Annotated in this window: 56 protein-coding genes (2 of these 56 running past the window's edge); 31 read left to right on the top strand and 25 right to left on the bottom strand. The window is 40.9% G+C overall.

Annotated features, from left to right (window positions below):
• On the top strand, positions 1-68 hold the end of the coding sequence (locus tag ACO05G_RS04610) for a hypothetical protein (protein ID WP_421764903.1). Its footprint begins 316 nt before the window's first position; only the last 68 of its 384 coding nucleotides appear in the window; its start codon lies beyond the left edge, outside the window; the stop codon is at positions 66-68.
• A gap of 90 nt (positions 69-158) precedes the next feature.
• Entirely contained in the window at positions 159-1,253 is a 1,095-nt protein-coding gene (locus ACO05G_RS04605) for an alkene reductase (RefSeq protein ID WP_421764902.1), read from the top strand.
• Positions 1,254-1,297: 44 nt separating this feature from the next.
• Here ACO05G_RS04605 and ppk1 read toward each other — a convergent pair whose 3' ends face one another.
• From ppk1 to ACO05G_RS04590, 3 genes are all read right to left on the bottom strand, one after another.
• Positions 1,298-3,397, bottom strand: coding sequence for a polyphosphate kinase 1 (gene ppk1, locus ACO05G_RS04600; RefSeq protein WP_421764901.1), 2,100 nt, complete (start codon positions 3,395-3,397; stop codon positions 1,298-1,300).
• 165 nt (positions 3,398-3,562) lie between these two features.
• Positions 3,563-4,501 (bottom strand): malate dehydrogenase, encoded by a 939-nt coding sequence (mdh, locus tag ACO05G_RS04595; RefSeq protein WP_421764900.1) that lies wholly within the window; start codon positions 4,499-4,501, stop codon positions 3,563-3,565.
• A 188-nt stretch (positions 4,502-4,689) separates the two neighbouring features.
• Entirely contained in the window at positions 4,690-5,100 is a 411-nt protein-coding gene (locus ACO05G_RS04590) for a hypothetical protein (RefSeq protein ID WP_421764899.1), read from the bottom strand.
• 80 nt (positions 5,101-5,180) lie between these two features.
• On the opposite strand from ACO05G_RS04590, the gene xerA reads away from it, so the two are divergent.
• The 7 genes from xerA (at position 5,181) to ACO05G_RS04555 (ending at position 10,549) form a co-directional block, all read left to right on the top strand.
• Positions 5,181-6,341: a site-specific tyrosine recombinase/integron integrase gene (gene xerA, locus ACO05G_RS04585; protein WP_421764898.1), complete on the top strand. Its 1,161-nt coding sequence runs from the start codon at positions 5,181-5,183 to the stop codon at positions 6,339-6,341.
• A gap of 258 nt (positions 6,342-6,599) precedes the next feature.
• A complete protein-coding gene (locus ACO05G_RS04580; RefSeq protein WP_421764897.1) occupies positions 6,600-7,166 on the top strand; it encodes a hypothetical protein in 567 nt (188 codons plus the stop codon).
• Positions 7,167-7,518: 352 nt separating this feature from the next.
• Positions 7,519-7,986 carry a hypothetical protein gene (locus ACO05G_RS04575; protein WP_421764896.1) on the top strand — a complete coding sequence of 156 codons (468 nt, stop codon included), beginning with the start codon at positions 7,519-7,521 and terminating at the stop codon, positions 7,984-7,986.
• A 260-nt stretch (positions 7,987-8,246) separates the two neighbouring features.
• Positions 8,247-8,720 (top strand): hypothetical protein, encoded by a 474-nt coding sequence (locus tag ACO05G_RS04570; protein ID WP_421764895.1) that lies wholly within the window; start codon positions 8,247-8,249, stop codon positions 8,718-8,720.
• A 251-nt stretch (positions 8,721-8,971) separates the two neighbouring features.
• Positions 8,972-9,475 carry a hypothetical protein gene (locus ACO05G_RS04565; protein ID WP_421764894.1) on the top strand — a complete coding sequence of 168 codons (504 nt, stop codon included), beginning with the start codon at positions 8,972-8,974 and terminating at the stop codon, positions 9,473-9,475.
• Positions 9,476-9,733: 258 nt separating this feature from the next.
• Positions 9,734-10,027, top strand: coding sequence for a hypothetical protein (locus tag ACO05G_RS04560; protein ID WP_421764893.1), 294 nt, complete (start codon positions 9,734-9,736; stop codon positions 10,025-10,027).
• Between the two features lie 24 nt (positions 10,028-10,051).
• Positions 10,052-10,549 carry an MlaD family protein gene (locus ACO05G_RS04555; RefSeq protein WP_421764892.1) on the top strand — a complete coding sequence of 166 codons (498 nt, stop codon included), beginning with the start codon at positions 10,052-10,054 and terminating at the stop codon, positions 10,547-10,549.
• 514 nt (positions 10,550-11,063) lie between these two features.
• On the opposite strand, the gene ACO05G_RS04550 is transcribed toward ACO05G_RS04555, so the two are convergent.
• Positions 11,064-11,255: a hypothetical protein gene (locus tag ACO05G_RS04550; RefSeq protein WP_421764891.1), complete on the bottom strand. Its 192-nt coding sequence runs from the start codon at positions 11,253-11,255 to the stop codon at positions 11,064-11,066.
• A gap of 734 nt (positions 11,256-11,989) precedes the next feature.
• Here ACO05G_RS04550 and ACO05G_RS04545 point away from each other — a divergent pair.
• The 4 genes from ACO05G_RS04545 to ACO05G_RS04530 all read left to right on the top strand — a co-directional run bounded on the left by ACO05G_RS04545 (position 11,990) and on the right by ACO05G_RS04530 (position 14,140).
• The gene (locus ACO05G_RS04545; RefSeq protein ID WP_421764890.1) at positions 11,990-12,307 is read left to right on the top strand and encodes a type II toxin-antitoxin system RelE/ParE family toxin; all 318 of its coding nucleotides are present in this window, start codon (positions 11,990-11,992) and stop codon (positions 12,305-12,307) included.
• Entirely contained in the window at positions 12,297-12,584 is a 288-nt protein-coding gene (locus ACO05G_RS04540) for an addiction module antidote protein (RefSeq protein ID WP_421764889.1), read from the top strand. The genes ACO05G_RS04545 and ACO05G_RS04540 overlap by 11 nt, the downstream gene beginning before the upstream one ends.
• Positions 12,585-12,849: 265 nt before the next feature.
• Positions 12,850-13,458 carry a hypothetical protein gene (locus tag ACO05G_RS04535; protein ID WP_421764888.1) on the top strand — a complete coding sequence of 203 codons (609 nt, stop codon included), beginning with the start codon at positions 12,850-12,852 and terminating at the stop codon, positions 13,456-13,458.
• Between the two features lie 370 nt (positions 13,459-13,828).
• Entirely contained in the window at positions 13,829-14,140 is a 312-nt protein-coding gene (locus ACO05G_RS04530) for a hypothetical protein (RefSeq protein WP_421764887.1), read from the top strand.
• Positions 14,141-14,823: 683 nt separating this feature from the next.
• On the opposite strand, the gene ACO05G_RS04525 is transcribed toward ACO05G_RS04530, so the two are convergent.
• Both ACO05G_RS04525 and ACO05G_RS04520 read right to left on the bottom strand, forming a co-directional pair.
• Positions 14,824-16,566 carry a serine hydrolase gene (locus tag ACO05G_RS04525; protein ID WP_421764886.1) on the bottom strand — a complete coding sequence of 581 codons (1,743 nt, stop codon included), beginning with the start codon at positions 16,564-16,566 and terminating at the stop codon, positions 14,824-14,826.
• A 79-nt stretch (positions 16,567-16,645) separates the two neighbouring features.
• Positions 16,646-17,731, bottom strand: a complete 1,086-nt coding sequence (locus tag ACO05G_RS04520; protein WP_421764885.1) for a helix-turn-helix domain-containing protein — start codon at positions 17,729-17,731, stop codon at positions 16,646-16,648.
• A 242-nt stretch (positions 17,732-17,973) separates the two neighbouring features.
• On the opposite strand from ACO05G_RS04520, the gene ACO05G_RS04515 reads away from it, so the two are divergent.
• The 3 genes from ACO05G_RS04515 to ACO05G_RS04505 all read left to right on the top strand — a co-directional run bounded on the left by ACO05G_RS04515 (position 17,974) and on the right by ACO05G_RS04505 (position 21,604).
• Positions 17,974-19,011, top strand: a complete 1,038-nt coding sequence (locus ACO05G_RS04515) for a serine hydrolase domain-containing protein (RefSeq protein WP_421764884.1) — start codon at positions 17,974-17,976, stop codon at positions 19,009-19,011.
• Positions 19,012-19,117: 106 nt separating this feature from the next.
• Complete coding sequence (locus ACO05G_RS04510; protein ID WP_421764883.1) at positions 19,118-20,113, top strand: DUF6624 domain-containing protein; 996 nt, start codon at positions 19,118-19,120, stop codon at positions 20,111-20,113.
• Between the two features lie 33 nt (positions 20,114-20,146).
• Positions 20,147-21,604: an amidohydrolase family protein gene (locus ACO05G_RS04505; protein ID WP_421764882.1), complete on the top strand. Its 1,458-nt coding sequence runs from the start codon at positions 20,147-20,149 to the stop codon at positions 21,602-21,604.
• An 87-nt stretch (positions 21,605-21,691) separates the two neighbouring features.
• Here the strand turns inward: ACO05G_RS04505 and ACO05G_RS04500 are convergent, their stop codons facing one another.
• Together ACO05G_RS04500 and ACO05G_RS04495 are read right to left on the bottom strand one after the other, a co-directional pair.
• Positions 21,692-27,007 (bottom strand): right-handed parallel beta-helix repeat-containing protein, encoded by a 5,316-nt coding sequence (locus ACO05G_RS04500; protein ID WP_421764881.1) that lies wholly within the window; start codon positions 27,005-27,007, stop codon positions 21,692-21,694.
• 110 nt (positions 27,008-27,117) lie between these two features.
• Positions 27,118-28,161: an endonuclease/exonuclease/phosphatase family protein gene (locus tag ACO05G_RS04495; RefSeq protein ID WP_421764880.1), complete on the bottom strand. Its 1,044-nt coding sequence runs from the start codon at positions 28,159-28,161 to the stop codon at positions 27,118-27,120.
• A gap of 334 nt (positions 28,162-28,495) precedes the next feature.
• On the opposite strand from ACO05G_RS04495, the gene ACO05G_RS04490 reads away from it, so the two are divergent.
• Positions 28,496-29,851: a cell envelope integrity protein TolA gene (locus tag ACO05G_RS04490; RefSeq protein ID WP_421764879.1), complete on the top strand. Its 1,356-nt coding sequence runs from the start codon at positions 28,496-28,498 to the stop codon at positions 29,849-29,851.
• A gap of 56 nt (positions 29,852-29,907) precedes the next feature.
• Here the strand turns inward: ACO05G_RS04490 and ACO05G_RS04485 are convergent, their stop codons facing one another.
• The 10 genes from ACO05G_RS04485 to ACO05G_RS04440 form a co-directional block, all read right to left on the bottom strand.
• The gene (locus ACO05G_RS04485) at positions 29,908-31,392 is read right to left on the bottom strand and encodes a dihydrolipoyl dehydrogenase family protein (RefSeq protein ID WP_421764878.1); all 1,485 of its coding nucleotides are present in this window, start codon (positions 31,390-31,392) and stop codon (positions 29,908-29,910) included.
• A 416-nt stretch (positions 31,393-31,808) separates the two neighbouring features.
• Entirely contained in the window at positions 31,809-32,534 is a 726-nt protein-coding gene (locus tag ACO05G_RS04480; protein WP_421764877.1) for a phenylalanine 4-monooxygenase, read from the bottom strand.
• Positions 32,535-32,536: 2 nt separating this feature from the next.
• Positions 32,537-33,544, bottom strand: a complete 1,008-nt coding sequence (aroF, locus tag ACO05G_RS04475; RefSeq protein WP_421764876.1) for a 3-deoxy-7-phosphoheptulonate synthase — start codon at positions 33,542-33,544, stop codon at positions 32,537-32,539.
• Complete coding sequence (gene trpA, locus ACO05G_RS04470; protein WP_421764875.1) at positions 33,541-34,314, bottom strand: tryptophan synthase subunit alpha; 774 nt, start codon at positions 34,312-34,314, stop codon at positions 33,541-33,543. The genes aroF and trpA overlap by 4 nt, the downstream gene beginning before the upstream one ends.
• A gap of 19 nt (positions 34,315-34,333) precedes the next feature.
• Positions 34,334-35,515: a tryptophan synthase subunit beta gene (gene trpB, locus ACO05G_RS04465; RefSeq protein WP_421764874.1), complete on the bottom strand. Its 1,182-nt coding sequence runs from the start codon at positions 35,513-35,515 to the stop codon at positions 34,334-34,336.
• A complete protein-coding gene (locus tag ACO05G_RS04460) occupies positions 35,512-36,132 on the bottom strand; it encodes a phosphoribosylanthranilate isomerase (protein ID WP_421764873.1) in 621 nt (206 codons plus the stop codon). Before ACO05G_RS04460 ends, trpB begins: the two co-directional genes overlap by 4 nt.
• Complete coding sequence (gene trpC, locus ACO05G_RS04455) at positions 36,129-36,914, bottom strand: indole-3-glycerol phosphate synthase TrpC (RefSeq protein ID WP_421764872.1); 786 nt, start codon at positions 36,912-36,914, stop codon at positions 36,129-36,131. Before trpC ends, ACO05G_RS04460 begins: the two co-directional genes overlap by 4 nt.
• On the bottom strand, positions 36,914-37,906 hold the full coding sequence (trpD, locus tag ACO05G_RS04450) for an anthranilate phosphoribosyltransferase (protein ID WP_421764871.1): 993 nt from the start codon (positions 37,904-37,906) through the stop codon (positions 36,914-36,916). Before trpD ends, trpC begins: the two co-directional genes overlap by 1 nt.
• Positions 37,903-38,475 (bottom strand): anthranilate synthase component II, encoded by a 573-nt coding sequence (locus ACO05G_RS04445; protein WP_421764870.1) that lies wholly within the window; start codon positions 38,473-38,475, stop codon positions 37,903-37,905. Before ACO05G_RS04445 ends, trpD begins: the two co-directional genes overlap by 4 nt.
• Positions 38,472-39,857, bottom strand: coding sequence for an anthranilate synthase component I family protein (locus ACO05G_RS04440; protein ID WP_421764869.1), 1,386 nt, complete (start codon positions 39,855-39,857; stop codon positions 38,472-38,474). Before ACO05G_RS04440 ends, ACO05G_RS04445 begins: the two co-directional genes overlap by 4 nt.
• Before the next feature lie 250 nt (positions 39,858-40,107).
• Between ACO05G_RS04440 and ACO05G_RS04435 the strand changes: the two genes are divergently transcribed.
• Positions 40,108-40,524, top strand: a complete 417-nt coding sequence (locus ACO05G_RS04435) for a TerB family tellurite resistance protein (protein WP_348285077.1) — start codon at positions 40,108-40,110, stop codon at positions 40,522-40,524.
• Positions 40,511-42,787, top strand: a complete 2,277-nt coding sequence (locus ACO05G_RS04430) for a DUF5916 domain-containing protein (RefSeq protein ID WP_421764868.1) — start codon at positions 40,511-40,513, stop codon at positions 42,785-42,787. Before ACO05G_RS04435 ends, ACO05G_RS04430 begins: the two co-directional genes overlap by 14 nt.
• Before the next feature lies 1 nt (position 42,788).
• Here ACO05G_RS04430 and ACO05G_RS04425 read toward each other — a convergent pair whose 3' ends face one another.
• From ACO05G_RS04425 to ACO05G_RS04415, 3 genes are read right to left on the bottom strand one after another with little or no spacing between them, the layout of a single operon-like run.
• The gene (locus tag ACO05G_RS04425; RefSeq protein WP_421764867.1) at positions 42,789-43,877 is read right to left on the bottom strand and encodes an alkane 1-monooxygenase; all 1,089 of its coding nucleotides are present in this window, start codon (positions 43,875-43,877) and stop codon (positions 42,789-42,791) included.
• Entirely contained in the window at positions 43,855-44,541 is a 687-nt protein-coding gene (locus ACO05G_RS04420; RefSeq protein ID WP_421764866.1) for a hypothetical protein, read from the bottom strand. Before ACO05G_RS04420 ends, ACO05G_RS04425 begins: the two co-directional genes overlap by 23 nt.
• 3 nt (positions 44,542-44,544) lie before the next feature.
• Positions 44,545-44,673 (bottom strand): 30S ribosomal protein THX, encoded by a 129-nt coding sequence (locus tag ACO05G_RS04415; protein ID WP_348285073.1) that lies wholly within the window; start codon positions 44,671-44,673, stop codon positions 44,545-44,547.
• Positions 44,674-44,754: 81 nt separating this feature from the next.
• Here ACO05G_RS04415 and ACO05G_RS04410 point away from each other — a divergent pair, with 81 nt between their 5' ends.
• From ACO05G_RS04410 to ACO05G_RS04365, 10 genes are all read left to right on the top strand, one after another.
• Complete coding sequence (locus tag ACO05G_RS04410) at positions 44,755-45,996, top strand: DUF819 domain-containing protein (protein ID WP_421764865.1); 1,242 nt, start codon at positions 44,755-44,757, stop codon at positions 45,994-45,996.
• A 109-nt stretch (positions 45,997-46,105) separates the two neighbouring features.
• Entirely contained in the window at positions 46,106-46,735 is a 630-nt protein-coding gene (locus ACO05G_RS04405) for an alpha/beta hydrolase (RefSeq protein ID WP_421764864.1), read from the top strand.
• 107 nt (positions 46,736-46,842) lie between these two features.
• A complete protein-coding gene (locus ACO05G_RS04400; protein ID WP_421764863.1) occupies positions 46,843-48,201 on the top strand; it encodes a M20/M25/M40 family metallo-hydrolase in 1,359 nt (452 codons plus the stop codon).
• Between the two features lie 380 nt (positions 48,202-48,581).
• Entirely contained in the window at positions 48,582-48,938 is a 357-nt protein-coding gene (locus ACO05G_RS04395) for a hypothetical protein (RefSeq protein WP_421764862.1), read from the top strand.
• A 259-nt stretch (positions 48,939-49,197) separates the two neighbouring features.
• The gene (locus tag ACO05G_RS04390) at positions 49,198-49,623 is read left to right on the top strand and encodes a WapI family immunity protein (RefSeq protein WP_421764861.1); all 426 of its coding nucleotides are present in this window, start codon (positions 49,198-49,200) and stop codon (positions 49,621-49,623) included.
• A 9-nt stretch (positions 49,624-49,632) separates the two neighbouring features.
• On the top strand, positions 49,633-49,848 hold the full coding sequence (locus ACO05G_RS04385) for a hypothetical protein (protein WP_421764860.1): 216 nt from the start codon (positions 49,633-49,635) through the stop codon (positions 49,846-49,848).
• A gap of 162 nt (positions 49,849-50,010) precedes the next feature.
• A complete protein-coding gene (locus ACO05G_RS04380) occupies positions 50,011-50,154 on the top strand; it encodes a hypothetical protein (RefSeq protein ID WP_421764859.1) in 144 nt (47 codons plus the stop codon).
• A gap of 316 nt (positions 50,155-50,470) precedes the next feature.
• The gene (locus tag ACO05G_RS04375; RefSeq protein WP_421764858.1) at positions 50,471-53,188 is read left to right on the top strand and encodes a PDZ domain-containing protein; all 2,718 of its coding nucleotides are present in this window, start codon (positions 50,471-50,473) and stop codon (positions 53,186-53,188) included.
• A 285-nt stretch (positions 53,189-53,473) separates the two neighbouring features.
• Positions 53,474-53,635 carry a DUF1737 domain-containing protein gene (locus ACO05G_RS04370; RefSeq protein ID WP_421764857.1) on the top strand — a complete coding sequence of 54 codons (162 nt, stop codon included), beginning with the start codon at positions 53,474-53,476 and terminating at the stop codon, positions 53,633-53,635.
• Between the two features lie 183 nt (positions 53,636-53,818).
• A complete protein-coding gene (locus tag ACO05G_RS04365) occupies positions 53,819-54,700 on the top strand; it encodes an SDR family oxidoreductase (RefSeq protein WP_421764856.1) in 882 nt (293 codons plus the stop codon).
• Between the two features lie 99 nt (positions 54,701-54,799).
• Here the strand turns inward: ACO05G_RS04365 and ACO05G_RS04360 are convergent, their stop codons facing one another.
• From ACO05G_RS04360 to ACO05G_RS04350, 3 genes are all read right to left on the bottom strand, one after another.
• Complete coding sequence (locus ACO05G_RS04360) at positions 54,800-55,198, bottom strand: DUF1801 domain-containing protein (protein ID WP_421764855.1); 399 nt, start codon at positions 55,196-55,198, stop codon at positions 54,800-54,802.
• Positions 55,199-55,273: 75 nt separating this feature from the next.
• Complete coding sequence (locus ACO05G_RS04355; protein ID WP_348285056.1) at positions 55,274-55,465, bottom strand: helix-turn-helix transcriptional regulator; 192 nt, start codon at positions 55,463-55,465, stop codon at positions 55,274-55,276.
• A complete protein-coding gene (locus ACO05G_RS04350) occupies positions 55,449-55,874 on the bottom strand; it encodes a hypothetical protein (protein ID WP_348285055.1) in 426 nt (141 codons plus the stop codon). Before ACO05G_RS04350 ends, ACO05G_RS04355 begins: the two co-directional genes overlap by 17 nt.
• A 271-nt stretch (positions 55,875-56,145) precedes the next feature.
• Here ACO05G_RS04350 and ACO05G_RS04345 point away from each other — a divergent pair, with 271 nt between their 5' ends.
• Complete coding sequence (locus tag ACO05G_RS04345) at positions 56,146-56,712, top strand: class I SAM-dependent methyltransferase (protein WP_421764854.1); 567 nt, start codon at positions 56,146-56,148, stop codon at positions 56,710-56,712.
• A 15-nt stretch (positions 56,713-56,727) separates the two neighbouring features.
• Here the strand turns inward: ACO05G_RS04345 and ACO05G_RS04340 are convergent, their stop codons facing one another.
• Complete coding sequence (locus tag ACO05G_RS04340; RefSeq protein ID WP_421764853.1) at positions 56,728-57,282, bottom strand: N-acetylmuramoyl-L-alanine amidase; 555 nt, start codon at positions 57,280-57,282, stop codon at positions 56,728-56,730.
• Between the two features lie 252 nt (positions 57,283-57,534).
• On the opposite strand from ACO05G_RS04340, the gene ACO05G_RS04335 reads away from it, so the two are divergent.
• Positions 57,535-57,671, top strand: partial view of a helix-turn-helix domain-containing protein gene (locus ACO05G_RS04335; protein ID WP_421764852.1) — the start only. It continues 268 nt past the right edge of the window; 137 of the gene's 405 nt are visible here — the first part of the coding sequence; its start codon is at positions 57,535-57,537; its stop codon lies beyond the right edge, outside the window.

The following is a 57,671-nucleotide window of genomic DNA, read 5'->3' as shown; positions in this document are numbered from 1 at the left end:
GTTTTATCCAATTCAATGAGCCGGGCAATGAGAAATTCATTGACCAGATGATCCAGCTCTATAGATAATCTTAGATTTTTTAAAACAATAATGAACTCACAGAAATTATTATATGTATATACATTAAATGTAAATACCTTAAATAAATAAATTTAACAATGAACGACTCAACATTATTCGAAGCATATAAACTGGGCAATAATTCACTCCAAAACAAGGTGATTATGGCGCCAATGACCAGAAGTCGGGCTGATCAAAACCACGTTCCGACCCAAATCATGGCTGACTATTATGAGCAGCGAGCAGGAGCCGGATTGATCATCACAGAAGGAACTGCTCCTTCTCCAAATGGAGCAGGGTACCCAAGAATTCCCGGCATTTATAGCACAAAACAAGTTGAAGCATGGAAACCGGTAACGAAAGCTGTGCATGACAAAGGAGGAAAAATCTTCATTCAACTGATGCACACTGGTCGAGTTTCCCACCCTTTAAATCTGCCTGATGGAGCTGAAGTGCTGGCTCCCTCCGCAATAGCTCCGGCTACAACCGAAATGTATACCGATCAGGAAGGTTCAAAGAAAATACCAGCTCCAAAGGAGATGACATTGGAGGATATTGAAAAAACTGTTCAAGAATATGTTGATGCTGCTAAGAATGCGATTGAGGCAGGATTTGATGGGGTAGAACTTCATGGTGCAAATGGATATCTCATTGAGCAATTCATCAATCCTGAAAGCAACAGACGAACTGATGAATACGGAGGTGCGATAGAGGGAAGAGTAAAATTTGCTATTGAAGTAGCAACCAAAACCGCCGAAACGATTGGTTCAGACAGAGTCGGTATTCGTTTGTCTCCAGCAGGAGCATTCAATGACATCAATCCATTTGACGGACAAGAAGAAACGTTTTTTTACCTGGCAGATAAGCTGGCAGATTTGAAACTGGCTTATGTCCATTTAGTGGATCATTCATCTATGGGCACTCCGGAAGTTCCGCGTACTTTAAAAGAAGGTATTCGAGATGCCTTCGGTGGAACAATTATTATTTCCGGTGGTTATGATCGAGACAAAGCTGAATCAGATTTAAATGACGGTTTAGGTCACTTAGTGGCATTTGGGAGACCCTTTATAGCTAATCCGGACTTAGTAAAACGAATGAAAGAAAAAGCTGATTTGAACGAGCCCAATTTTGATACATTTTATACCCCTGGTAAAAAAGGATATACGGATTATCCGTCAATGGAAAATGAGTAGTGTTGGTTAGTGGTGAAAGGCCCGCCGAAAGGTGGGTCTTTTTTTTATTCAAACAATTTGGCTTTCATAATCAGCTCACGTTTCACCTTGTAAAACTCCTGATGAATATCGAAAGGAGACTGGCCGTTTGGCTCCAGGTGAACATACGACCCATCCTCTTTCATTTCATAGGTATTCACATTGTCTTTCAGGTTGTAGGCCAAAATATTGATGGCTTGCTGCTTTAGTGGAGGATCTGAGATGATAAACAACGATTCCAACCTTCTGTCAAACGATCGTACCATCATGTCGGCACTTCCACAATAGACTTTGGGATCTCCCTCATTATGGAAATAAAAAATACGGGAGTGCTCCAGGTACTCTCCCACTACCGATCGGACGGATATGTTTTCACTCAACCCTTCACGTCCTGGTCGCAAGCAACAAATTCCTCTGACGATCAACTTGATTGGTACTCCGGCTTTTGATGCCTCATATAGCGCGAGTATCACGTCTTTATCCTGTAGCGAGTTTAGTTTGATGACAATCCCACTAGGTTTCCCAGCCACCGCATTTTCCCGTTCCCTATCGATCAACGCAATCAACCCCTTTCGCATGTGAGTGGGTGCGGTAATCAGATTGTCATACTCCTCAGGCATACTGTGACCGGTAATTACATTGAAGAACTCTTGCACATCGTTCGCATAAGACTCGTCTGAGGTAAGTAAGCTGAGATCGGTGTACAATTTAGCGGTAGCCTCGTTGTAGTTACCACTACTCATGTGTACAAAGCGATTAACTTTTTCTTTTTCCTTCCTTACAATCAAAAGCAATTTGGTGTGCGTCTTTAAGGAGCCCACACCGTAAATCACAAAACATCCGGCTTTTTGAAGCTTTAATGCCTGCTTCATGTTATTCTCCTCATCAAACCGGGCCTTTACTTCAAACAGTACCGAGACGTGTTTTCCATTCTCTGCGGCCTGCAATAAGGCGTCCACCACTCTGCTATTCTTCGCTAAGCGATAGATGGTCAACTTGATGGACAAGACATGCGGGTCTTCCGCAGCTTGCTCTAACAGATCCAGCAATGGCTCAATGGTATTGTAAGGGTGATGCAAAAGGATGTCACGGTCCTTCAGGATTTTAAACATATCCTGATGCTCAATATCTGACATACTGATCGGGGGTACCGGCTTGGGACGTACCGGGAGAAATGACACAAAGTCCTCGTGATTTACAATCTGCCAGAGGCAGGTAAAATCAATTAAAGACCCTTCCGGTGTTACTTTAATATTCTCACTGCCAATCTCATAGCGTTTCTTCAATTGCTTGATTAGCCACGGATCTGCCTCCTCTTCCACTTCCATACGAACCACCCGACCAGTTTTTCGGGTCTTCAGTTTCTTCTTCATCTCCTCCAGAAAGTTCGCTTCAATATCCTCTGATTCCTCAAGCGTAAAATCCCCATTTCTGGTCACACGGAAAAGTGAGCTGGAAATGATATCCACATTTTTAAACACATGATCCAGGTGCTGTTGGACAATCTTCTCGATGGGTACAAAGATGACCTTGTCTTTTTCATTGATCTCAAAGAACCGAGGTAAGTTTTGAGGCAGTTGGATGAAAGACATTTTCTTTTTCTCCCGAGACTTCAGCGCTTTGGTAACCACGCCGAAAATCAGGATGTTGTTCACCAAAATGGGAAACGAGTGGTACGGATCAAAAACCATGGGTGTCAGCATCGGAAAGATGGTCTTTTCAAAGTACCTCCCAGCTGACTTTTGTTGCTTTTCGGTAAGCTCCTGATAGCCTTTGATCTCAAAGTTATGCTGATTAAACCACGGCTTGAGGTCGAGGAAGAGTTGATTCTGTTGCTTTCCAAAATCCTTTAGACCGGAGAGCAACTCATTTTTAAACGGGATCGCCTTAAGTCCTGAATAGTCTACCCGGTCGTTTCCATAGTCCAGATAGTTATACAAACTACCCACACGGATCATGTTAAACTCATCAGCATTACTGGAAGTGATCGCCAGAAACTTGAGTTTTTCGAACAAGTTTCGCTTTTCCTTCCTCGCCTGATCGAGCACACGGTGATTGAACTGAAGCCAGCTCAGGTCCCTGCTGATCAGGTTACTATTGCTTATGAGTTCGTGTGTGGTTTGCATTCGTTTAAACAATCATAAAATAGAAAAGAAAAACGATTTAGCGTCATTCCTGTGCATACAGGAATCTCCAAAAATCAAGAGTAGTTCTTAAAATCAGGAGATATCCGAGACCGACTCGAATATGACGTAACGTTTTTCTTTTCGTCACATCATTGAAGGATGAATTTAAATAATATTCATTTCAGAAAGCACACCGTTTGTCTTACTTACAGCAGCTGCACTCTCTTCCAATTTTGATTTCTCCGCATTGTCGAGCTCAATCTCTACGATCTGCTCAATTCCGTTTCTGCCGATGATCGCCGGTACTCCAATGGACAAGTCATTAAGTCCGTACTCACCTTCCAGCAGGCACGAGCAAGGGAACATTTTCTTAGTATCGCAAGCGATCGCCTGAACCATTGCTGATACAGCGGCTCCAGGAGCGTACCATGCAGAAGTCCCTAAAAGTTTTGTCAATGTAGCTCCACCAACTTTGGTTTCTTCCAGGACGTAGTTGAGTTTATCCTCGCTCAAGAACTTTGAAACAGGCACACTATTACGTGTAGCCAGTCTTGTTAATGGGATCATGCCTGTATCTGAGTGCCCTCCGATAACCATGCCATCCACATCAGAAGCAGGACAATCCAATGCCTCAGAAAGTCTGTACTTGAAACGAGCAGAATCCAGTGCTCCACCCATACCGATAATTCGATGTTTTGGTAGTCCGAGTGCTTTGTGCGCCAGGTATGTCATGGTATCCATTGGGTTGGATACTACGATGATGATTACATTGGGAGAATGCTTGATCAAGTTCTCCGCTACGGACTTTACAATTCCAGCATTCGTAGAGATCAGCTCTTCACGGGTCATTCCCGGTTTACGTGGAATCCCTGAAGTGATAACCGCTACATCACTATTTGCTGTTTTTGAGTAATCGTTGGTTGTGCCGGTGATTTTCGTATCAAAGCTATTGAGTGATGCGGTCTGCATCAGGTCCATGGCTTTTCCTTCAGCAAAACCTTCTTTGATATCGATGAGTACAACTTCCGCTGCGAAATCTTTGATTGCGATGTATTCGGCACAACTAGCACCTACGGCTCCAGCGCCTACGACGGTTACTTTCATAATATTTATCTGTTTTTAAAGGTCATATGGAATTCGCAATGAAAAATTCATATGTGACAAAGTAAAGCTCACTTTGAATTTTTAATGCTCATTTCATGATCTATTTAGTTTAGAAATGGGTAATTTTTTCAAGCGCAAAAGTAGTGATTAGCAGCGAGAAAAACGGACTTAAAACGATTGAATATGGATCACGATTTCTTCCAAATCTCAAGGGTCAACCGGTCCATGTAGTCCTGCCGTTGCACAATCAAAGCTTTCTCTATCCCTTTTTCAAATATGGGCGAAAAGGCATAGTCATAAACCAGGTAATAGAGGTTTGCCTTTGTTTTAAATATTCCCGAGAAATACCGGTAGTCATACCCCATCTGGTCCAGTATTTCTTTCCGAACAGTGGCTTTGCCTTCCGGGCTCAGCGTCTTCAATATTCTCCGATTATGACGGACTTTGCTTTGCGTGCTTGAAATGTACAGTTCGCCGTATGACTTATTCTTATTGTGATACTCAGCCTTGCACTGATTATCGCAAAATTTCTTATCCCGTCTACCTGCCAATGGTTTATGACAGTTCATGCATTCTGAAAATGATCGTAGCAGTTCCATAAACGTTTTTTATACGCATATATACGTAAGTATACGTTTAAACAAACGGTTTTTAAAACATTGTTGACGTTTATTGCTTCATGAATACTCACTTTAAGGAACGACAGGTGACTCTGAAGCACCTGGTGATTAATGAAGGTCGATATATCGGCTTACAATTCAGGTCTGATAAGGTGATTCAGCGGCTGGTGAAAACCCTTCCTTCCATTCGATGGAGTGACTATTATGGGATGGCGTTCCTTCCTAATCAGCCTGACAACCTAAATGTTATTTTCGAAACCTTTAAAGGAATCGCCTGGGTTAATTGCAGCCATTTTTTCACAAACAGACCAATAAGCGAAGGAAATGCACCTCTCTCGATAGATCGATACCGAAATCGACCCATTCGGAAAAACTGGAGATACTGCCCGGAATCTTTCTATCAAAAGTTAGAGACTCGAAAGTATTCCCTCAATACTGCTAAAATCTACATTCCAATGTTTGAACGGTTCATTAATTATTTTCCAATGACCACTAAGCTAATGGAGCTGAACGAACACGATATTAGCAGCTATTTACAAAGTCTGGTAAAAGAGCGTAAATCCAATTCATACATCAATCAATCGATTAACGCCATTAAATTTTATTATGAGGTTGTGTTAGAAATGCCTAATAGGTTTTATTCTGTGGAGAGACCCTATAAGCAGGAAACACTTCCTAAGGTTCTCAGTAAAAAGAAAGTGATGCTGATGATTACAAAAACGAAAAATATCAAGCATCGATGTATCATAAGTACCTTGTATTCCGCAGGTCTGCGTCGAGCAGAACTACTAAATCTGAAGGTGACGGACATTGATAGTGATCGGATGATGATCCGTGTAGAACAAAGCAAGGGAAACAAGGATCGGTATACGCTTCTAAGTGAAAACCTGCTTAAAGAATTAAGATCTTATTTTTTGGTCTATAAGCCCTCCGAATATCTGTTCGAGGGAGAAAATGGAAAGCAATATAGCAGTTCGAGTGTGGCTCGAGTTGTTCATAAAGCAGCAAAGAAGGCTGGGATTAGACAAAAAGTTACCCCACATATGCTAAGGCATTCGTTTGCTACGCATTTGCTTGAGAGTGGTGTTGATTTGCGATATATCCAAACATTACTTGGTCATAATTCGTCCAGAACGACCGAAGTTTATACCCATGTGGCATTAAACGGGTTGTCTAACATTAGAAATCCATTAGATTTACCTCAAAACATAAACACATAAGGCAGATATATTGCACTATTGCAACATATCCGGATGGTTAGTAGCCATATTTCCCAGATCAAATTGAGAATCATTCGAATATCTTTCTTTCTAACCCTTCTAACCTCGGCTAACTTCTCCTTCGGTCAACAAGAGTTCCTGAACGAACTGGGAACTGAGAAAGCAGAAAGTTTTCGTGAACTTATGAACTCCTACCAGAACTTTCTTAACACAAATTTTCCTAACACTTCAAGCTTGGGGGAACAAACAAGAAAGTATATGATGCAACTGGTTAACGGTGAACCTCTAGACTATGACAGCATCAACGCAATTGACCTCATTAATACACTTGAACAGACAGGACTGAGAAAAGAAATAAGTCTGTATAGTGAAGAATTATACGACCCAACTTATAACCTTCGACAATTTCTTACTAAAGATCAGGCAGATGAAATCGAGGAAAATATAATCCTAAATTATAGCGACAGAGATATCCCAGATTCTCTAAAATGGGACGTCTCCTATATTGAACAAATGCCCCCAGACCAGCGAAAGAAAGAAGAACAACGTGAAGCAAAAAGAAGGGAAGGTAGGAAATGGGGCACTGCTCCAAATCCAACGGGATTATATCATTATGCTCTTCTTAAAACAGACACCTCATTTTATGTGTATTGCCTAGCAAGAACAATGGGAATATCAATCGCTATAACACCTGCTTTAACTGAACTATCTAACAAAGAGCTTGAAGACTGGAACATTCAACTACTATTTATGGTTGACTACTACCTTGGTAACATTCTCTTTCGATATAGAAGACATTTGATACAAGCTACTAACAGTCGCTAGCACGAATGCGCCTAAGTGCTGTTCACAACTTTCATCTGATCTTCACCGCTCCGCTACCCATTCTGAAATTGCATCTCTCCTAGCAACTGTCTTGCTTCTGGATTTTGTCTTTCTAATTGCAGTCTTTCATAGATGCCGTTGTAGGTGTTGGGCAGCTGCGCTATATTAGTGTCTTTCTGCCATGCTCGGGGCGCACTCCTGCTAGCGTGGCGTTACCTCACATATGCGCTACGTAGTTAGTTTCATCATATTGCTCCTAATATCCCAACAAGCCAGCTCTCAAGAACTTGGAACAGCAACGACATTTGACCAAACCAAACACAAACGGATATACGGAATAAGTAAATCCGACATGCAACACCTAGAACTAATAGAAAATCTGGATGGCACTTTTGTTGGAACGCTGACCAACTCTATCTGGAAAGTGAACAGAAAAGAGGAACGGACCACAACAATTGAACAGGTTTTAAATATTCCTCCTAATCATGTTGAACAGCTTATGAATATTGGTTTTTCGAACGATATAGAAACACTTCCTAATTGTCAAGATGTTGACGAATATGTGAACGGTTTGGATGGAACTGCCATTTCTTTCAGTATCCGAACACCTGAATTGGAACGAGCTTACTACTATTGGGAGCCAGAGAGCGACTACTATCAAGATTCAACTCTAACTGAAACAAAAAAGGTCAGAAACATCTTATCTGGTATTCATGAACGCATGAACTTACGATTGCTTTTTGACGGATTTACTTCTGAACTCCCAAGCGGGAAATATGCTTTTGGCGGAATTATTATGGAGAAGAAAAACGTGAGGTAACAGACGCTCATCGGGCATATGTCTCAGTGCTTTCTGGCTGGTTTCAGTGCAACTCGACCGTGATATCTGCCGCTGAGAAATGGCAGAGCATTCTACTTACTTCTGCTCGCAGGATTTTTAGATTTTCTGAACGCAGTGCGATTTGGAACCGTTGTGAGCTTCGGCAGATTTCACTACTTTAGTGCTATTCACTAGCTGCGGACATACGCCCGATAGCTGGTCGTTGTGCTTAATTGGTGCCCAGCTTCAAACAGAGGTAAATGAAAAGTAGAATTTTTCTGATAACACTTTTCAGTCTATTTATTATACTGAACCTCATCCCAACTTACTTGTGGATGTGGGGTATTTCACTTATTGACATAGAGAGACCTGAATACTCAAACATCGATGTTAACAACAGAGATACCATAACCACAATTTTGCGAATTATAATACTAATTGGACTTTGGATTCCAATACTTATTATAATCTTGAAACGCCACTGGAAAATAAAAGCGCTGATCTTACCAACACTGGTAAGCATAACTTTATTCTCGACAATGTATATATCTCAGGATGTTTATCCGAACTCAGAATCTGAATACACGGAAGACGGATATCAACACAGAATTGAAAAATGGACAGAACACAACGTAACAACAATCAAACATTGGAAGAGTCAAGACTCGCTGAAAAACCACCCGTCTCATAGACATATCAAATGGGAACTGATGAGCGAAGAAACCATAAACTAAGCACAACAAAATGTATCAGGCATGTGCTTGCGTGCTTTCTACAAACTTCATCTGAACTTGCCCGTTTCGTCTGCTCCCGAGAAGGTTTGGTGCTTTTTGGGAACTTTACCTTGCTGGATTTTTTCACTTCAGAACGCACTGCTTTCTACAAACTTTGGAAGCACCGGCAGACTTCACTATTTTAGTGCTATCCACTAAGTGAGAGCACACGCCTCATACATGGACGTTGTGGGTAATTGTCACTCCGAGAAATGGAATCATTTAAAATCAAACTATCTAAAATTAAATTTTCTCCGAGCACTTTCAGAATTGCTAACGGTCTGTGGATGGGTGCTGTATTTATCGGCATAGCAACTCAGGCAATCCTTTATTTACCATTTTCATTGGAATTGAAGGCCATACTTCTGGGTAACAATTTCTATTGGAATATTTTGATGATCGCTGGAATTGGTTTCATAGGAGGAATGCTTTTAATTAGGTATGGAGGACAAAAGAAATACAGAGGAACTCTATCCATTAACAAACCTGACGAACTAATTTTTGACCTTAATAAAGACGCCTTTTCTCTACCAATTACCGAAATCGAAAGCATCCAATATGTTTCCGACTCAGATGGTGACTGGGAATGGAGATTTTTGACAACTTCTGACAAATTCACTTTGATATTTGAACATATAGTTGAGCGGTACAAAGCTGATAACGCTCTACAGGAAATTCTGAAGGATAACTATGATAAAGTAGTAATAAAGGAATAACTACCCACAACAGTTGCTAGCACGAATGCGCCAAAGTGCTATTCACATATTTCATCTGATCTTCACCGCTCCGCTACCCATTCTGAAAGTTTCTCCTCTCCTAGCAACTGTCTTGCTTCTTGATTTTATCTTTCTAATTGCAGTCTTTCATAGTTACCGTTGTAGGTGTTGGGCAGCTGCGCTATATTAGCTTCTTTCTGCCATGCTCGGGGCGCACTCCTGCTAGCGTGGCGTTATGCTCAATCTCACCAGTAGCAAATGAACTTCGAAGAATTCAGATCACATTTAGAGAAAGAACTCATTGACAAGATTCAGTTTGAACTTCAAGAATACTGCTACCAACCTCCTAGTTTTGGATATGGTCACCTTTCTTATAGAATTCGAGGCACCAATTACAAGCTAACTTATGATGGTCGTGAGAAACAACTAATAATTGAAGCAAGTGAACCCCATCAGAAGTATTTAGGAGCAGACTGGCATAAAGTAACAACACTCGACGGGTTAGACAATCAAATCGAAAATGTAATCAGAATTTTAGGAGGAGATGTTTGAAAGCCCAATTATATTGACGAGCAAATGAAAAAGATTCTTCAAATAGTCGCTATTTTAACTCTTTGTGCATGTTCTAACCAGAACTCACTAACTCTTGAACTTTCTAACGCTGACGGCCTATCAACTTCCTCTCCCGTTTATGCAAACGGACTTGCAGTTGGCAAAGTGAACAGTCTTAAAGTCTCATCCCACCAAACAATCCTAGCAACTATCAAACTAACTGGTGAACTTCAAAAGGTACCTGTTGACTCTAAGATCTCATTGAACAACGATGGACTTTTAGGAGAAAAGGCGATCAATTTGAACTTAGGAACTTCATCAGAGTATTTCATTTCATCTGATACAATTCAACTTTCTAACTCTGTTAACAAAGCAACTTCTGAAGCAGACCCATTAACTCAAGTCATACAGAACGGTGTTAACATGCTAACTAACCGAGATAAGCTCGATTCGATACTGTTAGAACTTCGACGGCTTAACGAAAATCTTGAAGAGCATATGAAAGAGCATAACAATCACTAGCGGGCATGGCCACATGAGTCATTTGCCTAGTTCATAGGGCTAAACCGCTCACCTTTCCGCCAAGCAAATTTCAGTGCTTTCTACCATGCCCGTCTGCTGGGTTTGGTTTTCTTGTGTTTCGCAGTGCATTCTGGCAGTTAATCGCAGCGTTCAGGTTCGCTCTTTCACCGCTTTCTATTACTTTTATGGCCACAGCCCGCTAGTTGGGCGTTAGATTTCACCCCCGCTCCCACAAGCCTTCCCAGTTTTTCACCTCTCATTTCTCTGCTAGCTGAACTAAAGGTGGCGCTTAATTGCCCTATTTCGCGCGGCGCACGAGCCGCTCCTCGGCCTGCCCGGCACCCACTCTCTGGCTAGTTCTTCAGGCTCATTCGGCCGCTGCGATACATGCTTTCTGTTGGAAGGTTAGCTAAGCTGGTTCCTCCAAGAGGTGTTCCACCCTGCCGCCTGCCCTATGCCACGATGTTCCCGCTCCCTCCTGCCGCACTCTTGCCACCTTCTTCTTAGCTTCGAGCTACTGACAGTAGGCTTTTTGTCGCTTGGCGATGCATCGGACTGCTGGAACTCCCAAAATTGCATCACCACCAGAGCGATATCTAACATTAGATAGCGCATATCCGCTCACTGCTTTTCTGCCTGTTTGGTGCAGCTCGATCCGCAAATGCTGCTGCCATGTCAAGTGATTTGCTTCGAGCTGATTTCGCATTTGGAGGGGTTGATCTGTGGTTCGCAGTGTTCCATTGCAGCTACCGAAGTTTCAGCAGCTTTTGCTACTTTAGTGCTAAACAAGTCTGATAGCGCACATGCGCTATCAGGTCGTTAGGATTCACTTCTTTTCTCTTTACCTCTCCGCTTCTACTTTTAACCAAATAGCTACTGAAAGGTGGCGCTTAATTGTCCTATTCCGCTCGTCACGCAAGGCCAGCACACGGCTAACCCGATCCCCCCTCCCTGTCGTACAGAAACGTAGAGATGGAGTCACGCCCCGACGGCCACCCTATCCTCCCTATCGTCCCGCGCCATTCATCGCGCTCTTACCACCTTTTTGGTTTGCTTCGAGCCACGTTCATCTCGTTTTCGAAATAGCTTCATTCACCTGGAAGTCGACTGAAGCATTTCATGGAAAACAAAAGAATCCTAACAAGCGATATAGCGCATGGCTTGCTTAGTTCTTCGCCACTGGCCTGCTATCCGCCCGCTCCATCTGCGCCGGAGCTCTCGCTCTAGGAATTTGCCACGGGCAAATCCCGGAGGGATTGACTTGTGCTGCGTGTCTGTACAAACACGTTGTGTGCTTCCGCAGATTTTCGCTAATTTCATCGCTTAAAACTGGATATAGCCACACGCTATATCTTGACGTTGTGAGGCATATTCTTCTTCACGCATATTCTAACAAACTAAAAAATTGCAGAACTGTATCCAAGTGAATACATTTGCCGTATGTATTCTATAGAGAAGACAGAGGTATTTGACAAATGGCTAAGGAAGCTGAAAGACCAACGCGCTAAAGCCAAAATCCTATTCAGAATTCAAAGAATAGAAGAACATGGGAATTTTGGAGATTGTGAACCCGTTGGGCAAGGAATCAGTGAACTTAGAATTCATTACGCAAAAGGATATCGTGTCTACTTAAAAGAATACAATGGCAAAGTTGTGCTACTTCTCAACGGCGGAACAAAATCGTCACAACAGAAGGACATTGCTAAAGCCAAAGGTTTATGGTCGAACTATAAAGACGAACTTGAAGATGGCAACTAAAGATATTACAAAATTCGACATTGCAGAATATCTTGAAAATGACGCAATGATTGCAGAGTACTTGAATACAGTGCTTGAAGAAGGTGATGCTGAAGATATCAAAACGGCTCTTGGACATGTAGCCAAGGCTAGAGGTATGTCAAGAATCGCAGAAGAAACTGGTCTAAGTAGACCAAGTTTATATAAAGCCTTATCCCAGGGTTCTAAGCCCCAATTTGATACAATTCTTAAAGTGCTAAGAGCCGTAGGCGGCAACTTGAACGTACCAACAGCCTAAATAAACACCTCACAACATACGATATTGCGCATGGCCTTACTTAGCTTTCTGCTAAGTGTCTGCTAAATATCCCGCTTATCTGTCGCCAAGAAACTGATGTGCTTTCTACTATCGTCTGCTCGTGGGAGATTTTTTTCTGGAATGGCGCAGTGCCAGTTTAATACTTTGAATGCACCGGCAGATAAGCTACTTTTATCGCAATTAATTAAGCTCGGAGGCCACAGCGCCATATCTGGTCGTTACAGGTCATACTGCACTTCGATCAATGAAATACTTCTACTTAACTTTCTTCTCCGTTCTTCTCAGTTGCTCAACTGATGTTTCCAAAAAAGACTTGGAGTTCGACATGTTTAACATGAACTCCTTGGACTACAAGGTTTATCATGCTAACAAACTAAACGCCGAACTTAGCGAACTCACTACCGGTACAACTGAACTCAGGTTATTAGTTGAGAACACGCTGGACACGCTGACACAGCTTGAAGAATTGGCAATAGCAAAAACTGGAGGTTACACACCAGGGAACAAAGGTCTCAGAACACATCTTGTTAACCCTGAACTCGCTAACCGAGCCAGTTTAATAAGGGACAATGAGCTAGGGGTAACAAAAGATTACATTAACAGGGTAGCAAACTATCTTAACGAAAAAGGCATGGACGTAGGACTAACAGCAATGGATGCAGGTGATGACCCGTACTACTCTAAAGATCCTAACTTCGACAGAATTGACTTCTTCGATCTAGCATTTGACCAACGTAACATTTATCAAGTGATAGCCATGATTGGGGGCATCAAACTAGATATTCTTGAACTCGAAAGAAGATACGTTCAAGCTCAATTGAAAGAACAAATAGGTAATGAAAACGACCTGTAACAAGCGCTAGCGATGCAGATGTCAGACTGCTGCTAGTTACTATCGAAGGAACTTACCGCTCCCCTTCCCTTCTGTGACTTTCAGTGCGTTGAAGAACTGTCTGCAGTTCTGGCGGATGTCTGGTTTAACGCAGTACTTCGTAGATAGCGTTGTGCGAGTGGGACACCTTCGCTACTTTTATCTCTCAAGAGCTAGTAACGGACATCCGCCTGCTAGCTAATCGTTAATAGCAATACTGTGCTAGAACTCAAGAAATACTTTAGCCATAATTTTAACATTTGGAATTGCTAACTCTATTTTCGGACAAACAAAGCCATACAAACAAATAGAAACAGCACTTTCGAATTCTGACGTTTCTTCACTTGTAAGTTTGGCGCCAGAAAGCGAGTATGGACCATTACACTTCTCAACTCCTAGCATACAAGAAGTTGCAGTAACAAAGCAAGAACTTGGTGAACACTTAACTAAGTACTTTGAGTCCTTTGGAGAATTTGAATATCGTCAACTTTTTGCTAACGATAAGAAACACCTTGTCCTTGTTGTAGGTAAACTCATAGGAAGTGAATTAACACAATACATGATGATTGGACTAGCAAAGTTTGGAGAGAATTATCGTTATATATCATTTAGCCTCTTGGAGGAACTACCCCCTAACATGAAGCATCTAGATAAAGACGGTTGAAATGAAATTGACTTTTCCTGTAAAACATTGGTTAACAACACTTCTTATTAGTCCTACTTTTCTGATTATTTATGACTCTGTCGTTAACACTCAATTCGTGTTTGACGAACCATCTATTTACATGCTTTTTATTACAATGGGAGCTGTCTTTTCTCTACCTGGACTTCTCATTTACTATCTAGCTCACAAGCATTTAACAACGACTAAATTAACTGATCTTCAAATCAGACTTAACCTAGTCATAGTCGCTATGATAACTGTTGTTTTTGTATTTTGGCTGATCCAAGGGTCATTAATGATCCCGATGATACTTTCCTATTTAACTGGAGTAATAATTTCTGGGTGGTTTTATCCGATCAGAGAAAATTAAAAGCTGGTAACATACGATATACCGCATGGCCTTACTTAGCAATCTGCAAAGTGTCTGCTAAACATCCCGCTTATCAGCCGCCAAGAAACTGAAGTGCTTTCTACAACCTTCTGCTTGTGGGAGTTTTTTATCTGTATGGCGCAGTGCGTATCTGAAACTTTGAATGCACCGGCAGATTCGCTAATTTCAACGAATTAAATTAAGTTCGGAGGCCACAGCGCCATATCTGGGCGTAGTGTCAACACACCAAATAGGGCGAAAAGTTAGTTTTTGCTTCAGAACACAATCCTGATCAGCTTATTTTAAACTTGAATTAAAAGTTCCAGCCAATGAAATTCCAATAATAGAGTTCATACACCATGATAACCATTAGCACCAGTTGTGCCCATCGCCATCTTGAGGTCCACCGCTTCTTGATAATTTGTATGACAATTGCAATCGAGCCAGCAATGAATACAAGGGGTAAAACAAAAAGGGGGTAAAACAAAACGGGAATACCATAATTTAAATCCGTCCCGATGACGAGAGAGGCAATCAGAAAAACCAGCAGAAAAACAGCTCCACTCATATTCGTCAATGCCACGATTTTATTGGCTGGATTATTTTTCTTTTTGACCATCAGTACAATTCTTCGAATCAGAAGGAACAGGAAAATTCCCGTCAGAACATACAAGATCTGGACATTCATCGATGAACCCATAAATCCTTCTTTATTATAATAATCAGACCGACCAGGAAGCAAAAGATACTGCTCACCATTTATTTCTTTAAAAGCAATACGATGCATACCCTCTTTTGACTGGAAGGTATTATCTCCAATGAAAACGTATTCATCTCCAAACGCAAGGAGCTGCTGGCCATCCGATTCAATGTCAATTTTACGGTTTTGCATTTTATGGTAGATTTTTTCCATGTTGGTTTCATGCGTTCTCATGGTATGATAAGAGCCAGAGTAAGTATCTAAAAGCTCCTGGTTTATGGGTATCTCTCTGGCCATTCCTTCTGATGACGGATACAACAACCTCAGGAATCCATAGACCACATCATTTCTAAACGAGGTATTATTTCCTGTGGCTGTCACTGTAATTCCAATACCGTCTTCCGGTATTATATAAAGCAGACTGAAAAAGCCATTGCGATTATTGCCATGTTCCAGTCCTTTTCTTGCACGAAATACGCTTTCAAAAAACCCATATCCCCTCCCGTACAATGAGTCAGCCTTTTGGAATTGTGCGGCCTGCATTTTTTGAATAGCGGACGCCATTGGCGTATGGTCTGGGTTGAGTTGAGCAATCATAAATTGCTCGAGATCACCCATGGTCCCGGTGAGCATGGATCCGGGAATTGTCTGTACAAATTCAATATTTGCTTCTTCGCCATCCACATAGGGGGTGGCATGGTTGTTCAGGAAATTTTCATCAAAAGCAAAACTTGCCGTTGGCATATTGAGGGGATCAAACAATCGTTTTTTAATAAGCTCCTCGAATGGGATCCCTGTTACTTCTTCAGCCACCAGTCCTGCAAGTGCCACTCCATGATTGGAGTAGGCGGCCACACTTCCTGGTTCAACAATCTGATCCGGCATCCTCCTACTGAGATATTCTTTCAATGTTTCCCTTTCCTGGTCAATTAATCGTGTTCGATCAAGTACCTGCTCCTCAAATCCACCCGTATGTGTCATCAACTGGTGCAAAGTCGTCGGAAACCTTAATTTCAGATAAGGAACCTTGGATCGAATGTCTGAATGAAGATCCAATGACCCCTTTTCAGCCAGCTCTGTAATCAATGCAGCGGTCATAAGCTTAGAAATAGAACCAAACATGTGCTGATGCTCCAATGTCAGCTTTTCCTCATTGGCAAGGTTGGCATATCCAAATGCTTTAGAAACATATAAACTATCAGTCTGCGCGATCGAATAAGCCGCCCCCACAATGCCTTTTGCTTGCATTTGCTTATGCACGATCGAATCAAGTTTTCGAATAGTTGATTCGTTTAAATCTTGAGCAATAAGATTTAGACTAACCACTATTAAGGCTATTGTTGTAATTGTTTTCATTTTGAGTTGATTTTAGTTTAACAACTCAAGGCTAAAGCGAAACATGAAATTAAAGGTCTTACTGCCAGCAGAGAGACAACTAGTTGTTTTGTGATGCTCGAAAATTACTCGGTGATTGCCCGGTTTTCTCTTTGAAAATTCTGTTGAAAGTAGCTTTTGAATTAAATCCGCTATCGTAAGCTAGTGCCTCAATTGTCAGGTGTTCTTTAGATTTATCAAGTAGTCTTTTTTTGACTTCCTCCACCCGAAAATCGTTTGTAAACTCATAAAAGTTCTTCTTAAAGTACTGATTGAGTATTGAGGATATTTCTTTAGCCGGTATGGCCAGATGGTCTTCCATAATACGAAGACTAAGTTCAGGGTTCAAATAAAGGCGGTCATCTTTCATGCCTGCAATGATCTTTTCACCAATTGCCTTGAAGTCCTTGGAAGGTGGTCTTCCCGCATCCAAAATTTCTGGTGCCTGCTTCAACATGTATGTACCAATTGTTGACCAATAGGTAGCTACACAATAGCTAAGAATGAGCAGTTCATCATAGGGCATCAGAATCATTTCATAAAACTCCAACCGATAATTAAATAGTAATTCAATATCCACGATTACAAAGAGAAGGATCAACCCATAAATGAACACGAATATGTACAAAAGGATAAAAGCCCATTTTAAAGTTCTGCTATGAAGGTTTGAAAATTGTTCCCTTACTTTAGATTCATATTGCTTAATAAGTCTAAACGTGTATATCAGATAGACTGAACCTGGTAAAATCGCTAAAAGTTGGACAGATTCAGTGAAGTTATGAAACTCCACATGGGCAATTTCCCGTCCATAAATCAGGTGATAAACACTATGTAAATAGTTGAATGCTAGCGGAGTAAAATGGAGGAGGTCCTTGTTATTAAATCCTTTGTTTGAATTGACCAGATATTTTACAAACAGATAAAAGGCAGGAGCAATGGTGAAGCTGGCACCAAAAGGAAGCCAATGTAACCATGGGTTTGAGTTATACAGCTTCAGCTGTAAAACCGCATAAGTAAAAATGGTTATTAGGATAGAAAAAAGCATGCATACAAAAAGCTTGTTTGCCAGCTTATTTTCATGCTTGGAAATTAACAAAGCCGAGAAAATGAATCCGTGAATGATGGCAGCCACGATAATATAGTTCATCAGATCATTCATCTCGCATAGAAATTCAAAGATAAGTCAGAAATAAAACTTATCTCCCCCGTTCTTAGCGTCTCACTGAGACCAACCCTGATCTTAACATCAAATCAAGTAATTTTCCACGTGAAAGGCATAAATTCATTTTTAAATGAAGATTTTTCACGGGTTTATGTAGCAACTTTTATCGCACCGACAGCACATGCTATATCTGATCTTATGAGCAACATTCCATCAATATGAAATAAATGAGAAAGAAACGAACTAAACTAATAATCAGAATCGCACTACTAGTTGGAACCATCGTTTCTCTGTTCTTTGTACCATGGCTTTTGGTAAAGGCATGGATACTTCCGCTACCAGATACCGTTCAGGAACAGTTAGATGAAGCCATTGAGCATGGGTTTGAAGGAATGATTGTCTATATAGACCAGGCTGATCAACCTCCTCAATATTTTGCTTCCGGTTGGTATAATAGAGAATCTAAGGTACCAGCCAAACCTAACGCCCTGTTTAAAATTGCCAGCATCAGCAAACTATATGATGCTGTGGCCGTCACCAAATTGGTAAGTGATGGACGGCTTTCTCTAGATAAAACAATCGCTGATTATTTACCTGAACTTGAAGGAAGAATCGAAAACGCTGAGAAAATTACTTTGAGACTGATGATACAGCATAGAAGTGGAATACCAAATTTCACAGATGCTCCAGATTTTTGGGCAGCTCCAACAGAGACTTATGAAGAAAGTCTTGCACTGATACAGGGCCTTCCGGCCAACTTTGATCCTGGCGAAGACTATGAATATTGTAATACCAATTATCTTCTAATTAATAAGATAATGGATGATGAACTAGGTTATGGTAATTTTCAATTCATTGAGCAAGAAATTCTAGCACCGCTGAACCTTAAAAATACCTTCGCCTCGCTAAGTGAAGTCGATATAGAGGATGTGATGAGTGGCTATCATGTAGGATATCCCCATGATTTAAAAACAAACGATTATGGCATGCATGCCACTGCGGAAGATGTGGGTACCTTTCTGAGGGCGTTAAACGATGGTTCTTTGTTTGGAGAAGGAGAACAAGAAATCTATTCTTCCATTTACGAGTATGAACATGCCGGCTGGGTTCCTGGATATCAAAGTTTTGCAAAATATTATGAAGATATTGACGCAGTGGTTATTGCGTTCTATAGCACTACCGACCCTGACCTCTATAATTGGAACTTGTCAGAAATTATCAATAATAGGATTGTTAAAATTTTGAAAAGCCAAAAGAGCTTATAAACAAGCCTTATTATCATAAGAAAACATTATATACTAAAATCATATCGATAAGACTATCAAACTTGATGTTCACAGCTACTTAAAACACAATCAAATTTTTAAGAACATGGTATTTAGAAAAGTCCTCCTTCTTTTAATGACGCTATTCATTATGCAACTACCATCCTTTGGCCAAAGGGAAAAACATTCTGTGAAGCTCCCTGATGTTTCCAAGGAAATTATGAAAATGCGAAATAGTGATCAGCGGAACAGAATCAAATGGGCTGACATGATAAGGAAAGGGAAAAATAATTCAGAAAAATTTAGAGAATTCACCAAAGAGGTCATCGCTGTGGATCGGAAGAACACAGCTAGAATGAGGGAAATAATATCCAAGTATGGGTGGCCAACTTATGATCTTGTAGGTAAAGAATCAAGTAATGCTGCCTGGCTGATCATTCAACATGCTGATAAAAACCCATTGTTTCAGGCAAAGTGCCTAATACTGCTAAAAGCAGCTGTGGATAACGGACAATCGAACCCACGCAATTATGCCTACTTGTATGATCGAGTGCAGGTTTCTAAAGGTGAAAAGCAACTTTATGCAACACAAAGTTCAACCAATAATGGATTGACCAAAGGCCAATTTTATCCAATTGAAGATGAATCCGATATTCAAATTCGCAGAGAAGAAATGGGGATTACCCGGTCTGTTGAGGAGTATGCTGAATCAATGGGATTTAACTACACGATTCCTTCCGTAGAAGAAGCCGAAAAGAGAGCAAAAAAACTGGTCTTAGATTACGAAACGAATTTGACTCTTGCCAAGAACGCGATGAACACTCAAGACTATGCAACTGCTGCCGAACATTACCTAATTGTAGCAAAGTCTTATGGAACGGTGACGACCCAGGATTTTCTGGAAGCAAGTAAAGCTCTTGCTTTATCTCAACACACAGAAATCGTCCAAGCATATACGTTCCTGATCAGAGCTATGACTAGAGGTTGGGAAGGCTTCAATGACATCAAGGATCATGAAGATTATGCCTACTTAAAGCAAGCAAACGAAGGAAAGTGGAGTGATCTATTGATTACTGCTGAGGAAATGAAACTGGACAGGTAATGTAGAATTTATCAGGAATTTAAATCCGCCAATATGAAAAATTCAATCTACTTAACCTTTACGCTAATCTGCATTATTTCGGCCTGCAAGAACCCTGGGGTGATATTTGAAGATGCTCTTTGCATCGAAAATATCTCTATTATTAATCCCAATAGTGGATTGACGGAAAACCAGACCGTAATCATAAAAAATGGGATAATTCATCAAATAACACCTTCACTGAAACTGCAATTGTCAGATAAGAATACGATTATCAATGGAACAGGGAAATTTATGATCCCAGGGTTGTGGGATGCCCATGTTCATTTTTCCTATATCGAAGAAATGGCCTCCAGCATGCCTGATTTATTTCTGGCTTTTGGGGTGACAAGCGTAAGAGATACTGGTGGCGACATCACTTTTGTGAATCAATGGAAGGAAAAATCACTGGCTAACCCTACAGATGCTCCCAGAGTTATGGTTGCCGGTCCGCTGTTAGACGGAATGCCTAATGTTTATGATGGCAGTGATCCCAGCCGTCCCCCACTATCTGTCGGATTGGGGTCTGTTACTGACGTAGTAGATAAGATTAATGAACTTGATAGCTTAGGTGTTGACTTTCTAAAAGCCTACGAGATGTTGAGTCCGGAACAGTTTGCCACTGTTATGATACTTGCAAAAGAAAAAGGGCTTAAAGTAACCGGACACGTGCCTTTGAGTATGGATGTAATGAGTGCTTCCAATGCCGGTCTAAATAGCATGGAACACTTGAGAAATCTGGAGTTGTCATGCGCTTCGAATGCAGCCGAACTACTGGAGCAACGACGAAGGCTTCTTGCTTCTGGTAAAGGGGATAGAGGAGGAGTTTTACGCTCCAGAATTCATCAAGCTCAAAGAGAAATAGCTGTTAAAAATTACGACCCAAATAAAGCTAAGGAAGTCTTGAATGTCTTGGCGAAAAACCAAACCTGGCAAATCCCTACCCTTGCATTAAGCACCGGATTTACTGAAAGGTATTGGGTAGACTCCAGCTGGCAGGAGAGTTTTAACTATTTGCCTGCATCCATTGAGCAGCAATGGTTAACGAATATTAATGAGCTCTCAAAGAGAAAATTGAAACCTTTCAATGAGCAATACTCAGACTGGCTGATAAACATGGTGGGACAAGTTCATGAAGCTGGGATTGATATAATGGCAGGCACAGATTGTCCCATCTTCTTCTTAACTCCAGGCAGGAGCTTACACAAGGAGTTGGCGATATTGGTAGAAGCCGGATTGTCGCCACTGGATGCAATTAAGGCCGCAACTTTAAATCCGGCCAAATACTTCGGAATGGAAAATAAACTCGGGTCCATACAGGAGAATCAGTGGGCAGATCTAGTCATTCTTGACGCAAATCCACTTGATGATATAAATAATACCCGACAGATCAATGCGGTCATAAAGCAAGGAAAGTATTATGACAGAGATCGTTTAGATCAAATTTTAGCGCGATTAGATGCTAATCATTAGCAATGAAGGACTACTTCCAATTATACCGAATGGTGGCGGTTACTATCCAGAATGGATGAATTCATTGAAAATAAAATAAGTAAGAGTTTAATTTTTGATAAGCTCTCCCTCCAGAATTTGACCATCAATAAGTTCGATGCGCAAGATGTAGTGTCCAACAGGAAGATCTGAAATAGGCAGTCTCCTATTATTAAAATGGGTTATATTTTTCTGCAATTTTCCATTCAAATCGTAGAATGCAATTTTCTTAATGTATTTGGTTTCAGCGCCATCCATTTCAATATAATCAGAGGCCGGGTTTGGGAATACCCTCAGTAGAACTTCCCCTAATTCAGGCATCACTAAAATAGTTGGAGAATATTCGTTGCTCCCATCAAAATCAACCATGTTTAGCCGATAGTAGAAAGCTTCATCATCCATATCCGAATCCACAAATTGATAATCTGACCGCTCATTGGTATTTCCATTCGCCAAAACAACTCCAACCGTACTAAAAACTTCCTCATTAAGACTCTTTCTCTCAACCTGAAACTTATCGGCATTAATTTCCGAAAGAGTTGACCAGGCTAATTCGATTATTCCATCAGTTTGTTTACCGGAAAAAGTTAACAGCTCTACAGGAAGCGGATTTGCGCTGGCATCTGTACTAAGCATGGAAAAATCACTAAAACTCGCAGTGGTAGCAGTCACCGTGTATGGACCAGTACCCGCTCCTCCTGTCAAGGACGTAATCAACCAATCCAATCCATCGAATCTGAGCATCCCCAGTGATGAGGGGTCTGATATCAAGTCGCTACCTTCTGCTTGCAAAGTCACAGTGCTCAGCCCGGGAATTCCAGATATCACATCGATGGTCCAATACCTAAAATCCATTACACTTTGAATCCCGGAAACTCCAATTAAATCCTTAATTGCGCCATCTGTTCCCAAGCCCTCCTGAGTGGCACCTTCAATATGAGAAACTGAGAAAGTAGTTGCATTCAAAGGAGATAGTGTAACCGGCCGATATGAGCCTGCATCCCCTACAGGAAAGGAGAAGCTCCCCAATGCTGATATAGCGGTTTCAACTTTACCTTCAATGTGATTGGTTGCCGAAAAGGTGCCTGCAACAGCGTTATTGATCGTCAAAGCAGGATCATCCGACTTGTTTCCATCATCCAAATCAATGTCCAACACTCCACTGGTTAAGGTGAGAACGTTATTGATTTCAAGATCTGCCAATACATTAAGAGTACCTCCGTTTACAGTGATATCATCGATGGTCGTGTTTGCCTCTGGATTTATTGCCATATCTTTTGAAACTGTTAGCGTTTCCGCATAGTCTGCCTGAAGGATAGTAACAGTGCCACTGGCATTTACCAAGTCCTGCCCCTCTTGCAAGCGAGCTCCGGATGTTTGAGCTCCTGATGATGTTACGGTCAGGGCATCAAAATCTCCCTGAAAACCAGCAGACCCACCATCTGTATCTGTGCCATCGTTTAGCCAAGGAGTAATATCTATCAGCGTAGGGCTGGATAAAAACCCTTGTATGGTTGTCTCATCAGATGACCCTAACCAATTACCAGATATGTTCATTGTGCTACCCGAAACACCTTCTGCAATGGTTCCATTACCATTATTGGTAATGCCACTATTTGAAACTGTAACGCTACCTCCTACCGAAGCGTGTAAACCTGATGTCGTAAAATTTGATTGAACCGCTGCATTCGTGATCACACATTGATCGACAATTGCCGTGCCTCCATTTCGTGCAATTACACTAAAACCTGGATTGCCGCCAACACCTCTAGGATCAAATCCGTTTCCAGTGATGGTAGATGTGCTGATATTGGCTGTAGCATCTTCTCCTCGCACAAATATTCCTCTGTTGAGATTGTCATGAATGTTGGAGTTGGTAATGGTGTAATTAATGGCAATTCCATCACTGGCAAAATCTCCTAAATAAATAGCTGAATAATCGCTTGCTGCATTTCCTACACCGGATATATCGACACCTGTGATGATTAGGGTAATATCATCTGTTGCAGTACCTGACCCGGAGACAAATGAATAAATCCCTGCCTGTGCATCGGGGAATGCAACATCTGCATCTGGATTGACAAAACCGGACATGGTGACATTGGAAATATTTACCGTACTTGGATTAAACCCTACTCCCTCGGTATTATCAATCTCAATTCCTTTCACACATCCAGTGTAATTGCCATTATCTATGGTGACGGTAGGTGATGCGTTCAAATTATACCCAAAGAATCCATAAGAAGCAGTCTGAATGTCATTATCAGTAAAGTCAGCATCTGCTGTCCCCGTAATATTTTGTGCCCCAATGCCAATGCTTGGGTTGGTGGCATTAAGCGGGTCCTCCAGGTTCAACATCTCAATCGAGTTGTTAGAAACAGTCAAGGTCCCTGAGGCAATTGTATTTACAGATATACCAGCAGAGTTAGCATAAATCACATTATTTGAAGCATTCATACCGGTAAATGCAGTATTGGAAATAGCCACTGAGTTATTTGAAGTTGTGTTATCTGTGCCAAATTGAAATCCATCAACAGTAATATCTGATGCACCAATCGTAACACCAATATTCGCACTTGAAGGCTCAATAATCGACTCTGCACTTCGAGAACCGGAACCAGCAATACCTTGATTAGCGCCATTTAATGTAAGCGATTTAGCAATTGATAAGCTCTCCGCATAAGTCCCTGCATTCACCTGGATGGTTCCGCTGGCATCAACAAGTCCGACTGCTTCCTCAATTCTTCCGGAACTGCCGGTCTGTGCTCCCGAAACTCCTACGATCAGACTGCTAAAATCACCCTGAAATCCATCCGTTCCTAAATCAGTATCCGTTCCAAGGGCAAGCCAGGGGGTGAAATCATTAGATCCCACTGCTGCATCTATGGTGGCTTCAGTTGTCGTGCTGAAATAATTACCAGATAGGTCTATCCCTGCTGTCTCAGCTATCAAGCCATTGCTGTTATCATTTAGACTACAATCACTTACCGTTAGACTTCCGGCTGTCGAAATATGAAGACCCGAAACGTAATAATTTGAGGGTATATCTTCCGGTGAGCTTAAAGTGGCCGGATTAGTGATGAAGCAATTTGAAACTGTGGTACTTGACGCTTCTCTTGCAATTACACTAAATCCCGGATTTCCTCCTGTGGCATGAGGGTCAAATCCATTTCCGGTTATAGACGACTGTAAGACATTCGTCACAGCATCTTCTCCTCGGGTATAGATGCCACGATTTGAATTATCATGGATATTACAATTTGTTATTGTAGCAACTATACCTGCTCCATCACTCGCTGTAGGAAAATCTCCAACAATAATCCCTGCATTGTTTGAAGCTCCATTACCGACACCTGAAATATCTAAATTATCCATCGTAATGGAGAGGTCGTCTGATGTTGTACCACCTGCAGCAACAACATAAACACCAACTTCCGTATCAGGATTTACCACATCTGCATCAGTAATAAAGCCGGACATAGTTATGTTTTGAATTGTCAAAGCAGAGGGGCTAAAGCCACCTCCCCCATCCGTATTTAAAGGGATTATTCCAGATGTGCATCCTGTGTATGTTCCGCCATCGATGACTGCCTCAGTAGTTGATGTCAATGCATAAGTAGAAATCCCTATGCCTGCGTTTGTAATGTCATTACCTGTCACATTCGCATCCGCATCTCCGGAGATTGTTGAAAGTATAATACCTATACTACCACTTGTCGCATTAGTGGCATCCTCTACGGCTAGCATCGAAACCAGATTATTAGCAATGGAGACTGTACCAGTAGATGAACCAACAATAGAAACCCCGACACTGTTCGCATAAACAATGCTGTTTGTAATTGTGATAGCTTCACTGATGGTTGCCGAAATACCATTTGTCGAATTGGAGGTAGATGCGTCTGTCCCAACCTGAATTCCGTCTATTGTAACATCATTAGCGCTTATCACTATTGCAGTTGAGTTTGTCCCAGGATCGACTTGCGACTCAGCGACTCTTGTGCCATTTCCAGCCGTTCCTTGATTGGCTCCATTGAGTGTAAGTGATTTTGAGATTGTAAGGTTTTCTGTATAAGTACCTCCTGCCACAGTCACTGTTCCTGTAGTAAGCGCGAGATCTATCCCTGATTGGATCAGTTGTTTAGGATCTCCTACCGTGCCAAGACCTGTATCGTCAGTTGCGGACGCATCCACAAAAACGTTTATCAATCCATTTTCTGTTCCCAGCGTGGAAACCACACCCTGAAAGTCCGTTGCGTCTACGTCTGTATCTGAAGCATTGCTAATTCTTGCCACCGATTCGTCTGCGACTGAACTCCCAAAACTATTGGGTGCACCATCATCGACGGCATCCCCTTCTTCATTGTCACCTATCTCCACATCATCTATCATCGTTCCATCTGCATCAAATAGTTGGATGTAAACGTCGGTATTCATGTCATTTCCCCCGTCAGGGTTACCCAAAACCAGATAATCTCCTACTGCGGTTTGCGTAAAGTCACCACTTCCAATGTAGTTTACCACATCAAAAGCTCCAGTGGAAGTTAGATCACCATTAAAAGCTCCATCGCTATCACTAATATTGAAGGTCCACTTGGTGAGGTTTAAGCTATCTGTTCCAATATATAATTCGATCCATTCATCTACTTCTGAAATTGTTCCGCCTCCATCTGTCCCATCAAAGTCATTAGTACTCCAATCTGTGCGAGGATTCGTAACCACCTCATTGATCAGTACAGTTCCAGTGGGGGAATTGGTTACTCCCAATGTGGCTCGTGTTTTTACAAAATCATCTACTTCCACATCCGTATCTTGTCCATTGGGAATACGGCAAACAGATTCATCTGTAGCATCAGCGGAATTCCCGGTAAACATTGTGCCAGATGCAGCGGCAATAATAACTTGATCAATAAGTGTGGCAGCATTGTCGCGCAGTACCACCGTCACACTTTGATTAATCGCTCCAGATGTCATTTCACCCAGTACAATATAATCTCCAGCGTCGGTATCGGTAAATGAACCTCCGGTTCCGGAGATGTAATTCATTACGGTAAATGCACCACCAGCGGCAATGGTCCCTGATTCATCCGTCCCATCATTTAGTTCGATGGTCCATCCGGTAAGGTCCAAACCATTTCCAGTAATATATAGCTCGATCCAATCATCATTGGAATCAATTGTGCTTGCTCCATCTGTTCCATCAAACCCATTGGTACTCCAGTCTTGTTGGGGATCTGTTACGACTTCATTAATGACTACCTGTGAAAATATTAAATGCGAACAGAGCAGTAATGCGAGAAAAAAAGATCCTGATTTTATTAAAGCAGGATTGATTTTACATGTAGCATTAACCACTATGCTCTTGAGTGAGTGAGTGAGCATGACCATAACTGTGGTGGTTTAATTCTTAGTAAAATACTGAATTTCAGAGAAAACTGGTAATTCAAACCGATTGATTCTACGAAAAAAGTATTTATCAATCAGTTATTAATAAATTATCAAACTTTTTCAAGTTTATTCCGGGCTTCTTTTAAATCATCTTTGTCTGCATGTTCCTTTGAAACGAGTGCCTGAGTGGAAGGATTAAGTGTTATTTCTATTAAAATCGGATAATGATCAGAGTGAAAATTAGCAAGTCGACTCAGCCTTGCTATTCGAAAGTGATGACTTAAGAAAATATGATCCAATGGCCACTTCAATAACGGTCTCATGGCGTGAAATGTATTATAAAATCCGCGACCCATACGGGGATCTAAAAGTCCACTTATGCGCATAAATAACCTGGTAGTATGAGACCATGCTACATCATTCATATCACCTGCTACAACAATTGGTAGCTTAGATTTTCTTGCCATTCTTCCGACAAGAACCAACTCAGCATCTCTTGGAGTGGACGTGTCATTCTCTCCAGGGGCAGGCGGCTTTGGATGCAGACCGTAAAACTGGATGATCTCATCATTTGAGAGTTCAATTTTAGTATGGATGGATGGTACATCTTCTTCGATCAAAAACTGAATGGTACTATCTACCAGTTTAAGCTTCGAGTATAACATCATTCCGTATGTATTATTTATGGGCTTTAAAACCTTGTACGGAAATGCTTCACTTAACTTTTCATCAATTGCGTCCTTCCATTTAGCATCAACTTCAACTAGAAATAGTATGTCCGGTTCGCTTTCCTCAATCATAGCAAGGCATCCTAGATAATCGTTATTGGTCATGAGGACATTGGCCGATACAAAACGAATCCTGGAGTTTCCATCTTCACTCCACGGAACGGTCGGTCGCTTCAGTTTCGTATACGGATAGATCACTGTGAGACGATAAACGAATAATGCGATGGTTATTCCACAGATAAATCCCTCCAGCCAACCTTGTGGCTGATCAAAGACACTCCAGCCAATAACGCATAGAAAACCTAAGATCGTGAAATGAACATATGGAAAGTCAAATCCACGAATCCACCATTCTTCCCTCTTAGATAAAGGAGCAATTGCGGAAATGATGAAAATAATACTGAACGTGATGAGAAGGATTTTCATCTGGTGAAATTAAACCATAGAAATTAATATTATTACGATTTAATATTCGCTAAAGCAAATACACAAAATATTATATCTCATTAAAAATCAAACAATTATCAATCAAGATTAATAAATATTATTCTGATAATAGATATATAAATATCATTAAAGGAATAATAAACTGATTATATTAATTAATTAGAATTATAATCTTTTATTATACATATAATCAAAATATATTTTTGTTTATATGTAACCTATCGTAAATATTCTTCGTTATATATATTGTGTATTTGTAAATGCAACTATACGAATTATAAAATAGATGTTTAACCTTTAAATTTTGAAAACTATGATCTTAGTTGGAATAATAATTATCCTTTTCGGTCTGTTTATGTTTTACTTACGTCCTCAATTGAGTGATAAAGATCAATTTGAAGACGGTGTATTGATCCGAAGAAAGGCACCACCCTTCTTCCTGATGTTTACCAAAAAGATATCACTGGTACTTGCTGGAGCTGGTTTATTGATCGCAATGCTCCCTTACATGTTCTTTTGGGCTGAGCCTGGTTACCAGTACTTTTTAGTTTACCCTACCGGTCATAGCGACGTAGTGATGAGTCAGGGAATTAAGTTTCGAGGATTTGCGAAAGTTGTACCGTGGCAAAAATACATTGATGTGAAAGTGGTTGATCCCGGCGATGAAGTAAAGGATATCGAAGGCTTGATGAAGCCCATCCCCATCCGGTTCATCGATCAGGTAACAGCAGAAGTGAAAATCTCAGGCAGGTTTCAATTACCGACCAATGAAATAGACTTCATCACGCTCGCAATCAAGTACCGTACGATGGACAATCTGGTACAAAACACGCTGATACCTACTATCCGTGAGCAAACTAACAATACCGGATATATGTATGCCGCTCAGGACTACATTTCCGGAGAAGCACAGAGTTTCCGTCAAACTCTGGACGAGCAATTGAAAGATGGCGCTTATGCAGTAATTAAGATTGAGCATAGGGACACAGTCTTTAGTGAAATACAGAAGCCGAATACAGATCGCGCAATCAAGGAGATTCGGACAAGCTATACGGTAGAGAAAGTACTTCAGAATGGATTACCAAAGCGTATTCCGCATGAGTTGACAGAAAACAACATCATTGTATCTCAGGTAATTGTGGATGATGTAGTCTTAGAGCCAATCTTTAAGCAGCGACTGGAAGCCCAACGAGATGAATCTGCTAAACGACAAATCGAACAGCAGAAAGTGGAGACGGCAAAAGCGGCACAAGCCCGGATCATTGCAGAAGGTGAGCGTGATAAAGCTGGTGAACGAGTAACGCAGGAGAAAGAGCAAGTCAAGCAGCTCATCGCCATCGAGACCAAGCTAAAGCAAGAGCGCACGAACAAAGAGCTTGCAGCGATTGCGCTTGAAACCGAGCGACTGTTAGCGCAACAGAAGAAGGTTTCCGCTGATGCAAAAGCTTACGAGAATGCAAAGTTGGTAACGGCTGGATTGACACCTCAGGAAAGAGCTGAGTGGCAGTATAAAACCTCGGTAGGTGTTGCTGCAGAGCTATCGAAGCTGACCTTCCCTGCGACCATGATTATCGGTAGCGAAGATGGTGGAGGCACACCACTGGAATCTCTAATTGGCGCTGCGATGGCCAAACAACTCACAGTTGATAACTCTAAATTTTCGAACTAAGACAAAGAGGCGAAAGCCTCTTTTTTTGTTATTTAGCTACTTCCAGGGTATTCTTACTACCCACTCACCAAATCTTTATAGCTCTTTCCATCCCATACCTGGCATCTAATGGCATCTCTAAGCACACGTGGCTTGAATAGTGGCTTACCCATGAGTATACGTCCGCATTCTTGAATGCCTTCAATGATCGATGGGTGTGGGTGAATCAACTCGGCCAGTTCTTTAATGCTTTTATCCTGAGAGATCAAGAGTGCCACTGCTTGTATCGCACTGGAGGCATGCTCACCTACCACTCGCATACCTAAGATGTTCATGTCATCATCGTTGGTCACCAATACCTTAATGAAGCCTTCCGTATTTCTCATGGCTGTTGCTCTCGCATTCGTTTCATAGCTCAAGCTGACGGTTCGATACTCCAGACCCGCTTGTTTAGCTTGAATTTCATTCATACCAACACCTGCTACTTCCGGATCTAAAAACATGATCGTTGAGATATTCTTGTAGATCAGCGGCTGTTCGGGTTTGCCAAAAATCCGCTCGATCGCATAGCGGCCTTCCAACTCTCCTACATTCACCAAAGAAATATCTGCGGTGATATCTCCTACCGCATAAATGTTGGATACAGAGGTTTGTGTGAGATCATCTTTGATTCCACGATTATCTACTTCAACCCCTAAACCTTCATCTAACAATTGATCGTATTGTGGAACTCGTCCAATGGAAATCAATCCTTTTTCCACTCTGAAGCTTTCCTTAGTGCCGTCATTATATTCAAGGATATATACTACTTCATCCTCATCCACTTTCATTTCTATGAGTTTCGAATTTCTGTGAATGAGTACACCTTTTGCTTCCAGATTCTTTTCGATGACCTTCACTACATCCTCATCCTCGAATGGAAGAATACGATCGCCTTTGTCTATCAAATGAACCTTCGTATGACCAAAATTCGAGAAGATGGTAGCAAACTCACACCCAATCACTCCGGCACCTACAATCACAATGGATTTAGGAAACTTGGTTAAGTTGCTAAGTCCGTCGGAAGTGAAAACGATTTCTTCATCTATGGGAAGGTGAGGAAGCTTACGTGGTACACTTCCGGTCGCAAGCACAATGTAATCTGCTTCCAGTGTTTGATCTTGTCCATTTCCCGAAACCTCCACCGTATTTTTGTCTTTCACGTGAGCTACACCATGGATGTATTCAAAGAGGTCTTCACCTAATCCAAGATTGATGTTTTCCATGTGATGGCTAAGTAGGTTAACCCGCTCAGCTACCGCATCCGAAACTTCACCTTTCACCTTCTCAAAGCTGAACTCTGTACTTCCTACATTGAGCGCATTTCCATGTAGGTTAATCATTCGGGCTTCACGGGAAATCTCCCACCAGGTTTTGCTCCAGAGAGCTCCCTGATGGATACCAGCCCCTCCAAGTTTATCTTTTTCTATAAGTGCAACACTTTTCCCGAAATCAATAGCGCGCATGGCGGCCGCATATCCTGCAGGTCCACCACCTATGACACAGACGTCAAATTTCTTCATTTGGCTAGGCGATTGTTTTCCCTAAAGATAAGAATTTGAATGATTTAATGGTTACGATCCATCTTAAAGGTCTGATAGAAAACAAAAAGGGTGAAGAATCAATGAATGATCTTCACCCTTTTAATACTGCAACTGCCGTAGCAACTGCAATATTTCAAACTACTGTTCGGATTCCCTTTGGATGCGCTATCGCGAGTTGCCTCACGACCGCTTTTCCGCTACAGTCCTTCAAACTTCGTTGATCCAAGCCAAACTTAAAATCAACTTCCCTTTGTCCAACCGGAAACTCTCGTTTCAGCTTCCTATCCCTTGTTTGATGATACTAATGTAGACCATAATTTTACATCTCCAAAGAATGTAACTACTTAGTTATCAACAAGTTTTACCATACTTTTCCACGAGTTTATCCACAATTATCAGACAGTTTCCGCTAGCTTCTCCTCCAACAACACTTTTACCTCAGGTATAGAGTTAAACAGCTGCTCATACGATTCGGTAATAAAATATTCTACCTGAAACTTATCCTTTCGGTATGGAGTATTCAGCATGTGCTCAATGCTAAATTCATGTTTTGGCGGTTCCTCACTTAAAGAAAATTTTGTTTCTCCCGCAGAGGAAAGGATACCAGCTCCATAAATACGAAGACCTTCTTTTTCTCGTATTAGTCCAAACTCAACGGTGAACCAGTAAACTCTGGATAAAAGTTGAATTGCATGGTCATTGCCTACATACTTTAATCCTATTTTACTAAGCTCCTCTAGGAAGTTTACAAAGTGTTGATTGGTCAATAGTGGAACGTGCGCAAATACATCATGAAACATATCCGGTTCTTCCAGATAATCCAATTCTTTCATCTTTCTTAACCAGGTAGTCGCTGGAAAACGACGATTTGCCATAAGTTCAAAGAAGGTATAATCGGGGACTATACCAGGAACCACGGCTAATTGCCAACCGGTTGTTTCCTGAAGAATCTGGTTGGTTTCTTGGAAGTCAGGAATCAAGCCAGTTTCAAAATCAGCAATCTTCAACCCCTCTTTAAAAGCATCGCATGCATGGGTAGGAAATTGCTTCATCTGGCGATCAAAAAGGATTTTCCATACCTCAAAGTCCTCGTCTGTATAGTTTTCGTAAATCTGTTTCATGATCAATCAGCAGTAATGCTATTTAAAGTTCTTAGTTTTTCAATTAGTCGAGATGCCTCCCCAAAGTCAAGTGTTTGCTGGCCGTCTGAAAATGCTTCTTCAGGCCTGCAATGAGTTTCAAAAATCACACCGTCTGCCCCGGCTACTGTTGACGCCATCGCAACAGGTCCAACATGATCCCTGATTCCGATCCCATGAGATGGATCGGCAATGACGGGAAGGTGAGATTTCTCTTTCAGTATTGGAATAGCATTAATATCGAAAGTGTTTCTTGACGCTTTTTCATAAGTTCTAATTCCACGCTCACACAGCAGTAGTCGTTCATTCCCCCCTGAGAAAACATATTCAGCACTGTGCAGTAACTCATCAATGGTACCTGAAATGCCACGTTTGATCATCACAGGCTTATCTACGCTCCCAAGCTCATCGAGCAAGTTATAGTTCTGCGTATTTCGTGCACCAACCTGAAACATATCTACGTAATCGTACATAGGGGCTATTTGTGAGACCTGCATGACCTCTGAAACAATCTTGATTCCATTTTCTCTTGCCAGCTTATGCCACAGCTTTAAACCATCGATTCCAAGCCCTCTAAATGAGTACGGCGAACTTCTCGGTTTATAGACTCCCCCTCTCATTATTTTGATATTGTTAGATTTCAAGAAATTGATGGTATCTAAGATGTTTTCCTCCCCTTCAATACTGCATGGGCCTGCCATTAGTGCAAAGTTTCCTCCACCAATTTTCACATCATCGCCCAAATCAATTACTGTAGGATTTACCTTCCATTTGGCAGAAACCAACTTATAATCATCAGAAACCACATGTATATCCTTGATTCCGTTGAGATGTCCCAGCTTTCTGATGTCAAACTGTTTTTTGCCTGTACCGATCAGGTAACTCCCGCATTGGGTTTGAACATGTGTAGTCTTGTAATTCAAAGACTTTAGCTCTCCCTCTACAGACTTGAGAACTTCTCCATTGACGCCTTGTTCCAGTTGTATGATCATACTTGTCCTTTTATCCCTTTAATGAATTTTTTAATTGCATCCTCTGATGCGTCTTCTTTTAGCTCTTTAACAAAGGCACTTCCGATAATGGCTCCATTGGCATGCTGACAGGCGGTCTTGAATGTTTCCTTATCAGATATGCCAAACCCAATCAATCGGGGATTCCTTAGATTCATTGCGCTAATCCTTTTGTAATATTCAATCTGGCCGCTCTGAACACCTGATTTGGCCCCAGTAATGCTGGAAGATGACACCATATAGATAAACCCATCGGTGTGACCATCAATTAGCTCAATACGTTCATTCGAAGTATTGGGACTGATAAGAAACGTGTTTTTAATCCCACTTTTCTTGAATTGATGTTGATACACCTTTAAATATTCTTGCATCGGTAAATCAGGAACAATTACTCCGTCAATTCCAACTTCAACACACTTATTGCAAAATTGGCTGATGCCGAATTGAATAATTGGATTGACATAACCCATGAGTAAAACCGGAATCGTCACAGTCTCCCGTAATGAAACTAGCTGGTCAAAAAGTTTTGTCAGCGTCATTCCATTTTCGAGTGCTTTTTGTGAGCTTTCCTGAATTGTAGGACCATCTGCCACAGGATCTGAGAAAGGAATGCCAATTTCCAGCATATCAGCACCTGCATCTTCAAGCGCTTTGGCGATGCGAATTGTATCGTCAAAACGCGGATAGCCTGCAGTGAAATAGATATTCAGAATATCGACTTTCTCTTTAAAAGTTTGTTCAATCCTATTCATAATCAATTGATCATTCATATCAATAGTTTCCCCATTTGATATATGTCTCCAAATCTTTATCTCCTCTTCCGGATAGGTTAACAACTACCACCTCGTTTTCTGAAAATTGTCGGTTTCCAAAAACAGCTAGTGCATGGGCTGTTTCTACAGCAGGGATAATTCCTTCCAACTTGCTCAATTCTACTCCGGCAATCATGGCTTCTTCATCAGTGATTCCAAAAAATTCGGCTCTGCCTGATTCAAAAAGATGTGCATGAATGGGACCTATCCCAGGATAGTCCAGCCCCGCTGAAATGCTATACGGTTCAACAACCTGTCCATCTTCTGTCTGCATCAAAATGGTTTTACTTCCATGCAGAACACCTGACTTACCCAATGTGGTTGTAGCTGCAGACTTTCCGGAGGAGATGCCCAAACCTGCTGCTTCTGCAGCGATCAGGTTGACCGATTCATCTTGTAAGAAGTGATAGAAAGCTCCGGCAGCATTGCTGCCACCACCTACACATGCAATAATGTGGTCAGGGCTATTTCGTCCCTCTACCTCCTGCAATTGGTCTTTCATTTCAGTGCTTATAACCGATTGAAATCTCGCTACCATATCCGGGTAAGGATGTGGGCCTACAACCGAGCCTATGATATAATGTGTGTCAGTTGGGTTATTTATCCAGTGACGCATCGCCTCATTGGTTGCATCCTTCAGCGTTTTGCTACCTGAAGTAGCTGGTCGAACCTTTGCTCCCAATATTTTCATTCGCTCGACATTAGGTTTTTGCCTGGCCATATCTATTTCGCCCATATACACCACACACTCCATTCCCATTAATGCACAAACCGTAGCTGTAGCAACTCCATGCTGCCCCGCTCCTGTTTCAGCAATGATCTTCGATTTACCCAATCGCCTTGCGAGTAAAATCTGCCCAATGGTATTATTGACTTTATGAGCCCCAGTGTGGCATAAATCCTCTCGTTTAAGGTAGATCTTCGTTTTGTATTTCTGTGAAAGCCTTTCAGCATAGTAGAGGGGTGTAGGTCTGCCTACATAGGTTTTTAGCAAGTGCTCAAACTCATTGTTAAAATCAGTTGACGCTATTATTTCCAAATAGTTTTCTCTCAACTCCTCCACATTTGGATACAGCATTTCCGGAATGTATGCTCCACCAAAATTCCCATAGTAGCCTTTATCGTTTACACTGAATTTCATAATGCCGCTTTTAACTCTCTTAATTTGTCCAGGTCTTTTAACCCTGGCTCTATTTCAAACTGACTATTAACATCAATACCCGCTAATTGGGGGATGTTCATCATTTTTATATTTTCGATATCCTTCAGCTGGACACCTCCACTTAAAAGAAATGGTATATCCAGATTATAATTATTGAGAATATTCCAATCAAAGTGACGCCCTGATCCACCGTAATTAATTGAAGCGGTATCAAATAAGAAATAATCTGCGATTCCTTTATAGTTCTTCGCGTAAAAAGGAATCGCATCCATTACCCGAAAGACCTTAATTATTTTTAATCCACGCTCCTTCAATGCGTTGGCAAATGAAAGGTCCTCATCTCCGTGCAATTGAATATATTTCAATCCATATTTATCTGCTAATGCAACGATTCGTTCGATCGTTTCATTCACAAAAACACCCACCTTTCGAATGCTCAAAGGAATTCGCATAATGAAGTCTTCATCGATTTCACTAACAAAGCGTGGGGACTTTGAATAAAAAATAAATCCAATAAAATCAGGCTTAAGGTCAAGTAAACCCTGAATGTTTTCAGGATCTCTCATGCCGCATACTTTCAGCTTTAGTTCACTCATACTAATTGCTTTATAAATTCTTTTGCAGCCCGCTCAGGTCTGCCGTTTTTCATAAAAGTCTCTCCCATGAGAAACCCCTGATAACCACAAGCTTTTAAATCCTTAATTGTTTGTGGTTCTGATAATCCACTTTCAGAAACTTTCAGAAACTCCGAAGGAATTTTATCCGCTAAATCAAAGGATGTCTTCACAACTGTTTTAAAAGTTTTTAGGTCCCGATTGTTTACTCCAATTAAATTGACCTTTTCCGATATGGAATTGATCAACTCCTTTTCGTCATGAACCTCAAGCAGTACCTGCATCCCCAAACTCTGCGCCAGACCTCCTAGTTTTTCGATCTCTTTTTTATCTAACACTGAAGCAATTAATAGAATAACATCCGCTCCTAGAGACTTAGCTTCGATCACCTGATACTCATCGATCATGAAATCTTTTCTAAGAATAGGGCAGAAATTAAACGACCTGGCAACTTTAAGGTCTTCAGCAGAACCTCCGAAATAGTGATTATCTGTCAGTATTGACAACCCGGAAGCTCCTGCCTGCATATAACCTATGGATGTACGTTCGATAGATACATGCTCATTTATAATTCCTTTAGATGGTGATTTGCGCTTGATTTCCGCTATTACTCCTGACTTATCGGGTCTTTTAAGGTACTTAATTAAGGAAACAGGTTCTCCTTCAAAAAAAACACTTTTCTCGAGTAACTTGATTGGGTAAAGTTCTTTCTGAGCCTTTACTTCTTTTTTCTTATTTGCTATTATTTCTGAAAGAATATCCATTAACTATTCACCCTTAAAAAGTTTTTAAATGATTTAAATGCAGCTCCACTAGCCAGTGACTCTCTTGCTTTTTTAATCCCCTGCTCGTAGTTCGATTGCAAAGTGGTGGCTATCGCTAATCCAGCGTTAACAAGAACTGCCGCATTTTGCGCTTCCGTGCCTTTGCCATCAAGTATGTTCGAAAAGATCACCGCTGAATCTTCGATCGTTTCTCCTCCATGTAATTGATCTTGACTTAATGAGTTAAACCCTAGCGATTTAGGGGACACTAACTCTTCTTTGCTATTTGATATGATCTTAAAATCGCTAGTAAGAGAAACTTCATCATACCCATCCAGAGAATGCACTATTGAAAAATGCTTGTTTGTATTTTGGTAGAGGTAACCATACAATCGTGCCAATTCCAGATTAAATACTCCAACCAATTGATTAGGTGGAAATGATGGATTAACCATTGGCCCCAGCATATTAAAGAAGGTCTTAACTCCCAGTTCCTTTCTGATGGGAGCCACATTTTTCATGGCAGGATGAAACAATGGGGCATGCATAAAGCAAATTCCAGACTCATCAATCGATCTTTTCATTTGATCTGCATCTCCTGAAAATTTGACACCTAAATACTCCAATACATTGGACGACCCACTTACTGATGAAACTCCATAATTTCCATGTTTAGCAACATTTACTTCTGCTCCGGCTACAATAAATGATGAAATGGTAGAAATGTTGAATGTATTCTTACCATCACCTCCTGTTCCACATACATCAATTGCATTATATCCTTCCAAATCCACAGCATTACACAGTTCAAGCATGGCATCTCTAAAACCTTCCAGTTCTTCTACTCTAATTGCCCTCATCAGGTAAACCGTCAAAAATGCTGCTATTTGACTGTTATTGTACTGTCCTGTTGCAAGACCTGTCAGCACCTCCTTAGCCTCCGCTCTGGAGAGCGTATGATTATTGATCAATCTGTTTAGTATATCCTTCATAATGAGATCCAATTTTTGATCAGGTCTTTGCCATATTCTGTCATGATGGATTCCGGATGGAATTGAACGCCTCTTACATTAAATTCTCTATGCTTTACCGACATTACATTCCCATTCTCAGCTACACTGGTTACTATCAGTGTTTCCGGTATACTGCTTTTCTCTATCACCCATGAGTGGTATCTACATACATTAAATGATGAGGGGAGACCTTTAAATAAATCATCTTCCTCAATTAACGATATTGGGGTCACCATGCCATGATATACCTGAGGTAAATTCAGCAATTTTGCTCCAAAAGCTTCGCCTACCCCCTGATGCCCAAGGCAGACACCTAAAATATTTTTAGTTGCCGCATATCTCTTAATAACATCAGGCATGAATCCGGCCTGACTGGGAACTCCCGGTCCGGGTGACAAAAGAATATGCTCAAAATCTTCAACCTCATCCAGTTCAAATTCATCGTTCTGAACGATCTTCATGGATTCATTCAAGCCTAATTCCCTAAGTATGTGCACCAAGTTATAAGTGAAGGAATCGTAATTATCTATAACCAATACCTTTTTCATAATTTCTCAGCCTCCTTTATCGCATGCTCCAATGCTCCCACTTTATTGTAAACTTCCTGCAACTCGTTTTCCGGTATGGATTGAGCAACTACCCCTGCTCCTGCCTGGAATTTGAGTGAATTGTTTTTACTTAAGAAACTCCTGATCATAATGGCATGATTAAAGTTTCCTTTAAAATCCATGAACCCTACGGCACCTCCATAAAATCCTCTTGGTGTATTTTCATTTTGCTGTATGATTTCCATTGCACGTATCTTGGGAGCACCCGAAAGGGTGCCTGCAGGGAAAGTTTCAGCAACAATATCCATAAAAGAAGCTCCCTTTTTTATCTCTCCGGTTACTTTGGAGACAAGGTGTATGACATGGGAATAGTACTGTACCTCTTTGTAGGTATCAACGGTTACATTATCACAACTTCTACTCAAATCATTTCGTGCTAAATCAACGAGCATGACATGCTCAGAGTCTTCCTTTGGATCCTCTAATAATTGGCTGGCTAGTAAGGAGTCTGCCTGATCATCACCCGTTCTTTTAAAGGTTCCTGCTATCGGGTGAATTTCTGCCTTTCCGTCTTTTAAAACTATCTGTGCCTCAGGTGAAGAGCCGAATAAGCGAAAGCCCCCATAATCAAAATAAAAAAGGTAGGGTGAAGGATTAACAGATCTAAGTGCTCGGTAGACCTGAAATTCATCGCCTTGAAAAGGAATTTGAAAATTACGTGAAAGCACCACCTGAAACACATCCCCAATGTGACAGTGATGTATTCCCTGCTTAACAATTTCCAGGTATTGACCATCCGTCTTGTTTGAGACTTTTTCACCGTTGGTACGAAATGGGTAACCTGGGATATTCCGCTGTTGAATCAATTCGATTACCTCTTCAAACAAAGAATCATCAGGCTTATCTGTAAATGATTCAATGATGTGACACTCGTTCTTAAAATGATCAAGCGCAATGATGAACTGAAACAAATGATATTGAGCTAAGGGGATAGAACCATCTACCTCGGAATCAATATGTTCAAATTTTGCTTTGGCATCATAAGAGAAGTAGCCAAATAGCCCCGATTTGATATATCCTTCATAATGATCTGACTCGAACGAATGTGTGAAGGATTCTACTTCAACTTTCAAATCTTTCAATGGGTACCTATCAGGTTCCTTTCCTGGCATCTTCCTTTCAACCATATCTGCTTTTGCACACATATAAGCGATTGGGGAGCAACAGATATAGGAAAAGCTATTTTCCGAACCGTGATAGTCGGAACTTTCCAACAAAAAAGAATTCGCAAACCGGTCACGTAATTTCAAGTAAATACTCACCGGAGTGATGGTATCTGCCAAAATCTTACGTTCTCGTGTATTTATTTTCAGTTTACTCATGGTCTTAAAACAAAAAAACCCTGACGAATCTGTCAGGGTTTATATATTTTCTAAACACAGCAGTAGCTCGTCAACAATCAAAATTGCTTACATGCCACCACCAATATTTATTTACTGTCTTCATTTTATGATCGCTAAGCTAATTGTATTTAGTTTTAAAAAGCAATAGAGATTTAAAATTTCTAAACTTTTTTTCAACCAGTCGTGTAAGTCATTCATAGGATTAATGAATTTGAACTAAATTTCCGCCATGTTATCGAATGAAGAACAAATAAGTATTCTGGCGCATCTTTCTAAAGCTGACAATGTAGTTGCGGAGGAGGAATATAGATTGATCATGTTTATCGCCGATGGGTTGGGTGTTTCAGAAGAAAAAACTGCTGAAATAGTTAATAACCCACGCCCTATTCCGAAGCTTAAGGATTTACCGCCTGATGAAAAATTCAATTACTTGTTTAACATCATCAGAATGATGAAAGCTGATGGAAAAGTCCATTCGAACGAAATCAAGTTTTGCGAAAAACTGGCTTTAAATTTGGGATATAAGCCGGGTGTGATCGCTGACCTTTCTGCCTACATATATAAAGATCCAAGTATCAATTCAAACAAAAACTTCTTGCGATCAATTGCTGATCAGCATCTAATCCCAATGAATGAACAGGATTAAAAGAATACTAACTCTTTTCTTCTTATTGGTAAGTGTATGGAGCTGGGGACAAAATCTTCCTGATCAGGTTGATTACTTCATCGAGTCTACTGATGAATTCATACAGCTTGATGGTAAGTTGGACGAACCTGTTTGGAAGAAACTCCCTAAAGCTGGTGGCTTTTATCAAACCTTTCCTACTGATGATCAGCCGGCACTTGACAGCACCCAATTCATGATTACTTATACAGATAAGGCAATCATTATTGGTGTGATCTGTTATGATTACCTGGATGGGGATTACATTTCTACTACCAGAAGAAGAGACTTTGGGTGGAGTAATAATGATAATGTAGGAGTCTACCTCGATCCATATAATGACAAAACCAATGGGTTTTCCTTTCAGGTTACTCCCAATAATGTGCAGCGTGAAGGTTTAGTCCTTTTAGGTGGCGATGTACGAGACGATTGGGACAATAAGTGGTTTAGTGCTGTTTACAAAGGAGATAATTTCTGGTCCGTTGAAATTTCAATTCCTTTTAAAACCATACGCTATAACAACGTAAATCAATGGAACCTACAAGTGCTTAGAAATAACCTTAAGCGAAATGAACGAACGGCATGGATACAGGTACCTCAGGGATACCGAATGAGTAACATGACTTTTTCAGGAAGATTAAATTGGGATCAATCGCCAGAACCAGCCGGACCCAATGTAACCTTAATTCCTTACGTAGCTTCAAGTGCCGGAAGAAATCACGAAGAGGGAGAACCAACAGAATATAAACTTGATGCCGGATTCGATGCAAAAGTGGCTGTTTCGAGTTCGCTAAATCTAGACCTAACATTCAACCCTGATTTTTCTCAAGTCGAGGTAGATCAACAGGTTACCAACCTGCAACGATTTGAGTTATTCTTCCCTGAACGTAGGCAGTTCTTTCTGGAAAATCAAGACCTATTTGCTGATGGTGGGTTTTTCAGGAGCAGGCCTTTCTTTTCCCGTCGAATTGGCATTCAGGGTTCCGGAGAAACCAGAAGAAACGTTCCGATTATAGCAGGTGCACGCTTAAGCGGAAAGATAGGCAGCAAATGGCGAGTAGGAGCTTTAAATATGGTGACCAATCGGGATGAAACCTCAAAAGAACTTTCACCGGCTCAAAACTATTCGGTAGCTGTTTTAGAGCGACAGATCTTTGGCCGGTCTCGATTGAGTGCAATCTTTGTCGGCAGAAACAACCTGGGCAATTCCGCAGTGGAATACGATTCTATAAGATTAGCTTCCACAGGTGAATTAAGGGATGAGTTTGGTAACGAAATTGCTGCAGAAGACACCCTTATTACCTTGAGTGAATACAACTATGTATATGGCCTGGATTATAATCTCGCTACAGTAGACAACAGTTGGGAAGGCGATTTTTTCTATCATCGATCTTCAGACCCCAATGTAAGTTCTGATGAAAAATATGCGACCGGAGCATTCTTGAGATATCAGAAGCCTACATTTGGTGCAAGAGTAAACTTTCAACGCATCGGTGAGAATCACAATGCGGAAGTAGGATTCGTACCAAGAACTGGTGTATCTAATTATGGGGCGGGAACAGAGTTTAATATTTTCCCTAAAGAGGGCAGCACCATTCAACGTCATGGTGCCTCGTTCGATTTTGGAGGAGTACTTACAAATGAATGGGAAAGGCTGGATAATGACGCTGGTGTAGAGTACCGTTTTTCGTTTCTAAACACATCTTATCTTGAAGTAGGCTCAAACTGGAACTATGTGTCACTAACTTCTTCTTTTGATCCTTCCAGATCTGATGGTGTTGAGTTGGAGGAAAATACCACGCATGATTGGTATAGGTATCGTATTTTTTATCGATCGGATAGAAGAAAAAACTTTATAGTTCGTGGGTCTATTAGCAATGGAGGTTTTTTTAACGGAAGACGATTTAACGCTGAATTAGGTTTGACATTCCGAATGCCTCCTTTGATGCAAATCGAGCTTAATGGAGAATACAACAAGGTAAATCTACCGGATCCTTACAGTGACGCTGACTTATATCTTATAGGGCCCAGGTTTGACCTGACATTGAGTAACAATGTGTTTTTTACCACATTTATTCAATACAACTCTCAAAGTGAAAATCTTGGTCATAATTCACGGTTTCAGTGGAGATTTAAACCAGTCTCTGATGTCTTCCTGGTATACACGGATAACTACATCACCGATGGGTTTCAAACAAGGAACCGAGCCATCGTATTTAAAATCAACTATTGGTTAAATCTTTAAGCTAAGCGCCATTTGCCAGATTTTGCTGTTCCCGAATCTTTTTTATTTTGGGATTCATTATGCTAAACCAAAGCGGTGGTACCGAGGCTAAAATCATCATTCCTGGGTAGCCTGTGGGCATTTGTGGGCTATCATCTATGTGTCTAAGTATTTGATATTTCCTGCTGGCAATGTAATGATGATCTGAATGTCTGGATAGCTCGAAAAGTATGATTCTTCCCAATTTATGATCAGAATTCCATGAATGATGTGGCATTACACGCTCATACCTCTCCCCTTTTTTATCACGCTCCAGACCATAATGCTCAATGTAATTGACTGTCTCAAGGAGCAAAAATCCCATTATGGCTGCCAGCACAAAATAACCTAAAACAGTCCACCCAAAATAAAGTCCTATTGCTACGATCAAGGCGATTTGAATGAGCTGAAACTGAATCATCTCATTCCTAAAGGAAATGATTGATTCCCCCTTTTTCTTTAGTCTTTCAGCTTCCAACTTCCATGCAGATAGGTAAGTGAAGACCACCGAGCGAATCCAAAAACCATACAGCATCTCTCCATATCTCGCGGATGAAGGATCTTCGCGTGTACTCACATTTTTATGATGACCCCTGTTATGCTCTATGAAAAAATGCATGTAAAGAGAAGTCATAAGTAACAGTTTAGCCATGAATTGCTCATACCATTTGCTCCTGTGACCTAACTCATGTGCCACGTTTATTCCAATGACACCACATAGCAATCCCATGGCAGTTGTTCTGCCTATTTTATCGGCAAGGGTTAGACCTTCTTCTTGCATTGCAAAAAGAAACACGCCTAATAGTCCAAGCTGTATTGGCACCATGATGTAGAGCTGCCAATCATAAATCGGGTCATCCTTACGAAGCTCTTCCTTCTCAGAGGTAAGATTAGTCGGATTCGCCTTGTAGGCCAACTCCAGCAGTGGAACGAATACAAATGATTCTACCAGCGGCAAATAAGTAACCCAACCATGGGATATAAAACTTACATATGCCAGTATTGGCAACACCAATACATTTAAGTATCTAAGCGCATATAGTTTCTTGCTATTCCACATTTTTATTTCCACCTAAAGAAATCATATATCCTACTGTAAAGCCCACCGCCCAATGATTGGACAAGTCAGGTCTCTCGGTAGTTAAATCCCCAGGGTCAATAAAATTACTGAAACTATAGCTAAAAAATCCTTCCAGTTGGAAGGTGCCAATGGACAAATCTCTAAACATACCGCCTCCTAATCTGGCACCATATCCAATATCACGATCTCTACCCGCTCTGTATGTATAAAAGTCAGCCCCACCCATATTATTCAATTGAGGCACTGGATCTAAGTCTGTGTTCAACAAAAACTCGGTATAAAATCCTGCTGAAATGAAATATTTGTTCCTATCCCCAAAATACCCGAATCCCTCAAGTGGAATTTCCAGGTAATTCATTCGGGCCGTATAGGAAGGTTCGTCCGTTAAAAATGTCTGACGCCACCCTTTTTGGACATAGTTTGCACCAATTTGGATTCCCGAATTCAGGAAAGTATTCGCAGCTTTAGGTAAATACTTAACAAACACACCACTACTTGTCCCCGGCAGGAATGTTGTATTCACATTCAGGTTAAAAATGGTGTGTTCAATAAATGCTGACGAAGCATGGCCCCCTGCCTTCACCCCTACATACGTCTTTTGTGCGATCCCTACATTAACAATCAATGCAAAGCAGACCAGCCATATCAATCTCATTAATTACTTCTTTTTAGATTTCTTCTTTTCAGCTACCTGATTCGATTTCTTATTTGCACTTTTAGGTCTGGAAACTCCGTACGTACCTTTAGAAATCTTTCCTCTTCTGGTTTTGATATCTCCTTTTCCCATAATTGTATTTTTTTCCAAAAATAAAATAATCATGGATATGCTCAATGGAAATGATTATCCTTGAAGCTAATTCAAAATCAAATGGATCAACCTTTTATCACAAATGATGCCGTAATTTTTGGTATCCTTATGTTAATGCTAGGTGGAGTGTTTTATACTTCTGCACTAGATCACCCATTCTGGAAAAAGTTTTATACGTACGTGCCGGCACTGCTGGTATGCTACTTTCTTCCCTCTCTTTTAAAAGCTGTGGGTTTGATTGATCCATCAAAATCTAACCTTTACTTTGTCGCATCCAGGTATTTGCTACCGGCAAGTTTAGTGCTATTAACGATCAGTGTAGACCTCAAGGAGATTGCCAAACTTGGATCTAAAGCCGTGATCATGTTTGTGACCGGTACAGTGGGTATTATGATTGGTGGTCCATTGACGATCATGATATTTTCACAGATTGCACCAGATTTGGTTGGTGGCGTTGCTCCAAATGAAGTATGGCGTGGGATGACCACTATTGCAGGTTCATGGATAGGTGGAGGAGCCAATCAAGCGACTATGAAAGAAGTATTTGAGGTGAGTGACGAGTTGTTTTCTACAATGGTGACAGTTGATATTATTGTTGGAAATGCCTGGCTCGGAATACTGATTGCAGGAGTGGCTGTAACTAAATTAATTGATCGTAAGCTCAAAGCGGACTCTTCTGCAATAGAAGCCTTGAAAACAAAAATGGAGGACTATCAGGCAAGTGTCGCAAAGATTCCAAACCTTACGGATCTGATGAAAGTACTCATGCTGGGTTTTGCCTGTACAGGGTTTGCTCATTTTTGCTCAGACCTGATTGTGCCTTTTCTTAAGGAGTTTCCTAAACTCGAACAATACAGCCTGACTTCAGGGTTTTTCTGGCTCGTGGTAATAGCAACAACTTTGGGCGTCATTCTATCATTCACAAAGGCCCGACAGCTAGAGGGCGTGGGTGCTTCACGCATTGGACGAGCCTTCATTTACATTTTGGTGGCAACCATAGGAATGAATATGGACATCCTGGCAATCTTCTCCAATCCCGGGTACTTCTTTCTGGGCATTACCTGGATTCTATTTCACGTTTTGCTACTGGCAATTGTAGCTAAGCTGATAAAAGCTCCGTATTTCTTCATTGCTGTGGGTAGTACAGCAAATGTAGGAGGCGCGGCATCAGCTCCAGTTATAGCAACTGAGTTTCATCCCTCATTAGCACCTGTAGGCGTACTCATGGCGGTGTTGGGGTATGTTCTTGGAACCTATGGGGCATATCTATGTGGTTTGATGATGCAAGCAGTGGCGGGGTAAATACGGAATCATAAGCTTTGAGTCGCCGCTAACTTGTCATTTCGACTGAAAGGAGAAATCTTTACTTTTTAAGAGATTCTTCGCTGCGCTCAGAATGACACTCAAAAAAATGAAGCAACATCACATAGGCATTAGTGTTAAAGCACCTTTCTACACGCTCAATGAGTTAACAGAAAAAACGCAACGTATATGGTTGGTCTTTCATGGATATGGACAATTGGCCGAGTTTTTCATTAAGAAATTTGAAGCGCTAGACCCGGAAAAAAACTTCATTATTGCCCCTCAAGGACTTTCTAAGTACTACCTGGATGGAGTATACGGACGTGTCGGAGCTTCATGGATGACGAAGGAAGATCGTTTGACCGAAATTGAAAACCAATATTCCTATATAGATGAAGTCCTGGCGCAATATGACCTGAAAGGAAGAGAACTTATTTATTTTGGATTTTCACAAGGCACAGCTACGATGGGGAGGTATGCTGCACATGCCAAAATCTCTTTTGATCAAATGATCATCTGGGCAGGCACCTTCCCTCCTGATACAAATCCAGAAGACTGGAGCTTTTTAACTGGTAAAGAAGGTATTCACTACTATACCAGCAAGGAAGACATCTACTTTAAAGAAGAAATGATTCCTAAACAAAATGAGGTAGTGAAAAAAGCCATCGAAAGACAACCAGAATTGCATTGGTATGATGGGGGTCATCGGGTGATTCCGGAGATTGTAGGAAAGTTGTAAGATCTATTCCATCCCTTTATACAACTAGTCGGCCCTTCAAAGTATGAATAATCACCTTAAAAGAAAGCCTAGTCAAATGCTGGAAATTATTTCCTAATTTTCTATTCATGAAAAAAGCATTAGTTCTACTCCTACTCTTCCCTACAATTTCATTCGCTCAACACGAAAAAAAGATCAAAGAAATCTATGATGAAGCATTGACCAACGGTCGTGTATACGAAGACCTGCGGGTGCTTTGCAAGGAAATTGGGAACAGGCTGTCAGGTTCACCAGAAGCAGCTGCTGCCGTAGAATACACCAAGCAACTCATGGAATCGTATGGATTTGATACAGTGTATTTACAACCTGTTATGGTCCCTCATTGGGTGCGAGGCAAGAAAGAGGTAGTGCGAGCTCTCAATTCTGGTAAACACGGAACGTTTGAAATGAACGCTCTTGCACTGGGTAACTCTGTTGGCACAGGTCCTGCAGGAGTCCTGGCAGAGGTCATCGAAGTGAGTGGCATTGACGAGGTGAATGAGTTGGGAAAGAAAATTGAAGGCAAAATCGTATTCTATAATGGCGCCATGGATCCAACCATCATAAATACGTTTGGTGCGTATGGTGGAGCAGTGGTTCAACGTGCTTCCGGAGCTTCAGAAGCGGCTAAATATGGTGCTAAAGCTATTATCATTCGATCCGTTACGAATAGAAAGGATGATATTCCGCACACGGGATCGCTTAGGTACAAGGCTTTGATTAATCAAATACCTGCCGTAGCAATCAGCACCAATGATGCCGACCGACTCAGTCGCATTTTAAAAGAACAAAAACTGAATGTTTACATAGAAACGCATTGCCAACAGCTGCCTGATGTGCTTTCCTATAATGTAATAGGCGAACTGCGAGGCTCGGAATTTCCGGATGAAATCATTGCCGTGGGCGGCCACCTGGACTCATGGGATGTGGGTGAAGGTGCCCATGATGACGGTAGTGGTTGCATGCAGGCGATAGAAGCACTACGACTATTCAAAGTGCTGGGAATAACTCCAAAACGGACACTCAGGGCAGTGATGTGGATGAACGAAGAAAATGGCTTGAGAGGTGGAAGAGCATACGCACGGGTGGCCAAAGAAAAAGGTGAAAAACACATTGCAGCGCTGGAGTCTGATTCCGGCGGATTTCAGCCGCTGGGATTCTCTACTTCCGGTACAGATGAGCAACGTGCACAAATCAAAGCCTGGAGAGACTACTTCCTCCCCTATCGAGTTTGGGACTTTGACCAAAACGGAGGAGGGGCTGACATTGGACCTTTAAGGTCACATGGAACGCTGCTGATTGGCTTAAGACCCAGCACTCAGAAGTACTTCATCTACCATCACACCCCTGCGGATGTATTTGAGGCAGTGGATCAGCGCGAACTTGAGTTAGGTGCGGCAAGTATGAGCGCCATGATGTACCTATTGGATCAGGAAGGATTGAAGTAGAAACGGTATATTTGATATAGACCTAATAATTAGAGGTGGCGTTTATATCCGACAACAAATGCTTACAAACGATTAATAATTGGATTTGTGATTGTAAATCAGTTGATTAGGGAAATAGCATCTCCAAAAATATAAGAAAAATAAGGTGCACTGAGTGCACTTTACAATATGTTGTGAGGCATTACCGAGTAGCAAAAAGAGCAGCGTAACTAACATCTGAACAATGAGGAACTTTAAGGAACGGAAGAAACGATCGATTTTTACTAGAATTCTGGGGGTAGTCCTTGGCTTCTTGGAACTAATAGAGAATACTCTGGATTCAGTGACCATAACGCTAGAACTGAGGAACGAAGGAGAAAGACATTATTTGATAGATAGAAATGGATGTCTTAAAGTGTGTAGCTGACATCTGCGGGTTCCCAATAATTTACAATCGGGAAAATAAATCTCCCATAAAGATTCTGGAGGATTGCGGGTATTATCAACTGCACGCTGAAATTACTATAGACAAGATTTTAGAGTACTTAAACGAAAGACCTAGTCTAATTGACGATTGGCTTCAATATTCTGATGACATAAGATGGAGCCCTGTATGGTCGTTCGGATCAGCTCGAAAACATGGATGGACGGTGAAGTACTTTGACCGAAACGGACTCGTAGAAACTCGAACTTTTGATAACAAGTTTGAAGCATGTGCATCGATGATAAAGCTTACTGTAGAAGAAATAAGAAAATAAAATACGCCTCACAACAATATGTATGAGGCATATGCTTGCGTGCATTCTGCATGCCGCACCTGAACTCGACCGTGAGTCAGCCGCCGAGAAAGTTTTGTGCTGTTTGGAGACTTCAGTTAGAGGGATTTTTTCACTTGTGGAACGCACTGCTTTCTACAAACTTTGGAAGCACCGGCAGACTTCACTATTTTACAGTTATTAGCCAAGTGTGAGCACACGCCTCATACATGGGCGTTGTGGCGCATAGACTGCATTACGAATGAACATTCACATTGGAGATAATAACGAATACCTTGAACTCGGAGACATTGTAACTGAAGGGGAAGGCAGAGGCTATACTCCAACCGATTCTGACTTTCTTCTGGCAACAATCAAACTTCAACTAACAGGAATCAACACCAATATTAGAGCAACCTTTATGAAGGGTGAACTGAACCAGTTTTTGACAGATCTTCAAAAGCTATATGATACTCTAAAATATGAATTCGTACTATCCAACCTAGAGGACAATATTGAAGTTAGTTTCAGCCCAACTCCAAACGGCCAAATTGAATTAAAAGGATGCTTGCGAACTCAAGATTATAAGTCATCTGTCAACTTTGAATTAACAACTGACCAGACGTTCATACCGAAAGTAATCAACCAGCTCAGGTCAACTTTGGAACAACTGGAAAACACTGTATAACTCACCAAAATGAACATTGAATTATCTAATGAGGAAGCCCTTGTTCTCTTTGAACTTTTATCAAGAATATCGAACGCTGACACGAAGCTAGATTTTGTAGATCAAGCTGAACAACGAGTTTTGTGGAACTTAGAAGCTGAACTCGAAAAACAACTTACTGTACCACTTTTGACCAACTATAAAGAACAACTTGAAGCTGCAAGAAATGAGCTGAGGGATAAGTAAAACACGCCACAACCATTCCATTCCAACCCATCCTATAAGAATTTCTGCTATAAACGTCTCCACATCCCTCTACTCATCTCTATGCGAACTAATTAATGACTTAGAATTGTTGAGTCTATCAAATTGATAGTTCGTATTCATTTTCACCTATAAACTCAACCAATGAAAATAGCAGTTACATCAGCCAACGGTCAACTTGGTTTGTCCATTATCAAACAACTAATCGTAGAAAATGGTAGCGAAAATGTAATCGGGATTGCACGCGCTCCGGAGAAGGCAGAACCCCCATCGTTCGGAGCTATATAGCCTGAGAGGTCGTGACGTGACAATGGGAACGTTTGTATCAACAGCCGGTCTGTAAAAACTTCAAAATCTACGTATCACCGAATGAAAATACTGGGAAAGAATGGAAAAGTAGAGTATTAAATTAACGATCAATTGGTTGGAACCATTGAGGAGTTTGAGTCTTTCGGAGAGATAAATTGGTGGGTACACAATTATAAAACAGAGAGTGGTCTCTACATTAAAAATCTGGAATTGCGAGAAGGGTATTGATCCCTAAGTGACAATTTTGGTCCCAATTTTGTATTATCTTAAACAACAAGAATGATTGTAACCGCCTATGAAACTATCTAACCAAAGCAATTGCCATATAACGTTTTTACTCATCCTGCCGGTCTTACTTTTCACATTCCGTTCAAATGCTCAATACCAATCACCATGTGAGCGATTTGAAAAAGGTCATACACGACCAAATTTTTCAATTACGGCGGTGGTGGGTGAGCAGCAATGCATCGCCATGGCCAGATATTACGAAGGATTGACCTTCACAAAAGGCACTGATGTGAATTGGAATTGGAATGAGACGGTTTCCAGACCGTCGATTGCTAGCCAAAAACCGGCAGCCATACCTATTGCAACCGGCAATATTGCCCAAAAATACTTCTCAAGTGATTACATCGGGCAATGCCAGGGCTGCTCGAAATTGGAATTGAACCGGGCAGACTCCAAGCTTCCTGATCGTGTAGCTGAAATGGCGCAAAAATGCCGACAGGCTGCTGCCGGATGGAAGGAATGGGATCAACGTATTGCCAATTTGAAGAAAGATATGCAGGCCACATGTGCTGCTCAAGCTCAAAAAAACAAGCCGTCCAATTCGAGTGCATCGTCCAATTCTTCAACCAATTCAAGTAATTCATCTAATTCGTTCTCTTCATCTAGTTCGTCGGCGGAATCAAAGCCTACCTCTACCTACAGCCAGGCCAAATCCCAACAAGCCAGCTATCAATCACAGCGACAAGCTGAATACAGCCGCTGGAAAGCTGAGCAGGATAGAAGAAATCGTGAATTCAATCAGAGATGGGACCAGATCAGGCAACAAAACGCTCAAATCGAACGACAGAAACAGCAGGCAATGGATCAATCGCTTCAGCGATTTGCTAACCTTATCAACCAGATGGCTGAACAAAAGCGAAGAGAGGACGAACAACGTGAGTTTCGAATCAATAAATCCAAATTCAATAAAGCGTTTGATGCCGGTAAACGCAGAATCACCACCTATCAGTTGGAATGCAGGGATTGGGTGAACAGGTTGAACATCTGGTTCACCGAATATGGTGCCTACGTGGATTACACAATCAAACCCAAAGTAGAAGGCGACCTGAGTGCGTTACAGAAAAGTATTGATGAGAGCTATAAAACCCTGGAAAAGTTATACGATCTGCGAAATGATCTGGCTGAAGATCTGGAATGGGAAATCATGGAAGCTAAGAGCAAATCCCTTACTAAAAAATATGAGAAGGGTCCCCTTGTGAGTGATGTATCGGCTGCCAGAAATGATCTGCGAACGTATGTGAAAAACAATGACTCACCCCGTAATCGCTTGATGTATGCCGACTATACAAAAATCGCGTACGACTTTGCTCTTGATGTGAAGAAGCGGGAATATTCAGCTTATACCTATGCCAAAGATATTCTCCGTTACTTTCCGGATTATCCAGGATCAAGCTCCATGAAAGTCTTGATTGCTCGTGTTGAGGCTGAACGAGTAGAACGTCAGGAGAATGAGGTGATGCGTAAATCACTGCAGGCAATTCCAACCTTTTCCTCAGAAGGGAAGGCATACGAATTAAAGAATTTAATTGACTCACTAATAATGTTTGGGGATCGCAATGCAGTGGCTGATGCATTCATAGGGAAAGGTGGAATGTCCTTTAAACTTGAGCAGATGGTGTCATATGGTGGCTATCACAAGGAATTTTTTGAATTACATAAATGGTTTCCCTATCGCGAATTAGATAATAGGTATAGACACATAATCACTGAAAGTTACATCGTTTCGAAAGCAACGGACCCAGCAACTAATAGGTCAGGGTCGGGAATGGGATATGACAATGGTAATCTTTATAACTCTCAGCGTAAGCAGCATCGATTGACATTACAAGCACTTATCAATCCGACGGATGCGAACATAAAAGCTACTATTAAAGAATACAAAGAATTAACTAAAGAACGAAAATATAGTGAGATAAATGTAACCTGGCCACAGGCGATGTTTTGTCTCATGACTGAGAATTATAAATACCTCACTAATCAACGAACCTCAGTAAAATACGTCGGACTTTGGACACGATCCATTGATGAACATGCCATGCTCGAAGTTACCAAAGTGGACAAGAACAGTCCAGCTGATTTGAATGGTATTAAAGTAGGAGACAGGATCACGAGAATTGATGGACGTACTGTCAAGAGTATGTCATCAGAGATGTCTGGCAAGTACAACACTGGAATCAATTTCAGGGGATATCATCCAAGAAATAAAGACAAAACATCTATTAAGCTCCGTATGATCAATAAAAATGGTAAGGAAGTGGATATTCGATTTCCGACCAGGATATCGAAGGATAATATTAAAAAGAAATTTGCCGGAACCCGGACTGCTGTATCCCAGCAATCATCCTCATCAGTTCCTACAACGAACTCATGGCCAGCCCATTTAGCCAAACCTAAGCTAGTGGATCAGTCATTCATTGATTCTCTTTGGGCCAAAGCCGAATCTGCAGATCTTGCCTCAATTAACAAACGCGGTACTTTTTCTTATCCAAGAAGAGCATTATCAATGGGAGTTACTGGAGTGATATATATTGAGGCTTTCATTGACGCTAAGGGTAATATGAAAAATTGCAACATGTATGCGGTGGACGAGAAATCCAGAACTTACTTCACCTCATCAACCGTTCGCTATCTTGAAGGTTTTGAATTCAACCCCGCAGAAAAAGATGGAGTTCCTGTAGATGGAATGGTGCTCCTAAAACATTCATATACGTTGACCGATGAATAGTTATGCCGTAAATGAGCAATTTTCCCTCCTGCTAGCGCAAGTCTTCCGGCACAGGCAGATCGATAGCGCGACATGTGCCATACCAGTAGAAGGCGGATTCTTACGCTTCGTTGCGCTGCGCTCAGACGGTGGATACCGGGCTGCATATCGAGTAGGCTTTGTGTGCAGAAGTAGATAGGCTAACTTCATCGCAATTAATTTAGCTCGGAAGCCACAGCGCCATATCTGGGCGTTGGCATTCATTGGCAAACGAACTCAAATAAAACAAAATTTATAAACTAAATTATGGAAAAAAATTACATGATTGCAACTGGAAAAAATGTGAAAGAACTAACTGATGAAGTGCAATTAAGAATAGATGAAGGTTGGACTCTTCAGGGTGGAATTTCAATTACACTTGCTACAAGTCCTGTATTTGCCCAAGCATTAATAAAAGAAGCAAAATGAAAACTAATTTTTTTGCCACGTTTTTGGGATCAATAACTGAATTAAAATTCAAACCACGAAATGAATTCAAAACATAGTGAACTATGGAATTTATCAATAATCCGGAATTGAAAAAATTTGCAGAATAGATTACTAATCGAATTCACACAAAAACTAGAAAATTTGGTAAACGGAACTAGCCCAATGAAAATAGCAGTTACATCAGCCAGCGGTCAACTTGGTTCATCCATTATCAAACAACTAATCGTAGAAAATGGTAACGAAAATGTAATCGGGATTGCCCGTACTCCGGAAAAGGCAAAACACCTCGGTATAGAAGTACGAAAAGGGGATTATAACAATCGGCAGGAGTTTGATCAAGCCTTAAAGGGCATGGACAAAGTCATTTTACTTTCAGGGATGGATGCTCCGGACAAACGAATTCAGCAACACCGAAATGTAATTGAGGCGGCAAAACAAAACGGTGTAAAGAAAATCGTTTATACCAGCATAGTGGGTGATGAAGAAAACACGGCATTCAGTCCAGTGGTACAGAGCAATCGTCAAACGGAACAGGATGTCCGTGAATCAGGATTGCAGTGGGTCATTGGAAGAAATGGCATTTACATTGAACCTGACCTGGAATACCTGGACAACTACATTCAAGAAGGAGAAATCCGAAACTGTGCTGGCGAAGGTAGGTGTGCTTACACAAGTCGAGGTGAATTGGCGTATGCCTACGCTCAAATGCTTTTAAATGATGAACACAATGGCCAAACGTATAATTTGGTTGGCGATCCAATCACACAAGCAAAATTAGCCCAACTGATTAATGAGGTCTTTGGTACAGATTTAAAATTCAATTCAATTTCATTTGATGAGTATCTAACTGAAAGAAAGGCCGAGCTTGGTGACTTTATAGGAACTGTCATTGCAGGAATTTATGAGGGAATCAAGAGCGGAGTAAATGATGTTCCTTCCGACTTTGAAAGAGTAACTGGAAGATCGCATAAATCCCCTTTGGATATGATTTCGGCTTTCAGAAAGAATAAACAAGCTCCAAACAACGGGCCGCACGCTAACTAGAAGTAGTAATACATTTTGACCCTTCTCGAACCAAGACTATTTAATTTTAAGTAATTAGGAACAGAGTAAGTAAAGCAAAGAGACCAGCTCGCAATCTTATTATTTTTTAAGTTTAAACTTATTGAATGAGCATTCAATGATTTCTTCCAATACCCCTGGGTTAACATCTGAAATTTTATTGATGTAAAGGCATATTTTACCCGTTCTGTGCTTACCTAATTTATTTAAAAGTTGTTGTTGTTTTTCGAAATTGTTCAATACATAGAAGACAAGATGTTGCTTTCTTGGCGAAAATGCCATTAAAGGGAGTTTAGACTTACGTCCAGTTTCATATTCCTGTATATAATTACCAAAGCCAATAATGGAAGGCCCCCATCTCTCTGGTTCCAAATTTGTTATCCGACGAATCATATCAATGACAAAAAAACCATCTTTTTGTCTAGTCTCATTTTGAATCGATTTAATGAATTCAGTTACACTATCATTAGACAATTTCATTATGTTATTATTTATTTTGGTTCTATATCTCAAACAATTGATTCAGCATTATTGATATAATCAGTTATCTTCAAATCAATCTAATATAAACACCTCTTCAATCCTCATATTGAATACATTGGCAATATCACTCGCCAGTTTGAGGGAAGGGTTATATTTTCCCTTCTCAAGAAAAACAATGGTTTCCCTACGTACACCAACTTTTTGGGCAAGGTCAATCTGTGTCAAATTGTTTCGCGCACGTAGTTCCTTAATCCTTGTTATCATTTATTCCAACTTTTGAAAGGTACAAACGGATAAAAAGGAAAATCAAAGTCATGCCGATCATGCCGATTGCAATGACAAGTTTGGCTTTGTTTACCGAATCAACGGAGTAGAAGTCAAGTGCAAACAGACCAAAAAGCCACATGTAAATCGAAATTCTAAAGGTGGCTGCAGCTGCTTTTTCAGTTATTTTATTCGAAAGTTCATCTGCGGAATTAAGACCTGCTTTTGCATCTTTGAGCGCTTGAATGCCTGAATAAGTTATAAATCCAACTACAATCAGCATCGCCGCAATTATACTGTAAGCAATCTCATTAAAGGGCCGTGATGTTTTAAAAATCCAAAATCCCATTAACGCAAGAATAAAAGCCGCCACTGAAAACTTTACAATAGCTATTTTTTTTGCCTTCATGATTATGTTATTTATTTCTAACACATAGTTATATATTTCTAACACATTAAACAAATGGATTTTGGGATTTCAATTATATCATCGCGTTGAATATTGAAAACAAATTTCACGTTGAAATAAAAACATTGAACTACAACGAGTAAGGTTTATTTGTAATTTACTATTCCGAAAATACCAGCAGCTGAACTACGGGTTCTTCCTGTTTCCTATCTTAGTATCAATCACAACAAAACCATACACAGAAACATTATAAATAATAGGCCCATTTCCAATGGCAGTAGCATATGATAAACATTATCGAACAGAGAACTTATTCGGGGAACCCTACCCCGAACTGATCAACTTTTTCTCGAATCACCCAACAAGAGGGAAACTCTTAGATCTGGGTTGTGGCCAAGGAAGAGATACTATTCCATTGGCAAAACTTGGTTATGAGGTAACTGGAATTGATAACTCGGCAGTTGGCATCCAACAGATGGAACAAACGGCTAAGTCGGAAGGACTTGACCTGACTGGATTGGTAGATGATATTTATGAATTCCAAGACTTTGGAGACTTTGACTTCATCCTCCTGGACAGCATGTTTCATTTCCGGAAATCTGAACTGATACAGGAGTCTAAACTCGTGGAACGAATAATCAGTGAATCAAAAGAAGGCAGCCTAATCGTTTTTTGCATTCAGAACGCGGGTAGCAAGATTAACACCTTCAACACCATTGTTGCTAACCTAAAATTCACTGAACGAATGACTGAATTGGATTTTAAATACGTTTATGAGGACAAGGAGAGTGACCATGTTTCTACCACGAAGTACAAAATGATCGTGATAAGAAAATAGACTCCTACAACCTCCTTACAAATCCCCCCTAAAGGCATCCATATCAAAGGAGGAACCTGGATCCCTTTTTCCCTTGCCGGGTCCTCGTACATCGTCTCCTGATACTTCTGAGTGACCGACTACCGCATTGGAAGAGATGTTGTAAGTGGCCATCCATTCCCTGCATTTCGCCAAAGCAGTTTCTCTTTGCGCTGAAGAAAAAGTGCCTGCTGTAGCAATTTTATTTATGAATTGACTGTAGTTATTTACACCTGGTACCAGCATCTCAAAGCCTAGAAAGTGGCTATTCAATCCTGAAAGATTTCCAAATATGCTTTTCCCTGCATGTGCGGCTTTTTCAGGAACGGCCCTGCCTGCAATCCAATCTCCATTTGGTGAGATGAAACCATGCACAGACAATCTCGAATACACCAGCCAATCGGGTGCGTGAATGGGATTCGGGTATTGATGCAAAGGAGTGCCATCGAAGGTGTTGGTCTCCTTATTGTACCGTGAGAGCCATTTTAATGCATCTCTTTCAAAATATTCACTCATCGAGTGTACGATGATTCCTTTAGGTTCAATTGCCATTGATGGTGTGATTTAGGTATTCAAATATAAAAAAGGTAACTGTAAACTTTAAATGTACTATTCTTTTACTAATCAGGTGCTCATTTTAAAATCCTTCAATCAATAGCGAGATTACTGGATTTAACAAAGAGTCAGACTTAATGAATCGACTGATTAAGCAAATTTCAGTGTGAAACTTTATCTTTAGAATACTATTGAAAAGGATATGTTCACTAAACCTATTAGAAAGTTGGCTTTATTGCTGGATTAAAGATGACCTTTTACGAAAAGAAGCTAAAAAAGCTAAGCGAAGTTCTTTACAAAAACCAGGGTCAAATCGATTCGGTAATTGCTGTGAGAAACTACATTGAGAGCAACTATGAAACCGATTTAAGCATAAAAATGCTTTC

The sequence above is a fragment of the Ekhidna sp. genome (genome assembly GCF_965227465.1).
Taxonomy (GTDB): Bacteria; Bacteroidota; Bacteroidia; order Cytophagales; family Cyclobacteriaceae; genus Ekhidna.
Note: the sequence above shows the minus strand (reverse complement) of the source record. Positions and strands in the feature narration are given on the sequence as shown.

Excerpts from the sequence above, each read along its gene's own strand:
- ACO05G_RS04480 (WP_421764877.1), bottom strand. The coding sequence starts at position 32,534 with ATGAAACAGATTTACGAAAACTATACAGACGAGGACTTTGAGGTATGG.
- ACO05G_RS04495 (WP_421764880.1), bottom strand. The coding sequence starts at position 28,161 with ATGAAAATCCTTCTCATCACGTTCAGTATTATTTTCATCATTTCCGCA.
- ACO05G_RS04380 (WP_421764859.1), top strand. The coding sequence starts at position 50,011 with ATGAAAATAGCAGTTACATCAGCCAACGGTCAACTTGGTTTGTCCATT.
- ACO05G_RS04365 (WP_421764856.1), top strand. The coding sequence starts at position 53,819 with ATGAAAATAGCAGTTACATCAGCCAGCGGTCAACTTGGTTCATCCATT.
- ACO05G_RS04565 (WP_421764894.1), top strand. The coding sequence starts at position 8,972 with ATGGAATCATTTAAAATCAAACTATCTAAAATTAAATTTTCTCCGAGC.
- ACO05G_RS04515 (WP_421764884.1), top strand. The coding sequence starts at position 17,974 with ATGAGAAAGAAACGAACTAAACTAATAATCAGAATCGCACTACTAGTT.
- trpA (WP_421764875.1), bottom strand. The coding sequence starts at position 34,314 with ATGAATAGGATTGAACAAACTTTTAAAGAGAAAGTCGATATTCTGAAT.
- ACO05G_RS04345 (WP_421764854.1), top strand. The coding sequence starts at position 56,146 with ATGGCAGTAGCATATGATAAACATTATCGAACAGAGAACTTATTCGGG.
- ACO05G_RS04490 (WP_421764879.1), top strand. The coding sequence starts at position 28,496 with ATGATCTTAGTTGGAATAATAATTATCCTTTTCGGTCTGTTTATGTTT.
- trpC (WP_421764872.1), bottom strand. The coding sequence starts at position 36,914 with ATGGATATTCTTTCAGAAATAATAGCAAATAAGAAAAAAGAAGTAAAG.
- ACO05G_RS04575 (WP_421764896.1), top strand. The coding sequence starts at position 7,519 with ATGCAACACCTAGAACTAATAGAAAATCTGGATGGCACTTTTGTTGGA.
- ACO05G_RS04460 (WP_421764873.1), bottom strand. The coding sequence starts at position 36,132 with ATGAGTGAACTAAAGCTGAAAGTATGCGGCATGAGAGATCCTGAAAAC.
- ACO05G_RS04545 (WP_421764890.1), top strand. The coding sequence starts at position 11,990 with ATGTATTCTATAGAGAAGACAGAGGTATTTGACAAATGGCTAAGGAAG.
- ACO05G_RS04360 (WP_421764855.1), bottom strand. The coding sequence starts at position 55,198 with ATGAAATTGTCTAATGATAGTGTAACTGAATTCATTAAATCGATTCAA.
- mdh (WP_421764900.1), bottom strand. The coding sequence starts at position 4,501 with ATGAAAGTAACCGTCGTAGGCGCTGGAGCCGTAGGTGCTAGTTGTGCC.
- trpD (WP_421764871.1), bottom strand. The coding sequence starts at position 37,906 with ATGAAGGATATACTAAACAGATTGATCAATAATCATACGCTCTCCAGA.
- ACO05G_RS04390 (WP_421764861.1), top strand. The coding sequence starts at position 49,198 with ATGAACATTCACATTGGAGATAATAACGAATACCTTGAACTCGGAGAC.
- ACO05G_RS04410 (WP_421764865.1), top strand. The coding sequence starts at position 44,755 with ATGGATCAACCTTTTATCACAAATGATGCCGTAATTTTTGGTATCCTT.
- ACO05G_RS04570 (WP_421764895.1), top strand. The coding sequence starts at position 8,247 with ATGAAAAGTAGAATTTTTCTGATAACACTTTTCAGTCTATTTATTATA.
- ACO05G_RS04435 (WP_348285077.1), top strand. The coding sequence starts at position 40,108 with ATGTTATCGAATGAAGAACAAATAAGTATTCTGGCGCATCTTTCTAAA.
- ACO05G_RS04500 (WP_421764881.1), bottom strand. The coding sequence starts at position 27,007 with ATGGTCATGCTCACTCACTCACTCAAGAGCATAGTGGTTAATGCTACA.
- ACO05G_RS04535 (WP_421764888.1), top strand. The coding sequence starts at position 12,850 with ATGAAATACTTCTACTTAACTTTCTTCTCCGTTCTTCTCAGTTGCTCA.
- ACO05G_RS04340 (WP_421764853.1), bottom strand. The coding sequence starts at position 57,282 with ATGGCAATTGAACCTAAAGGAATCATCGTACACTCGATGAGTGAATAT.
- ACO05G_RS04370 (WP_421764857.1), top strand. The coding sequence starts at position 53,474 with ATGGAAAAAAATTACATGATTGCAACTGGAAAAAATGTGAAAGAACTA.
- ACO05G_RS04415 (WP_348285073.1), bottom strand. The coding sequence starts at position 44,673 with ATGGGAAAAGGAGATATCAAAACCAGAAGAGGAAAGATTTCTAAAGGT.
- ACO05G_RS04440 (WP_421764869.1), bottom strand. The coding sequence starts at position 39,857 with ATGAGTAAACTGAAAATAAATACACGAGAACGTAAGATTTTGGCAGAT.
- xerA (WP_421764898.1), top strand. The coding sequence starts at position 5,181 with ATGAATACTCACTTTAAGGAACGACAGGTGACTCTGAAGCACCTGGTG.
- ACO05G_RS04510 (WP_421764883.1), top strand. The coding sequence starts at position 19,118 with ATGGTATTTAGAAAAGTCCTCCTTCTTTTAATGACGCTATTCATTATG.
- ACO05G_RS04555 (WP_421764892.1), top strand. The coding sequence starts at position 10,052 with ATGAAAAAGATTCTTCAAATAGTCGCTATTTTAACTCTTTGTGCATGT.
- ACO05G_RS04350 (WP_348285055.1), bottom strand. The coding sequence starts at position 55,874 with ATGAAGGCAAAAAAAATAGCTATTGTAAAGTTTTCAGTGGCGGCTTTT.
- ACO05G_RS04375 (WP_421764858.1), top strand. The coding sequence starts at position 50,471 with ATGAAACTATCTAACCAAAGCAATTGCCATATAACGTTTTTACTCATC.
- ACO05G_RS04540 (WP_421764889.1), top strand. The coding sequence starts at position 12,297 with ATGGCAACTAAAGATATTACAAAATTCGACATTGCAGAATATCTTGAA.
- ACO05G_RS04605 (WP_421764902.1), top strand. The coding sequence starts at position 159 with ATGAACGACTCAACATTATTCGAAGCATATAAACTGGGCAATAATTCA.
- aroF (WP_421764876.1), bottom strand. The coding sequence starts at position 33,544 with ATGATCATACAACTGGAACAAGGCGTCAATGGAGAAGTTCTCAAGTCT.
- ACO05G_RS04520 (WP_421764885.1), bottom strand. The coding sequence starts at position 17,731 with ATGAACTATATTATCGTGGCTGCCATCATTCACGGATTCATTTTCTCG.
- ACO05G_RS04445 (WP_421764870.1), bottom strand. The coding sequence starts at position 38,475 with ATGAAAAAGGTATTGGTTATAGATAATTACGATTCCTTCACTTATAAC.
- ACO05G_RS04485 (WP_421764878.1), bottom strand. The coding sequence starts at position 31,392 with ATGAAGAAATTTGACGTCTGTGTCATAGGTGGTGGACCTGCAGGATAT.
- trpB (WP_421764874.1), bottom strand. The coding sequence starts at position 35,515 with ATGAAATTCAGTGTAAACGATAAAGGCTACTATGGGAATTTTGGTGGA.
- ACO05G_RS04385 (WP_421764860.1), top strand. The coding sequence starts at position 49,633 with ATGAACATTGAATTATCTAATGAGGAAGCCCTTGTTCTCTTTGAACTT.
- ACO05G_RS04560 (WP_421764893.1), top strand. The coding sequence starts at position 9,734 with ATGAACTTCGAAGAATTCAGATCACATTTAGAGAAAGAACTCATTGAC.
- ACO05G_RS04400 (WP_421764863.1), top strand. The coding sequence starts at position 46,843 with ATGAAAAAAGCATTAGTTCTACTCCTACTCTTCCCTACAATTTCATTC.
- ACO05G_RS04550 (WP_421764891.1), bottom strand. The coding sequence starts at position 11,255 with ATGCGAAATCAGCTCGAAGCAAATCACTTGACATGGCAGCAGCATTTG.
- ACO05G_RS04505 (WP_421764882.1), top strand. The coding sequence starts at position 20,147 with ATGAAAAATTCAATCTACTTAACCTTTACGCTAATCTGCATTATTTCG.
- ACO05G_RS04580 (WP_421764897.1), top strand. The coding sequence starts at position 6,600 with ATGATGCAACTGGTTAACGGTGAACCTCTAGACTATGACAGCATCAAC.
- ACO05G_RS04355 (WP_348285056.1), bottom strand. The coding sequence starts at position 55,465 with ATGATAACAAGGATTAAGGAACTACGTGCGCGAAACAATTTGACACAG.
- ACO05G_RS04420 (WP_421764866.1), bottom strand. The coding sequence starts at position 44,541 with ATGAGATTGATATGGCTGGTCTGCTTTGCATTGATTGTTAATGTAGGG.
- ACO05G_RS04395 (WP_421764862.1), top strand. The coding sequence starts at position 48,582 with ATGGATGTCTTAAAGTGTGTAGCTGACATCTGCGGGTTCCCAATAATT.
- ACO05G_RS04590 (WP_421764899.1), bottom strand. The coding sequence starts at position 5,100 with ATGGAACTGCTACGATCATTTTCAGAATGCATGAACTGTCATAAACCA.
- ppk1 (WP_421764901.1), bottom strand. The coding sequence starts at position 3,397 with ATGCAAACCACACACGAACTCATAAGCAATAGTAACCTGATCAGCAGG.
- ACO05G_RS04430 (WP_421764868.1), top strand. The coding sequence starts at position 40,511 with ATGAACAGGATTAAAAGAATACTAACTCTTTTCTTCTTATTGGTAAGT.
- ACO05G_RS04405 (WP_421764864.1), top strand. The coding sequence starts at position 46,106 with ATGAAGCAACATCACATAGGCATTAGTGTTAAAGCACCTTTCTACACG.
- ACO05G_RS04525 (WP_421764886.1), bottom strand. The coding sequence starts at position 16,566 with ATGAAAACAATTACAACAATAGCCTTAATAGTGGTTAGTCTAAATCTT.